The sequence below is a fragment of the Streptococcus taoyuanensis genome (assembly GCF_029589235.1).
In the GTDB taxonomy this organism is placed as follows: Bacteria; Bacillota; Bacilli; order Lactobacillales; family Streptococcaceae; genus Streptococcus; species Streptococcus taoyuanensis.
In genome coordinates this window covers 1-57671 of record NZ_JARQVW010000012.1, presented here as the reverse complement: position 1 = coordinate 57671, position 57671 = coordinate 1, and the positions used below count along the sequence as shown (strand labels likewise).

Annotated in this window: 55 protein-coding genes (1 of these 55 running past the window's edge); 48 read left to right on the top strand and 7 right to left on the bottom strand. The window is 44.5% G+C overall.

The window, feature by feature from the left end; genetic code table 11:
• From P5Y91_RS07965 to purH, 5 genes are all read left to right on the top strand, one after another.
• Positions 1-1508, top strand: the 3' portion of a protein-coding gene (locus tag P5Y91_RS07965; RefSeq protein WP_277839223.1) for a phosphoribosylformylglycinamidine synthase. Its footprint begins 2218 nt before the window's first position; 1508 of the gene's 3726 nt are visible here — the last part of the coding sequence; the start codon falls outside the window, past its left edge; its stop codon occupies positions 1506-1508.
• Positions 1509-1520: 12 nt separating this feature from the next.
• Positions 1521-2960, top strand: coding sequence for an amidophosphoribosyltransferase (gene purF / locus P5Y91_RS07960; protein WP_277839222.1), 1440 nt, complete (start codon positions 1521-1523; stop codon positions 2958-2960).
• Between the two features lie 209 nt (positions 2961-3169).
• Positions 3170-4192 (top strand): phosphoribosylformylglycinamidine cyclo-ligase, encoded by a 1023-nt coding sequence (gene purM, locus P5Y91_RS07955; protein ID WP_277839220.1) that lies wholly within the window; start codon positions 3170-3172, stop codon positions 4190-4192.
• A gap of 184 nt (positions 4193-4376) precedes the next feature.
• Positions 4377-4925: a phosphoribosylglycinamide formyltransferase gene (gene purN / locus P5Y91_RS07950; protein ID WP_003009293.1), complete on the top strand. Its 549-nt coding sequence runs from the start codon at positions 4377-4379 to the stop codon at positions 4923-4925.
• A 76-nt stretch (positions 4926-5001) separates the two neighbouring features.
• Positions 5002-6549 (top strand): bifunctional phosphoribosylaminoimidazolecarboxamide formyltransferase/IMP cyclohydrolase, encoded by a 1548-nt coding sequence (purH, locus tag P5Y91_RS07945; protein WP_118398204.1) that lies wholly within the window; start codon positions 5002-5004, stop codon positions 6547-6549.
• Positions 6550-6821: 272 nt separating this feature from the next.
• Here the strand turns inward: purH and P5Y91_RS07940 are convergent, their stop codons facing one another.
• Positions 6822-7841: a GBS Bsp-like repeat-containing protein gene (locus P5Y91_RS07940; protein ID WP_070666616.1), complete on the bottom strand. Its 1020-nt coding sequence runs from the start codon at positions 7839-7841 to the stop codon at positions 6822-6824.
• A gap of 182 nt (positions 7842-8023) precedes the next feature.
• Between P5Y91_RS07940 and purD the strand changes: the two genes are divergently transcribed.
• From purD to purB, 6 genes are all read left to right on the top strand, one after another.
• Positions 8024-9286 carry a phosphoribosylamine--glycine ligase gene (gene purD, locus P5Y91_RS07935; RefSeq protein ID WP_118398201.1) on the top strand — a complete coding sequence of 421 codons (1263 nt, stop codon included), beginning with the start codon at positions 8024-8026 and terminating at the stop codon, positions 9284-9286.
• A 291-nt stretch (positions 9287-9577) separates the two neighbouring features.
• Entirely contained in the window at positions 9578-10066 is a 489-nt protein-coding gene (gene purE / locus P5Y91_RS07930) for a 5-(carboxyamino)imidazole ribonucleotide mutase (RefSeq protein WP_003015335.1), read from the top strand.
• Positions 10053-11144, top strand: a complete 1092-nt coding sequence (gene purK, locus P5Y91_RS07925; protein WP_118398198.1) for a 5-(carboxyamino)imidazole ribonucleotide synthase — start codon at positions 10053-10055, stop codon at positions 11142-11144. The genes purE and purK overlap by 14 nt, the downstream gene beginning before the upstream one ends.
• Positions 11145-12095, top strand: a complete 951-nt coding sequence (locus P5Y91_RS07920; protein WP_118398196.1) for a ketopantoate reductase family protein — start codon at positions 11145-11147, stop codon at positions 12093-12095.
• Positions 12096-12103: 8 nt separating this feature from the next.
• On the top strand, positions 12104-12331 hold the full coding sequence (locus P5Y91_RS07915; RefSeq protein WP_045760093.1) for a hypothetical protein: 228 nt from the start codon (positions 12104-12106) through the stop codon (positions 12329-12331).
• 54 nt (positions 12332-12385) lie between these two features.
• The gene (gene purB, locus P5Y91_RS07910) at positions 12386-13684 is read left to right on the top strand and encodes an adenylosuccinate lyase (RefSeq protein ID WP_003002393.1); all 1299 of its coding nucleotides are present in this window, start codon (positions 12386-12388) and stop codon (positions 13682-13684) included.
• 338 nt (positions 13685-14022) lie between these two features.
• On the opposite strand, the gene P5Y91_RS07905 is transcribed toward purB, so the two are convergent.
• Positions 14023-14739, bottom strand: a complete 717-nt coding sequence (locus tag P5Y91_RS07905) for a GntR family transcriptional regulator (RefSeq protein WP_031572835.1) — start codon at positions 14737-14739, stop codon at positions 14023-14025.
• 132 nt (positions 14740-14871) lie between these two features.
• Between P5Y91_RS07905 and P5Y91_RS07900 the strand changes: the two genes are divergently transcribed.
• The 7 genes from P5Y91_RS07900 to P5Y91_RS07870 all read left to right on the top strand — a co-directional run bounded on the left by P5Y91_RS07900 (position 14872) and on the right by P5Y91_RS07870 (position 21669).
• A complete protein-coding gene (locus P5Y91_RS07900) occupies positions 14872-16659 on the top strand; it encodes a glycoside hydrolase family 35 protein (RefSeq protein ID WP_118398193.1) in 1788 nt (595 codons plus the stop codon).
• A complete protein-coding gene (locus P5Y91_RS07895; RefSeq protein WP_003009322.1) occupies positions 16656-17132 on the top strand; it encodes a PTS sugar transporter subunit IIB in 477 nt (158 codons plus the stop codon). The genes P5Y91_RS07900 and P5Y91_RS07895 overlap by 4 nt, the downstream gene beginning before the upstream one ends.
• A 26-nt stretch (positions 17133-17158) precedes the next feature.
• A complete protein-coding gene (locus P5Y91_RS07890) occupies positions 17159-18073 on the top strand; it encodes a PTS mannose/fructose/sorbose/N-acetylgalactosamine transporter subunit IIC (RefSeq protein WP_049483971.1) in 915 nt (304 codons plus the stop codon).
• Complete coding sequence (locus P5Y91_RS07885; RefSeq protein ID WP_023920055.1) at positions 18060-18878, top strand: PTS system mannose/fructose/sorbose family transporter subunit IID; 819 nt, start codon at positions 18060-18062, stop codon at positions 18876-18878. Before P5Y91_RS07890 ends, P5Y91_RS07885 begins: the two co-directional genes overlap by 14 nt.
• Positions 18879-18889: 11 nt before the next feature.
• Positions 18890-19294 carry a PTS sugar transporter subunit IIA gene (locus P5Y91_RS07880; protein ID WP_003009328.1) on the top strand — a complete coding sequence of 135 codons (405 nt, stop codon included), beginning with the start codon at positions 18890-18892 and terminating at the stop codon, positions 19292-19294.
• Positions 19295-19377: 83 nt separating this feature from the next.
• On the top strand, positions 19378-20547 hold the full coding sequence (locus P5Y91_RS07875; RefSeq protein ID WP_118398190.1) for an SIS domain-containing protein: 1170 nt from the start codon (positions 19378-19380) through the stop codon (positions 20545-20547).
• An 81-nt stretch (positions 20548-20628) separates the two neighbouring features.
• Positions 20629-21669: an aldose epimerase family protein gene (locus P5Y91_RS07870; protein WP_118398187.1), complete on the top strand. Its 1041-nt coding sequence runs from the start codon at positions 20629-20631 to the stop codon at positions 21667-21669.
• Between the two features lie 569 nt (positions 21670-22238).
• Here P5Y91_RS07870 and P5Y91_RS07865 read toward each other — a convergent pair.
• From P5Y91_RS07865 to P5Y91_RS07855, 3 genes are all read right to left on the bottom strand, one after another.
• The gene (locus tag P5Y91_RS07865) at positions 22239-23546 is read right to left on the bottom strand and encodes a hypothetical protein (RefSeq protein WP_118398184.1); all 1308 of its coding nucleotides are present in this window, start codon (positions 23544-23546) and stop codon (positions 22239-22241) included.
• A gap of 391 nt (positions 23547-23937) precedes the next feature.
• Positions 23938-24663: a hypothetical protein gene (locus P5Y91_RS07860; RefSeq protein ID WP_118398182.1), complete on the bottom strand. Its 726-nt coding sequence runs from the start codon at positions 24661-24663 to the stop codon at positions 23938-23940.
• Between the two features lie 15 nt (positions 24664-24678).
• Entirely contained in the window at positions 24679-25401 is a 723-nt protein-coding gene (locus P5Y91_RS07855) for a hypothetical protein (protein WP_259334907.1), read from the bottom strand.
• A 230-nt stretch (positions 25402-25631) separates the two neighbouring features.
• Between P5Y91_RS07855 and ruvB the strand changes: the two genes are divergently transcribed.
• The 19 genes from ruvB (at position 25632) to P5Y91_RS07760 (ending at position 43765) form a co-directional block, all read left to right on the top strand.
• The gene (ruvB, locus tag P5Y91_RS07850) at positions 25632-26630 is read left to right on the top strand and encodes a Holliday junction branch migration DNA helicase RuvB (protein ID WP_021154208.1); all 999 of its coding nucleotides are present in this window, start codon (positions 25632-25634) and stop codon (positions 26628-26630) included.
• Between the two features lie 6 nt (positions 26631-26636).
• Entirely contained in the window at positions 26637-27203 is a 567-nt protein-coding gene (locus tag P5Y91_RS07845) for a nucleotidyltransferase family protein (RefSeq protein ID WP_277839214.1), read from the top strand.
• 173 nt (positions 27204-27376) lie between these two features.
• A complete protein-coding gene (locus P5Y91_RS07840; protein WP_003009377.1) occupies positions 27377-27802 on the top strand; it encodes a low molecular weight protein-tyrosine-phosphatase in 426 nt (141 codons plus the stop codon).
• 28 nt (positions 27803-27830) lie between these two features.
• Positions 27831-28235, top strand: a complete 405-nt coding sequence (locus P5Y91_RS07835) for an MORN repeat-containing protein (RefSeq protein WP_003009379.1) — start codon at positions 27831-27833, stop codon at positions 28233-28235.
• The gene (locus P5Y91_RS07830; protein WP_155125381.1) at positions 28225-30027 is read left to right on the top strand and encodes an acyltransferase family protein; all 1803 of its coding nucleotides are present in this window, start codon (positions 28225-28227) and stop codon (positions 30025-30027) included. The genes P5Y91_RS07835 and P5Y91_RS07830 overlap by 11 nt, the downstream gene beginning before the upstream one ends.
• Positions 30028-30429: 402 nt before the next feature.
• A complete protein-coding gene (gene adhE / locus P5Y91_RS07825) occupies positions 30430-33081 on the top strand; it encodes a bifunctional acetaldehyde-CoA/alcohol dehydrogenase (RefSeq protein ID WP_070464599.1) in 2652 nt (883 codons plus the stop codon).
• A 252-nt stretch (positions 33082-33333) separates the two neighbouring features.
• Positions 33334-33891: a hypothetical protein gene (locus P5Y91_RS07820; RefSeq protein ID WP_155125382.1), complete on the top strand. Its 558-nt coding sequence runs from the start codon at positions 33334-33336 to the stop codon at positions 33889-33891.
• Between the two features lie 13 nt (positions 33892-33904).
• On the top strand, positions 33905-34210 hold the full coding sequence (locus P5Y91_RS07815; protein WP_155125383.1) for a hypothetical protein: 306 nt from the start codon (positions 33905-33907) through the stop codon (positions 34208-34210).
• Positions 34210-34533, top strand: coding sequence for a hypothetical protein (locus P5Y91_RS07810; RefSeq protein ID WP_003009394.1), 324 nt, complete (start codon positions 34210-34212; stop codon positions 34531-34533). The genes P5Y91_RS07815 and P5Y91_RS07810 overlap by 1 nt, the downstream gene beginning before the upstream one ends.
• Positions 34534-34694: 161 nt before the next feature.
• Positions 34695-35747 carry a zinc-dependent alcohol dehydrogenase family protein gene (locus tag P5Y91_RS07805; RefSeq protein WP_003015314.1) on the top strand — a complete coding sequence of 351 codons (1053 nt, stop codon included), beginning with the start codon at positions 34695-34697 and terminating at the stop codon, positions 35745-35747.
• A gap of 312 nt (positions 35748-36059) precedes the next feature.
• On the top strand, positions 36060-36446 hold the full coding sequence (locus tag P5Y91_RS07800) for an ABC transporter permease (protein WP_155125384.1): 387 nt from the start codon (positions 36060-36062) through the stop codon (positions 36444-36446).
• A 170-nt stretch (positions 36447-36616) separates the two neighbouring features.
• Positions 36617-37315, top strand: coding sequence for an N-acetylmannosamine-6-phosphate 2-epimerase (locus tag P5Y91_RS07795; RefSeq protein WP_003015341.1), 699 nt, complete (start codon positions 36617-36619; stop codon positions 37313-37315).
• A gap of 139 nt (positions 37316-37454) precedes the next feature.
• Positions 37455-38771 (top strand): extracellular solute-binding protein, encoded by a 1317-nt coding sequence (locus P5Y91_RS07790; protein ID WP_070675933.1) that lies wholly within the window; start codon positions 37455-37457, stop codon positions 38769-38771.
• A gap of 203 nt (positions 38772-38974) precedes the next feature.
• Entirely contained in the window at positions 38975-39862 is an 888-nt protein-coding gene (locus tag P5Y91_RS07785) for a carbohydrate ABC transporter permease (RefSeq protein ID WP_003009412.1), read from the top strand.
• Positions 39863-39877: 15 nt separating this feature from the next.
• Positions 39878-40717, top strand: coding sequence for a carbohydrate ABC transporter permease (locus P5Y91_RS07780; protein WP_003002334.1), 840 nt, complete (start codon positions 39878-39880; stop codon positions 40715-40717).
• Positions 40718-40791: 74 nt separating this feature from the next.
• Complete coding sequence (locus tag P5Y91_RS07775; RefSeq protein ID WP_155125385.1) at positions 40792-41244, top strand: NanQ anomerase/TabA/YiaL family protein; 453 nt, start codon at positions 40792-40794, stop codon at positions 41242-41244.
• Positions 41245-41265: 21 nt separating this feature from the next.
• Positions 41266-41913, top strand: coding sequence for a DUF624 domain-containing protein (locus P5Y91_RS07770; RefSeq protein WP_155125386.1), 648 nt, complete (start codon positions 41266-41268; stop codon positions 41911-41913).
• Positions 41914-41944: 31 nt separating this feature from the next.
• Positions 41945-42862, top strand: coding sequence for a dihydrodipicolinate synthase family protein (locus P5Y91_RS07765; RefSeq protein ID WP_155125387.1), 918 nt, complete (start codon positions 41945-41947; stop codon positions 42860-42862).
• A 15-nt stretch (positions 42863-42877) separates the two neighbouring features.
• On the top strand, positions 42878-43765 hold the full coding sequence (locus P5Y91_RS07760) for an ROK family protein (RefSeq protein ID WP_003009424.1): 888 nt from the start codon (positions 42878-42880) through the stop codon (positions 43763-43765).
• Positions 43766-43862: 97 nt separating this feature from the next.
• On the opposite strand, the gene P5Y91_RS07755 is transcribed toward P5Y91_RS07760, so the two are convergent.
• Complete coding sequence (locus P5Y91_RS07755) at positions 43863-44702, bottom strand: MurR/RpiR family transcriptional regulator (protein ID WP_070666687.1); 840 nt, start codon at positions 44700-44702, stop codon at positions 43863-43865.
• Between the two features lie 293 nt (positions 44703-44995).
• Between P5Y91_RS07755 and P5Y91_RS07750 the strand changes: the two genes are divergently transcribed.
• The 11 genes from P5Y91_RS07750 (at position 44996) to P5Y91_RS07700 (ending at position 56037) form a co-directional block, all read left to right on the top strand.
• Positions 44996-45319 (top strand): hypothetical protein, encoded by a 324-nt coding sequence (locus tag P5Y91_RS07750; protein ID WP_003009429.1) that lies wholly within the window; start codon positions 44996-44998, stop codon positions 45317-45319.
• Complete coding sequence (locus tag P5Y91_RS07745) at positions 45309-47270, top strand: V-type ATP synthase subunit I (protein WP_070666690.1); 1962 nt, start codon at positions 45309-45311, stop codon at positions 47268-47270. The genes P5Y91_RS07750 and P5Y91_RS07745 overlap by 11 nt, the downstream gene beginning before the upstream one ends.
• 30 nt (positions 47271-47300) lie before the next feature.
• On the top strand, positions 47301-47780 hold the full coding sequence (locus P5Y91_RS07740; protein ID WP_003009435.1) for a V-type ATP synthase subunit K: 480 nt from the start codon (positions 47301-47303) through the stop codon (positions 47778-47780).
• Between the two features lie 70 nt (positions 47781-47850).
• Positions 47851-48441 carry a hypothetical protein gene (locus P5Y91_RS07735; RefSeq protein ID WP_155125388.1) on the top strand — a complete coding sequence of 197 codons (591 nt, stop codon included), beginning with the start codon at positions 47851-47853 and terminating at the stop codon, positions 48439-48441.
• A 9-nt stretch (positions 48442-48450) separates the two neighbouring features.
• Positions 48451-49470, top strand: coding sequence for a V-type ATPase subunit (locus tag P5Y91_RS07730; RefSeq protein ID WP_155125389.1), 1020 nt, complete (start codon positions 48451-48453; stop codon positions 49468-49470).
• Positions 49451-49771 carry a V-type ATP synthase subunit F gene (locus tag P5Y91_RS07725; RefSeq protein ID WP_003009443.1) on the top strand — a complete coding sequence of 107 codons (321 nt, stop codon included), beginning with the start codon at positions 49451-49453 and terminating at the stop codon, positions 49769-49771. The genes P5Y91_RS07730 and P5Y91_RS07725 overlap by 20 nt, the downstream gene beginning before the upstream one ends.
• Positions 49768-50472, top strand: coding sequence for a GNAT family N-acetyltransferase (locus P5Y91_RS07720; RefSeq protein ID WP_070586613.1), 705 nt, complete (start codon positions 49768-49770; stop codon positions 50470-50472). The genes P5Y91_RS07725 and P5Y91_RS07720 overlap by 4 nt, the downstream gene beginning before the upstream one ends.
• A 33-nt stretch (positions 50473-50505) precedes the next feature.
• Positions 50506-52296, top strand: a complete 1791-nt coding sequence (locus P5Y91_RS07715; protein WP_277839213.1) for a V-type ATP synthase subunit A — start codon at positions 50506-50508, stop codon at positions 52294-52296.
• Positions 52283-53668: a V-type ATP synthase subunit B gene (locus tag P5Y91_RS07710; protein WP_049485579.1), complete on the top strand. Its 1386-nt coding sequence runs from the start codon at positions 52283-52285 to the stop codon at positions 53666-53668. Before P5Y91_RS07715 ends, P5Y91_RS07710 begins: the two co-directional genes overlap by 14 nt.
• Positions 53669-53671: 3 nt before the next feature.
• Positions 53672-54295, top strand: coding sequence for a V-type ATP synthase subunit D (locus P5Y91_RS07705; RefSeq protein WP_045760123.1), 624 nt, complete (start codon positions 53672-53674; stop codon positions 54293-54295).
• 620 nt (positions 54296-54915) lie between these two features.
• Positions 54916-56037 carry a VldE C-terminal domain-containing protein gene (locus P5Y91_RS07700; protein WP_277839212.1) on the top strand — a complete coding sequence of 374 codons (1122 nt, stop codon included), beginning with the start codon at positions 54916-54918 and terminating at the stop codon, positions 56035-56037.
• 86 nt (positions 56038-56123) lie between these two features.
• On the opposite strand, the gene P5Y91_RS07695 is transcribed toward P5Y91_RS07700, so the two are convergent.
• The gene (locus P5Y91_RS07695; RefSeq protein WP_195327308.1) at positions 56124-57293 is read right to left on the bottom strand and encodes a CynX/NimT family MFS transporter; all 1170 of its coding nucleotides are present in this window, start codon (positions 57291-57293) and stop codon (positions 56124-56126) included.
• Positions 57294-57671: the final 378 nt, after the last annotated feature.

The following is a 57671-nucleotide window of genomic DNA, read 5'->3' as shown; positions in this document are numbered from 1 at the left end:
TCTCTTATCAGGAATACTTCGAGCGTATGGATAAACGAGCAGAGCGTTTTGGTCAACCAGTCTCAGCTCTCCTTGGATCAATCGAAGCTCAGATTCAACTTGGTTTGCCATCTATCGGTGGAAAAGACTCTATGTCTGGTACCTTTGAAGAATTGACAGTACCACCAACCTTGGTTGCTTTTGGGGTAACAACTGCGGATAGCCGTAAGGTTCTTTCTCCAGAATTTAAAGCTGCTGGTGAAAATATATATTACATCCCAGGTCAAGCTTTGGCACAAGAAATTGACTTTGATCTCATCAAGTCTAACTTTGCTCAATTTGAAGCCATCCAAACTAACCACAAAGTGACAGCAGCATCAGCTGTTAAATATGGTGGTGTGGTTGAAGCTCTTGCCCTTGCAACATTTGGTAACCATATCGGAGCTAATGTTGAATTAGATAATCTTGACACTAGCTTGACAGCCCAATTGGGTGGATTCGTTTTCACTTCGCCTGAAGAAATTGCAGGTGTTGCTACGATCGGACAAACAGTAGCTGACTTTACACTTACTGTCAATGGTGTAACGCTTGATGGACACAAACTTGACAGTGCTTTCCAAGGTAAATTGGAAGAAGTTTACCCAACGGAATTTGCACAGGCAACTGAGTTGGAAGAAGTACCAGCTGTGGCATCAGATGCTGTGATCAAAGCTAAAGAAACAGTTGATACACCAGTGGTTTACATCCCAGTATTCCCAGGTACTAACTCAGAATATGACTCCGCTAAGGCCTTCGAAAAAGAAGGTGCCAAAGTTAACCTGGTACCATTTGTCACACTGAATGAAGAAGCGATTGTCAAGTCTGTTGACACCATGGTTGACAACATCGAAAAAGCTAATATTATCTTCTTTGCAGGTGGCTTCTCAGCAGCGGATGAACCAGATGGATCAGCTAAATTCATCGTAAACATCTTGCTCAATGAAAAAGTGCGTGCAGCTATCGATCACTTCATCGAACGTGGTGGTTTGATTATTGGTATCTGTAACGGATTCCAAGCCCTTGTTAAATCAGGTCTTCTTCCATACGGTAACTTTGAAGATGCAAGCAGCACGAGTCCAACCCTCTTCTACAATGATGCCAACCAACACGTGGCTAAGATGGTTGAAACACGTATTGCCAACACCAACTCACCATGGCTTGCCGGAGTAGAAGTTGGTGACATCCATGCCATCCCAGTATCACACGGTGAAGGTAAATTTGTCGTGACAGCTGAGGAATTTGCAGAGCTTCGTGACAATGGTCAAATCTTTACCCAATATGTTGACTTCGAAGGGAAACCAAGCATGGATTCAAAATACAATCCAAATGGTTCTGTCAATGCGATCGAAGGTATTACAAGTAAGAATGGTCAAATTATTGGTAAGATGGGTCACTCAGAACGATTCGAAGACGGTCTCTTCCAAAATATTCCAGGAAATAAAGATCAACATCTCTTTGCATCAGCGGTTAAATACTTTACTGGAAAATAAAAGGTATACAAAATGACATACGAAGTTAAATCTCTTAATGAAGAATGTGGTATTTTTGGGATCTGGGGACACCCAGATGCTGCAAAACTGACTTATTTTGGATTACACAGTCTTCAACACCGTGGTCAAGAAGGGGCGGGGATCCTTTCGAATGATGCGGGTCAACTAAAACGGTATCGTGATACGGGTCTTCTCTCAGAAGTATTTCGAAATCCTGCTAACTTGGATAAGTTAACAGGAACGGGAGCGATTGGCCATGTTCGCTATGCGACAGCTGGGGAAGCTTCGGTGGATAACATCCAGCCCTTCCTCTTTCGCTTTCATGATACCCAGTTTGGACTGGCCCACAACGGGAATTTGACCAATGCCCAATCGCTCAAATCGGAATTAGAAAAAAATGGAGCCATTTTTAGCTCAACTTCTGATTCAGAAATCTTGGCTCACTTGATTCGTCGGAGCCACAACCCTTCTTTCATGGGTAAGGTGAAAGAAGCCTTGAATACGGTGAAAGGTGGATTTGCTTACCTTCTCATGCTGGAAGATAAGCTGATTGCAGCCTTGGATCCAAATGGTTTCCGTCCTCTTTCGATTGGGAAAATGGCCAACGGAGCTATCGTGGTTTCATCTGAAACCTGTGCCTTTGAAGTGGTTGGAGCAGAGTGGATTCGGGATGTAAATCCGGGTGAAGTCGTGATCATCGATGATAACGGCATCACTTACGATAACTATACAACGGACACCCAATTGGCTGTTTGCTCAATGGAGTATATCTACTTTGCCCGCCCGGACTCCAATATTCAAGGGGTCAATGTCCATACAGCTCGTAAACGTATGGGGGCTCAATTGGCACGTGAATTCAAACATGAAGCAGATATTGTGGTCGGTGTACCGAACTCTTCACTTAGCGCAGCTATGGGATTTGCGGAAGAATCCGGCCTACCAAATGAAATGGGCTTGATTAAAAACCAATATACCCAACGGACCTTTATTCAACCAACACAAGAACTACGGGAGCAAGGGGTTCGGATGAAGCTCTCTGCCGTATCCGGTGTCGTGAAAGGCAAACGGGTTGTCATGATTGATGATTCTATCGTACGTGGGACAACATCACGTCGAATTGTGAAGTTATTGAAAGAAGCAGGAGCTACAGAGGTCCACGTAGCAATCGGTAGCCCAGCCCTTGCCTACCCATGTTTCTACGGGATCGATATTCAAACACGTAAGGAATTGATTGCTGCCAATCATACAGTAGAGGAAACACGCGATATCATTGGTGCAGATAGCTTGACGTATTTGTCAATCGATGGCTTGATTGATTCTATTGGAATCGATACAGATGCCCCAAATGGCGGTCTTTGTGTGGCTTACTTTGATGGAAAATATCCAACACCTTTGTATGACTACGAAGAACGCTATGTGGAAAGTTTGAAAGAACATACTTCTTTCTATTAAGATCAGTGCAGAAGAAAAAAGAGGAAAAAATTATGTCTAAAAATGCTTATGCTCCACGTCTCACTACTGACTAAAAGCTAAAGCATTTGTCAGTAGACGCTTTGCCCTATGGGACCAAAGCTAGAGACCTGACTAGTATTTTTAGATAAAAAAATTGTTTATCTAAAAATACGTCGCACTCTTTCTCAAAAAAAGAAAAGGATTAAAAAATGACAAATAAGAATGCATACGCTCAATCTGGCGTAGACGTTGAAGCGGGTTATGAAGTTGTTGAACGGATCAAAAAACATGTGGCTCGTACGGAACGTGCTGGTGTCATGGGAGCTCTTGGTGGTTTCGGTGGCATGTTTGATCTTTCAAAAGCAGGTGTCAAAGAGCCTGTTTTGATCTCAGGTACAGATGGTGTTGGTACTAAGCTGATGCTTGCCATCAAGTACGACAAACACGATACGATCGGTCAAGACTGTGTGGCCATGTGTGTTAACGATATCATCGCTGCAGGTGCGGAGCCCCTTTACTTCCTTGACTATATCGCAACTGGTAAAAATGAACCTGCTAAATTAGAGCAAGTCGTTGCTGGTGTTGCAGAAGGTTGTGTGCAGGCTGGTGCAGCCCTTATCGGTGGAGAAACGGCTGAAATGCCTGGTATGTATGGTGAAGATGACTATGATTTGGCTGGGTTTGCTGTCGGTGTTGCAGAAAAATCTCAAATCATTGACGGTTCAAAAGTAGCTGAAGGGGATGTGATTCTTGGACTTGCTTCAAGCGGTATCCACTCAAATGGTTACTCACTTGTTCGTCGTGTCTTTGCGGATTACACAGGTGAAGAAGTTCTCCCAGAATTGGAAGGGGAGAAACTTAAAGACGTTCTTTTGGAGCCAACTCGTATCTACGTCAAAGCAGCATTGCCACTCATCAAAGAAGAATTGGTCAACGGAATTGCCCACATCACAGGTGGTGGTTTCATCGAAAATGTACCACGGATGTTCTCAGATGACTTGGCTGCTGAAATTGACGAAAGCAAAGTGCCAGTTCTTCCAATTTTCAAAGCCCTTGAAAAATATGGCCAAATCAAACATGAAGAAATGTTTGAAATCTTCAACATGGGGATTGGTCTCATGCTTGCAGTGAAACCAGAAAATGTGGAACGTGTCAAAGAACTTCTTGACGAACCTGTTTATGAAATTGGTCGTATTGTGAAGAAAGATGGCGCAAGTGTGGTGATTAAATAATGGTGAGGTCACCATTTTGTGCGGAGAAATTGTAGAAAGGAGTGTTTAGTTAGCAAGCCTAACTGAACACGGGACTCATTTTCTAGGAAAAAAGAGAAATCATTTTGTGGGCAAGCACCCAGCAATGATTTCCTATTTTTCTACGAAACTGTTCGGCTAGCCGAAACGTCCCTTTGTATCGAATATGAAAATTGCTGTTTTTGCCTCTGGCAACGGGTCAAACTTTCAGGTGATTGCAGAACAATTTCCGGTAGAGTTTGTCTTTTCAGATCACCGGGATGCCTATGTCTTAGAACGTGCCAAGAACCTTGGTGTGGTGAGTCATGCCTTTGAACTCAAGGAATTTGATAATAAAGCAGCTTATGAAGAAGCTATCGTTAAACTCTTGAATGAACACCAGATTGACTTGGTTTGTTTGGCGGGTTATATGAAAATCGTTGGCCCAACCTTGCTAGCAGCTTATGAAGGCCGTATCATCAATATTCACCCGGCTTATCTCCCTGAATTCCCTGGTGCTCATGGTATTGAGGATGCTTGGAATGCAGGCGTTGCTGAGAGCGGTGTGACCATTCACTGGGTGGATTCTGGTGTGGACACTGGTAAGGTCATCAAACAAGTCCGTGTGCCACGTCTAGAAAGTGATACCCTTGATACTTTCGAAACTCGCATCCACGAAACAGAGTACAAGCTCTATCCAGAAGTCTTGGAACGTTTGGGAGTAGCACGAAAATAAGGAAGCCATTGATTGGAAAGAACATTTTCGACTGTAGCAGATAAAGAACTTTTTAAAAAAGGAAAAGAAAGAAAAAATGACTAAACGCGCACTAATTAGTGTTTCAGACAAAGCGGGTATTGTTGAATTTGCCCAAGAACTCAAAAAACTCGGTTGGGACATCATCTCAACAGGTGGGACTAAAGTTGCCCTTGACAATGCTGGGGTAGATACCATTGCCATCGACGATGTGACTGGTTTCCCAGAAATGATGGACGGTCGTGTGAAGACTCTTCATCCAAATATCCACGGTGGTCTGCTCGCTCGTCGTGACCTCGATAGTCACCTAGAGGCTGCTAAGGACAATAATATCGAGTTGATCGACCTTGTTGTGGTCAACCTTTACCCATTCAAGGAAACGATTCTCAAACCGGACGTGACTTACGCTGACGCGGTGGAGAACATCGATATTGGTGGACCATCTATGCTTCGTTCAGCAGCTAAAAACCACGCTAGCGTAACAGTTGTGGTAGATCCTGCTGACTATGCCGTGGTTTTGGACGAATTGGCAGCCAACGGCGAAACAAGTTACGAAACTCGCCAACGTTTGGCAGCGAAAGTCTTCCGCCACACAGCAGCCTATGATGCTTTGATCGCAGAATACTTCACTGCTCAAGTGGGTGAAGAAAAACCTGAAAAACTCACTCTGACTTATGATCTCAAGCAACCAATGCGTTATGGGGAAAACCCTCAACAAGACGCAGACTTCTATCAAAAAGCTTTGCCAACGGATTACTCTATTGCTTCCGCTAAACAGTTGAATGGGAAAGAATTGTCCTTCAACAATATCCGTGATGCGGATGCCGCTATCCGAATCATCCGTGATTTCAAAGACCGTCCAACCGTTGTGGCTCTTAAACACATGAACCCATGTGGGATTGGTCAAGCTGACGACATCGAAACTGCTTGGGACTACGCTTATGAGTCTGACCCAGTATCCATCTTCGGTGGTATCGTCGTTCTCAACCGCGAGGTAGATGCTGCGACAGCTAAGAAGATGCATGGTGTTTTCCTTGAAATCATCATTGCACCAAGCTACACAGACGAAGCGCTTGAAATCTTGACTACCAAGAAGAAAAACTTGCGGATTCTTGAGCTACCATTTGACGCTCAAGATGCTAGTGAAGTGGAAGCAGAATACACTGGTGTTGTTGGTGGTCTCCTCGTTCAAAACCAAGACGTGGTCAAAGAAAGTCCAGCTGACTGGCAAGTGGTTACCAAACGCCAACCAACTGAGACAGAAGCGACAGCTCTTGAGTTTGCTTGGAAAGCTATCAAGTATGTGAAATCAAATGGTATTATCGTGACCAACGACCACATGACACTTGGTGTTGGCCCAGGTCAAACCAACCGTGTGGCTTCAGTCCGCATCGCTATTGATCAAGCTAAAGACCGTCTTGACGGCGCTGTTCTTGCCTCCGATGCCTTTTTCCCATTTGCGGATAATGTGGAAGAAATCGCTAAAGCAGGGATTAAAGCGATCATCCAGCCAGGTGGATCAGTTCGTGACCAAGAGTCAATCGAAGCGGCTGATAAATACGGCTTGACCATGATCTTTACAGGAGTCAGACATTTTAGACATTAATCAAAAAGGCTGGGCAAAAAATGTCCAGCCTTTGATGTTTGATAGGAATAACTGCAAGACGCAGTGGTTGATTGGTATCTTTTTTCGCTTTTTAAGCTCCAAAGATAACCTAATGAAGGAAACAAAGTTTCCTTTATCCACAACCTTCAACAGTCTCCCAGACTGTTGAAGCTGTGCGGGGTGGGAAGATTGAAAAGGTTTGGGGAACCTTTTCAACCTTTTTTAAATAGTCTGAGTTCTTTCCCACTCCCTTTCTGCTGGTTATGAAGACCTTAATCTGGGTAGATGTAGGTGACGGTTCCCCAGATGGGGTTGGTTGGATCGAACCAACCACGGAAGTTGTCGATATAGCGATGGCCGTTGTAGTTAGCCTCTTGGATCTGAATTTTTTGGTCATGTTCGACGTCTGTAACCAAGGCAACATGGCCATATCCCCCATTGTCCCAACAGGCGATGGCACCGACCTCTGGAGTGTCTCCTGTCCGGAATCCCGCAGCGCGTGCGCTAGCTGCCCACATGCCGCCATTTCCCCACCAGTTGTGGGCCCAAGGGGCTAATTCTTTGGCTCCCCAGGTGCACTCACCAATGGGGTAGGTGTTTCCCGGATGTGTCGCGAGTGGAGTGAGCTTTGGCTTTGCCTTTTCTACTTGAAATGTAGTGGGGAATAGCCCTTTTAGTTGTCCCTGGCTTTTCTGATAGACATGTAGGTGAAATAGCCCGCTTCCCTTGTGTTTTTGAGCTTGAAAGCGCAGTTGGAAATGTCCAGGTGCGACCTTCTTTGCTGGATACCAGACCAGATCATCTTGCCCATTTTCTTCAGACCAGATGGGGAAGACAATCTCGTCAACGTCTTCGAACAACTTTAGGTCTACCTCAAATTCTTGTGAGGAGATGGGTGTGATCGTAATCTTGGGTTGGGAGGAAGCCAGGTCTTTTTGCTGGACGCTGGTCGTGAGAGGGTAAAGGCCGGTTAGCTGTTCATTTGCCTCCACCCCATAGACATGGACATGATAAAGTCCGGCTTGATCAGAATGATTGGTCAATGGCACTTGTAGGTCAAATCCCTTGTCACTGCGTTCTACAGGATACCAAATCAGGTCATCTTGGCCATTTTGGTCAGACCAGACGGGAACTTGGATCTTTTGATACTTATCCGGGACGTTTCCAAGATGAATCATCAGCTGCCCTTTTTCGGCATAGATAGCATTGGTCGCTTGATCTGCATGGGCAATAGAGGCTTGCATCCCCCATGTCGCACAAGTCAGCACGACAAATTTTTTGATTGTTTGCATAATACTCCTTTTCGTCAATTAGTAGGTCTCACCTATACTATTCGGAAAAAAATGAGAAATAGGAGAAAATAGCAAAAAATGTTTGGGTTCTACTGGAAATAGGAGACTTTTGCTGAAATCATTAGAATAAAACGAACGATTATGATATAATTTAATAAAATAATTCGCAAAAGAGGTTCGAGATGAAACTTTTGGTTGTTGGATCTGGCGGTCGTGAGCATGCGATTGCTAAGAAATTGTTGGAGTCTAAAGACGTTGAGCAGGTTTTTGTGGCTCCTGGTAATGACGGGATGCGATTAGATGGTCTGGATTTGATCAATATCGGAATTTCCGAACATTCTAAGCTGATTGACTTTGCAAAAGCGAATGATATTGCTTGGACCTTTATCGGTCCAGATGATGCCCTTGCGGCTGGTATCGTGGATGATTTCAATGCAGCGGGTCTCAAGGCTTTTGGTCCGACCAAGGCTGCGGCTGAGCTGGAGTGGTCTAAGGATTTTGCTAAGGAAATCATGGTCAAATACGACGTTCCGACAGCAGCCTATGGCACATATTCAGATTTCGAAGAAGCCAAGGCCTACATCGAAGAAAAAGGAGCTCCAATCGTCGTCAAGGCAGACGGCTTGGCCCTAGGGAAAGGTGTCGTCGTTGCGGAGACAGTTGAGCAGGCAGTTGAAGCCGCTCACGAGATGCTTTTAGACAATAAATTCGGTGATTCAGGTGCGCGTGTGGTCATCGAGGAATTCCTTGACGGGGAAGAGTTCTCTCTCTTTGCTTTTGTCAATGGGGATAAGTTCTACATTATGCCGACGGCTCAGGACCACAAACGTGCCTACGATGGCGACAAAGGTCCTAACACTGGTGGGATGGGTGCCTATGCACCAGTTCCTCACTTGCCACAGAGCGTGGTTGACACAGCGGTTGACATCATTGTCAAGCCAGTTCTTGAAAGCATGATCAAAGAAGGGCGTCCGTACCTAGGTGTCCTTTACGCGGGGCTAATCTTGACAGCTGATGGACCGAAAGTCATCGAGTTCAACTCTCGTTTTGGAGATCCTGAAACGCAAATTATCTTGCCTCGTTTGACATCTGACTTTGCGCAAAATATCACTGACATTTTGGATGGAAAAGAGCCAGCCATCACTTGGACGGACAAGGGTGTGACATTGGGCGTGGTTGTAGCTTCAAACGGCTACCCACTCGCTTATGAGAAAGGTGTCAAGCTTCCAGCCAAGGCAGAGGGCGACATCATCACTTACTATGCTGGTGCAAAATTTGCTGAAAATGGTCAAGACCTTCTCTCAAATGGCGGACGCGTCTACATGCTTGTCACAACAGCGGACACCGTCAAAGATGGTCAAAATATCATCTATAACCAACTCGACAAACAAAACACAGAAGGCCTCTTCTACCGAAACGATATTGGTAGTAAGGCTAACAAATAAAACTCTTTGAAAACCTTCGATTGCCTGTGTTAAAGCTCCTTGCTGAACGTTAGTTCTATCTTCGTCGCTTTGCCTTGTCACTCTGTGGTTTTCTTCGAGTTTTCAAATATCATTGCTATTTTAGGCGACGAAGTCGCCAAACCCGATAATGGTCGCCGTGGTGAAAAGACCAGAACAGTTTCTGTTCTGGTCGGGGGAAACATTGAGACCTTAGGCTCAATGTTTAGGAATGAAACCGAAGGTTTGCTTCCGTCCCCACCACCTAAGACCATTATCAAAAAAGGAGAAAAAATGAAACCAGTAATTTCCATTATCATGGGCTCAAAATCCGACTGGGCAACCATGCAAAAAGCAGCTGAAGTCCTCGACAACTTCGGTGTCGCTTATGAAAAGAAAGTTGTTTCCGCCCATCGGACGCCCGACCTCATGTTCAAACATGCCGAAGAAGCACGTAGCCGTGGCATCAAGGTCATCATCGCGGGTGCAGGTGGCGCAGCTCACTTGCCAGGGATGGTTGCTGCTAAAACAACCCTTCCAGTTATCGGCGTACCCGTCAAATCACGTGCTCTTAGCGGTGTAGATTCGCTCTATTCCATCGTTCAGATGCCAGGTGGGGTACCTGTTGCAACCATGGCAATCGGTGAAGCTGGTGCGACCAACGCGGCCCTCTTTGCCCTCCGTCTCCTTTCAGTAGAGGATCAGGCTATTGCGACAGCGTTAGCAGATTTCGCAGAAGAACAAGGAAAAATCGCAGAGGAGTCTACAAATGAGCTCAACTAAAACCATTGGCATCATCGGTGGTGGCCAGCTCGGTCAGATGATGGCAATCTCAGCTATCTACATGGGCCACAAGGTTATCGCCTTGGATCCAGCAGCGGATTGCCCAGCCTCTCGTGTGGCGGAAATCATCGTGGCCCCTTACGACGACGTAGACGCCCTTCGTCAGTTGGCTGATCGCTGTGATGTTCTCACTTATGAATTTGAAAATGTCGATGCTGACGGTTTGGACGCTGTTATCAAAGAAGGACAGCTCCCACAAGGAACTGACCTGCTTCGCATCTCCCAAAATCGCATTTTTGAGAAGGACTTTCTTTCCAACAAAGCACAAATCACTGTGGCCCCTTACAAGGTCGTAACTTCTAGCAAAGACTTGGCAGATATCGACCTCTCGAAAAATTATGTCCTTAAGACAGCGACCGGTGGTTACGATGGCCATGGTCAGAAGGTCATTCGCTCAGAAGCAGACTTGGAAGAAGCATACACTTTAGCGGACTCAGCAGACTGCGTTTTAGAAGAGTTCGTCAACTTTGACCTTGAAATTTCGGTCATCGTGTCTGGAAATGGCAAGGACGTGACGGTTTTCCCCGTTCAGGAAAATATCCACCGCAACAACATTCTTTCAAAAACCATTGTACCCGCTCGCATTTCAGAAAGTCTAGCTGAAAAAGCCAAGGCCATGGCAGTGCGAATCGCAGAACAACTGAACTTGTCTGGTACACTTTGTGTAGAAATGTTTGCGACAGCTGATGATATCATCGTCAACGAAATCGCGCCACGCCCACATAATTCAGGGCACTACTCAATCGAAGCTTGCGACTTTTCACAGTTTGATACCCATATTCTAGGAGTTCTCGGAGCACCACTTCCTGCTATTCACCTCCATGCGCCTGCTGTCATGCTCAATGTACTCGGCCAACACGTCGAAGCTGCTGAAACATATGTGACAGAAAATCCAAGCGCTCACCTCCACTTATATGGTAAACTAGAAGCAAAGCACAACCGCAAAATGGGACATGTGACCTTGTTTAGTAGTGAACCAGATAGTGTGGTTGAGTTCGGGAAAGGGATTGATTTTTAAGTGAAAATCGCGATTCTAGGACTTGGAGTCATCGGGACCACTTATGCCTACGCCTTTCAAAAAGCAGGCCATCAAGTGGAACACGTACTGAGAGATAGTAAGAAAAGTACAGCTCCGAAGGAGTTGTCGGTTGATCTACTAGATGGTCGCTATCATTCCAAAGGTGAGAACAAACACGACACCTATGAGGTTCATGTGGCGGAAGCTGATTCGGAATATGATTTTATTTTTCTGAGTGTGCGTCATGGTTTTGTCAAAGAAGCTGTGGAGACCTTGCGAAAAAATAATATCAAAGGCACCCTTGTTTTCTTCTGTAATTTCTGGGATACTCGAGAAGAGGTCCAAGAGTGGGCAGGGGATTACGACTATATTCTGGCCTTTCCGACAGCGGGTGGTCATATGCAAGAGGACCATTTGGATGGTGTCTTGTTTGACCATTTAATGCTCGAAGGTGAGCAAAAAGCACACATTTCTAACTATGCGGATCTGACGGATTTACTGACTTCTGCAGATTTGAAGTGGGAAGTTCCTCATGATATGGTTGAGTGGATTTGGATTCACATGGCGATTAATGCGGGTGTTACTTCGACAGCTGCTCGTTCAGGGAATCTGGAAAACCCAGAAGAATTGGCTTTGAACTTGATGAATAGTTCTTCGGAATTATCATTAGCCATCAAGGCCATTCGAGAAACTTTGAAAGTCGTAGAAGCGCGTGGGGTGAATTTGAAGCTTTATAAGGCAGAACTCTTACCCTACAAAATTCCCGCTTGGATAGCCGGCAAAGCCATGAAAGTCATGTTTGCGAAAAATGAGCTGACCCGAAAAATCATGACCTTACACAATGATAAACAGGACATCTTCTATTGTTGTCAAAGTGTTTATCAGACTGGTCAGGAGTTAGGTGTCAAGATGCCTATTCTGGAAGCAAATATGAAGGGCATTTCGATTTAGGAGGTTTTATGATTCAACTCATTGTCAACGCATTTGTCGAAAAAGAGAAGACAGGAGCGGTCGTCGAAGTCTTATATGCTAGTAGCGATCACGAAAAAGTAAAAGCTAAGTATGAAGAGCTGACTGCTCAATATCCTGAAAACTATTTAGCTATCTATGACGTCCCGCTGGATACGGATTTGAATACACTCGATCACTATCCATCTGTGTGGATCGGGAAAGAAGAATTTGAATAAAGTGATTGCCGCTTGCTAACTGATGTAAAACATCAAAAGAAAGGAAAATTAAACATGATTGATAGATATAGCCGCCCAGAGATGGCGAACATTTGGACTGAAGAAAATAAATACCGTGCTTGGCTTGAGGTGGAAATCTTGGCTGACGAGGCATGGGCTGAATTGGGAGAAATCCCTAAGGAAGATGTGGCTTTGATTCGTGAAAAAGCAGACTTTGACATCGACCGTATTCTTGAAATCGAGCAACAGACTCGTCACGATGTGGTTGCCTTCACACGTGCGGTTTCTGAAACGCTTGGTGAAGAACGTAAGTGGGTTCACTATGGGTTGACATCTACTGACGTGGTCGATACGGCCTATGGTTACCTCTACAAACAAGCCAACGACATCATCCGCAAGGATCTTGAAAACTTCCTCAACATCATCGCTGACAAAGCGAAAGAACACAAGTTCACTATCATGATGGGTCGTACCCACGGTGTGCACGCTGAGCCTACAACTTTTGGTCTGAAATTGGCGACTTGGTACAGCGAAATGAAGCGCAACATCGAGCGTTTCGAGCATGCGGCTGCTGGTGTGGAAGCTGGTAAGATTTCTGGTGCGGTTGGTAACTTTGCCAACATTCCACCATTCGTTGAAAAATACGTCTGCGACAAATTGGGTATCCGTGCTCAAGAAATCTCTACACAGGTGCTTCCTCGTGACCTTCACGCTGAGTACTTTGCAGTTCTTGCGAGCATCGCAACTTCTATCGAGCGGATGGCGACTGAAATCCGTGGTCTTCAAAAATCTGAACAACGTGAAGTGGAAGAGTTCTTTGCCAAAGGTCAAAAAGGATCTTCAGCAATGCCACACAAACGTAACCCAATCGGTTCTGAAAACATGACAGGTCTTGCGCGTGTGATCCGTGGTCATATGGTCACAGCTTATGAAAACGTAGCCCTTTGGCACGAACGTGATATCTCTCATTCATCAGCTGAGCGCATCATTGCACCAGATACAACCATCTTGATTGACTACATGCTCAACCGTTTCGGAAACATCGTTAAGAACTTGACAGTCTTCCCAGAAAACATGATCCGCAACATGAACTCTACATTTGGTTTGATCTTCAGCCAACGTGCCATGTTGACTTTGATTGAAAAAGGCATGACACGTGAGCAAGCTTACGACCTTGTTCAACCGAAGACTGCCCAATCATGGGATAACCAAGTCGACTTCAAACCACTTCTCGAAGCAGATCCAGAAGTGACTTCACGCCTCACTCAAGAAGAAATCGACGAAATCTTCAACCCAACCTACTACACTAAACGGGTGGATGAAATCTTCGAACGCATCGGTTTGGGTGACTAATCGCAACGAAAAAGGGAATTTGAAAAATAGACGAAAGAGGCTGGGACAAAAGTCCTAGCCTCTCAATTATTTTTGGATTGTCGAGCAAGACGCAGTGGTTGAGTGGTCTCTACTACGCTGATTTCATCAGCTTTTACAGCCCTACTCAACTGTGCGGAGGTGGGACGACGAAATCGAATTCTAACGAATTACCGATTTCTGTCCCACTCTCTTTTTAAACTTTTTATAGCTAAACTATCACTAATTATATATATTTTTAAAGAGGTCTTTAGAAATCGTTTTCAACATGCTATACTGGAGCTATAAAAAAGACCGAGATGTCTCAGTCTTTTTGGTTCTTAGTGATCGCGGTCACAGGAGATGAACTTGATCTTGTAGTAGTCACCGCGTTTATAGGTTTCCGTGTATTCAAGGATTTGGCCAGTAGCTTCTAACTTGGTCGTCTTCACTTGTTTGACCGTTGGGAAATTTTCGTCGATCTTCAATACTTTAGCAACCTTGCTTGGTGTAGGAAAGACGATTTCGTTGACTTCTTCGAAGTGCTCATCATTCATATGAATGTGATAGTCTTCTTTGAAGCGATCATAGATAGAGCTGTAGTATTCCAAATTTGGATAGTTTGGATTGATGTATTGTTCAGGAATATAGGTTTGGTGGAAGATATAGGTATCATCCCCTGTCTGGCGAGTCCGTTCGATCTTATAGTAGAACTGCGTTGGGTTGAGGCCTAGTTTGTCTAGGATGCTCAAGGTATTTCCACGTTTAATAGAGAGAACTTTGACTTTGGCCTTTTGGATTGGGAAGGTTTCAACATCTGAAAATTCTACCAGTTTGTGTTTTCGAGCACGAGAAACAAAGGTTCCCTTTCCTTGCTGACGGACAATGTAGCCATCGGCGGCGAGGTCGTTCAAAGCACGGACAACGGTGATAGAGCTGACATCATAAATTTTGATGAGTTCAGCTTCCGTATAAAATTTATCTCCATTTTCAAATTTTCCGGAGATAATTTGCTGCTTCAATTCATCTTTGATGTGTTGGTACTTTGGAATTGCCATAGTGCTACCTCTCTTTAGATTTCTCTTATTTAACCCTATTTTAACATATTTTTTATAAAAGTGTTGACATTTTTTAAATAATTTATTATATTAATAAATGAAAAGGGTTACATATAAGAAAGGGGGGCGTTTATGGGAGTTTTTGAGATTCGCGATGCTTTCTATTTAAAAGGTCAACCCTTCAAGATTTTGTCCGGAGCGATCCATTATTTCCGAATTGACCCAGCAGACTGGTATCATTCCTTGTATAATCTAAAGGCTTTGGGGTTTAACACGGTTGAGACCTATGTCCCTTGGAATGCGCATGAACCCCGCAAAGGGCAGTTTGACTTTAGTGGTCGATTGGATCTAGAGCGTTTCATTCAAACCGCCCAATCCCTTGGACTTTACATGATTGTAAGGCCGTCGCCCTTTATCTGTGCAGAGTGGGAATTTGGTGGATTACCAGCCTGGCTCTTAGAAGAAGACCTGCGAATCCGCTCATCAGACCCAGCCTTTATCGAAGCAGTGGATCGTTATTATGATCGCTTGCTTGGCTTGTTGACACCCTACCAAGTGGATCAGGGTGGTCCAATCCTCATGATGCAGGTGGAAAATGAGTACGGCTCTTATGGAGAGGATAAGGATTATCTTCGTGCCATTCGGGATTTGATGAAGGAAAAAGGCGTGACCTGTCCTCTCTTTACATCAGATGGACCATGGCGAGCAACGCTAAGAACAGGAACCTTGATCGAAGAAGACCTCTTTGTGACGGGAAACTTCGGTTCCAAAGCAGCCTATAACTTCGGTCAGATGAAAGAATTCTTTGACGAATACGGCAAGAAATGGCCCTTGATGTGTATGGAATTCTGGGATGGCTGGTTTACCCGCTGGAAGGAACCCGTGATTCAAAGGGACCCAGAGGAGTTGGCAGAAGCTGTCCATGAGGTCTTGGAGCTTGGTTCCATCAACCTCTATATGTTTCATGGCGGAACCAATTTCGGCTTCATGAATGGTTGCTCAGCTCGGGGAACGCTCGACTTGCCACAGGTGACGTCCTATGACTATGGGGCTTTGCTCAATGAGCAGGGAAATCCGACGGAGAAGTATTATGCTATTCAAAAAATGATGGCGACCTATTATCCGGAATACCCACAGCAGGAACCGCTCATCAAAGAGTGTTTGCCAGAACAAACCTTGCAACTGGCAGCCAAGACTAGTCTTTTTGGAAATCTGGACAATCTGGCTCAGGTTGAGACCAGCCTTTATCCTGAAAAGATGGAAGAGTTGGGGCAAACCACAGGTTATCTCCTATATGAGACAGACCTTGAGTTGGATGCGGAAGAAGAAAGACTGCGCATCATTGATGGTCGGGATCGGGTACAGATTTACCTGGATGATCAACATGTAGCAACGCAATACCAAACAGAGATCGGTGAAGATCTTTTTATCAAAGGAAAAAAGAAAGCGGTTACGAATTTAAAAATCTTGCTTGAGAATATGGGACGTGTCAACTACGGGCACAAGCTCTTAGCTGATAGCCAGCACAAGGGCATTCGCACAGGTGTCTGTGTAGATTTGCACTTCCATCTTCATTGGAAGCAGTACCCACTGGATTTACAAGATCTCAGTCAGCTCGATTTTTCAAAGGAATGGCAGGCAGGTGCTCCAGCATTTTACCGATATGATTTTCAGCTGGACCACACCCTTGATACTTATCTGGATATGACAGGATTTGGGAAAGGGGTCGTCTTTGTCAATGGCCATAACCTTGGCCGCTTCTGGGAGGTCGGACCGACCACTTCACTTTACGTGCCTCATGGTTTCCTCAAAGAAGGAGCCAATAGCCTGATCGTCTTTGAGACAGAAGGGCGTTACCAAGAGACACTTCAACTTGTTCAACAACCTACATTCAAAGAAGTAAAGGGGGAAAACTTATGACTATTGTAGGATGCCGTATCGATGGACGTTTGATCCACGGGCAGGTAGCCAATCTTTGGACTACCAAACTAAATGTTTCACGTATCATGGTGATCGATGATGAAGTCGCTCAAAATGATATTGAAAAAAGTGGCTTGAAACTAGCGACACCACCTGGTGTTAAGCTCAGTATCTTGCCAGTCGCAAAGGCTGCGGAAAATATCTTGGCTGGAAAATATGATAGCCAACGACTCTTTATCGTAGCTCGCAAACCTGATCGTTTCCTTCGTTTGATCGAAGCAGGCGTTCAGCTTGAAACGCTGAATGTCGGCAATATGTCTCAATCTGATGAGACACGTGCGATTACCCGCTCGATCAATGTGGTGGACGCGGACGTGGAAGACTTCAACAAGATCCACGAAAAAGGTGTAAAGATTACGTCTCAGATGGTGCCAAACGACACTGCAGAAGACTTTATGAAGTTATTAAAGTAAAAGAAAATTTTTAGGAGGAAATTGTCATGATACAATGGTGGCAAATTTTACTACTTACTTTGTACTCAGCTTATCAAATCTGTGATGAGTTGACGATTGTTTCATCAGCAGGATCACCAGTCTTTGCTGGTTTCATTACAGGACTTGTCATGGGGGATTTAAAGACAGGTCTATTTATCGGAGCTTCTCTTCAATTGACAGTGCTCGGTGTAGGTACTTTCGGTGGAGCTTCTCGTATTGACGCAACATCTGGTGCCGTTCTTGCGACTGCCTTCTCAGTAGCAAAAGGGATTGATCCAGAGATTGCTATTGCTACAATCGCTGTGCCGGTAGCAACTTTGTTGACCTACTTTGATATTCTTGGTCGTATGACTACAACTTACTTCGCTCACCGTGTAGATGCTGCGATCGAACGTTACGACTATAAAGGAATTGAACGCAACTACCTTCTTGGTGCTGTTCCTTGGGCTCTTTCTCGTGCCCTTCCAGTCTTCTTCGCGCTTGCCTTTGGTGGTTCTTTCGTAGAAACTGTTGTTACAGGTCTTGCTAATGTACAATGGTTGGCAAACGGTCTGAAACTTGCAGGTCAAATGCTTCCAGGTCTTGGATTTGCGATCTTGCTTCGTTACCTTCCTGTTCGTCGTAACCTTCACTACTTAGCACTTGGCTTTGGCTTAACAGCAATGTTGACAGTGCTTTATAGCAATGTTCAAAGCCTTGGTGCTGCAGTGTCTAGCATTGTTGGTTCTGATGTGTTCGCTAAACTTCCAAAAGAACAAGCTATTACTTTTGTTAACAACTTCAAGAGTGTATCTATGATTGGTATTGCCATTATCGGTATCTTCCTTGCAGTACAACACTTCAAAAACAGTCAACGTACAGTCGTAGCTGCTCCAGCAAGCAATGTAGAAAGCGGGGAAATTGAAGATGACGAATTCTAATTACAAACTAACAAAAGAAGATTTTAAACAAATCAACAAACGTAGCCTCTTCACCTTCCAATTGGGTTGGAACTACGAACGGATGCAGGCTTCTGGTTACCTTTATATGCTTTTACCTCAGTTGCGTAAAATGTATGGTGATGGCACTCCAGAATTGAAAGAAATGATGAAATTGCATACGCAATTCTTCAATACTTCACCATTCTTCCACACCATTATCACTGGTTTTGACCTTGCTCTGGAAGAAAAAGATGGTGTCAAATCAAAAGATGCGGTGAACGGGATCAAGACAGGTCTCATGGGACCATTCGCTCCTCTTGGGGACTCAATCTTTGGATCATTGGTACCAGCTATTATGGGTTCAATCGCAGCAACTTTGGCTATTGCAGGAAACCCAGCCGGTATCTTCTTGTGGATCGCTGTGGCAGTTGCTTATGACATTTTCCGTTGGAAACAGTTGGAATTTGCCTATAAAGAAGGGGTTAACCTCATCAACAATATGCAAAGTACCTTGACAGCTTTGATCGACGCAGCTGCCGTTCTGGGTATCTTCATGGTTGGTGCCTTGATTGCCAGCATGATTGGTGTTGAAGTTTCTTGGACTCCACACATTGGGGACAAAGCGATTGAAATTCAAGATATGCTCAACCTTATCTTCCCACGTTTGGTACCAGCTATCATCACAGGTGTAATCTACTGGTTGCTTGGACGTAAGGGTATGAACTCTACAAAAGCTATCTTGCTCATCATCCTTGCAGCAATCGCATTCTCAGCATTTGGCCACTTCTTCTTTGGAATGGCATAATGGAGTAAGGTATGGCAAAAGAGTTAGTATTGGTCAGCCATGGTCGCTTTTGTGAAGAGCTCAAAGCGAGCACAGAGATGATTATGGGACCACAAGAATCCATCCATACGGTTGCACTCTTACCAGAAGAAGGACCAGAAGACTTTACTGCTAAATTAGAAGCAACAGTCCAAGGTCTAGAAGACTATATTGTATTTGCCGATCTCTTGGGAGGAACTCCTTGCAACACCGTGAGCCGCTTGATCCTTGAAGGACGTGCGATTGACTTATACGCAGGGATGAATCTTCCGATGGTTATCGAATTCATCAATAGTAGCCTGACTGGTAATGAAGGGGACTACCCTGAACGTGCAAAAGAAAGTATTGTCAAGGTCAATGACCTCTTGTCAAACCTTGATGATGATGAAGATGAGTAGGTTGGTATGGGAGTCTGGGAGCATCATCTCAGGCTCCTTTCCCATTTATCAACGTTAGATTGTAGAAAGGAACAACAGTTTCTATGTTAGACTATACAAAAGAAGACTTGCAGGAGCTAGGAGCAGAGATCACAACACGTGAGATTTACCAACAACCAAGTGTTTGGAAAGAAACGGCTCGCTTGTACCAAGAAAGAAAAGCGGAAATCAAAGCTTTCTTAGAAAAGATTGGGCAAGAGCATGACTATATCAAGGTCATCTTGACAGGGGCAGGAACCTCAGCATATGTGGGGGATACCTTGGTTCCTTACTTGCAGGAAGTGCACGATGAACGCCACTGGAATTTTCAATCCATTGCGACGACGGATATCGTAGCTCATCCTCAAACCTATTTGAAAAAAGAGGTTCCAACGGTTTTAGTATCTTTTGCCCGGAGTGGCAATTCGCCAGAAAGTGTCGCAACCGTGCAGTTAGCTCAAGACTTGGTTGATGAGCTCTATCAGATCACCATTACCTGTGCCGAAGAAGGGAAACTGGCCCAGCAAGCCCACGGAGATGAGCGCAATCTCTTGCTTCTCCAACCAAAAGAAACCAACGATGCTGGCTTTGCGATGACCTCTAGCTTTACCTCCATGCTCTTGACAGCTCTCTTGGTCTTTGATCCAAGCGAGGAAGAGATCAAAGAAAAACGAGTAGAAGAACTGATTCATCTGTCTGAACAAATCTTGGAGCAGGACCGTGCGGTCAAGGAAGTGGTCGATCTAGACTTTGAGCGCGTGATCTATCTGGGAGCAGGACCTTTCTTTGGCCTAGCCCATGAAGCCCAGCTCAAGATTTTGGAATTAACAGCAGGAAAAATTGCAACCATGTATGAAAGTCCTGTCGGATTCCGTCACGGTCCGAAATCCCTCATCAATGACCAGACTCTGGTCCTGGTATTTGGCTCCATTGATTCTTATACCCGTCAGTATGATCTGGACTTGGTTCGCGAAGTTGCAGGAGATCAAATTGCCCGTCAGGTCGTTCTCTTGGCTGATCAAGCTGCAGGGATCGAGCATGTACGGGAAGTGTTGGTGGAAGCATCAGCAGACTCATTAGATATCTACCGTGCCTTCCCTTACATTATCTATGGTCAATTGATTTCTCTTTTGACTTCGCTCAAGGTGCAAAATCGCCCAGACACACCTTCACCGACTGGTACCGTCAATCGGGTTGTTCAAGGGGTGATCATTCATCCATTTCATAAAGAATAGCCACTAATTTTCTATAAAAAGTGGAGTGTTTCTTCTTGTGAAACTGATACAATGGAGAAAAACAGTGAGAGGAGAAGGTTAGTGAAACAGTATCAAGAAAGCGTGTTTGGGGAATGGCAAAATCAAGAGGTTCGGGCTTATCGCCTCGAAAATGACAAGGGCTACCAATTATCTGTCATGACCTATGGGGCGACGATCTTAGAATATGTGACACCGGATAAAGAAGACCAGTTTACGAATATTATTCTAGGCTTTGATCGCTTTGAGGACTATGTGGGCAATAGCCCTAAATATGGGGCTAGTATTGGACCGGTAGCAGGTCGGATTGCAGGAGCTAGCTTTGAACTCAATGGAGAGACCTATCACTTGGAGGCCAATAACGGTGCCAACTGCAACCACAGTGGACCGACGGGTTGGGACAGCGCTTTGTTTAGCGTGGAGTCGGTAACGGATCAGGAAATTACCCTATACACAGAACGTGCAGATGGAACCGGTGGTTTCCCTGGAAATCTCAAGATCTGGGTAACCTATGGTTTGACTGAAGATGGTGAACTCGAGATTGCTTATCGGGTAGAAACGGATCAAGATACCTTGGTCAACCCGACTAACCACAGCTATTTCAACCTATCTGGGAACTTCACCCAGCCGATCAATGACCATGTCTTTCAGATCAACCATCAAGGGCTTTACCCTATCCATCCAGACGGTGTTCCTCTTCAGACCGTGGATAGAGAAAGTCCGGTTGTCCAGCATCTCTACCAAGCTATGCTCTTGGAGGATCTTTTTAAGGACTCTGATCCGCAAATCCGTCTGGTAGAAGGATTAGACCATCCATTTGCTCTTCCAGAAGGGCATGAAAATGCCGGCTTTCTTTACCATCAGCCATCTGGACGTTTTTTGACCTTCAGGTCAGAAGCCCCAGCCTTGGTGGTATATTCAGCCAATTTCGTAGACGAAACTGTTCATCTGCAAGGCCAACCAATGGTTCAGCACAATGGCTTGGCTCTAGAATTCCAAACAGTGCCAGATGCCATTCACAGTGACCAGGCTGAAAAGGTCATCTTGAGAGCAGGTCAAGTCTTCACCAGCAAGACTAGCTACCATGCCATCGCTAAGAAATAAGGAGGAAAGGGGTGACCCAAACAAGGATGTGAAAATCTTGCTTGGGACATCCTCTTTTTCTAGAAAAAATTTTTTAGAAAAACTATAAGGAAATTTTAAGCTTCCTATCGTATACTAATAGCATCATCAAAGACCTCCTAACTTTGAATGATAAAACTCCTAAAACTTTTTCATAATAATCTCCCTATAAGAGCCACCAAAACCGGTGGCTTTTTTCTGGGAGTGAGACAGAACAATTTTTTAAAATTGTTCGTTGTCTCACCCCCGCACAGTTGATTAGGTAATCTTTGGAGCTATAAGAGCGAACAAAGATACCAATCAACCACTGCGTTATGTAATTATTACTAAACCTATTTCATCTAACCAAGCCTGATAGGGACGTAGACGAGCTTAGGTACATTGACGCAGTTCGAACGCAAGTGAGAACTACGATCTTTAAAAAATTAATGAGGTGAACTCAGAGAGTTCAACCGAACCAAAGGTACTGAAGTATTTTAACAGAGCGTAAGCTCTTTATTTTTTTGCACAAAAAAAGCCCCTTGAGAAATTCTCAAGGAGCAGTGGAATGACTACTTGCTCGTTGCATCAGACATTTTTTTGAATTTTGCTGAAATAATCGTATTTAGATTATTATGTCCATCGCGTTGTTCAATCGTCAACGTTAAAATATCTCCATCAATAGAGTATTTATACGTAGTTTCTTTAGCGACAGGTCCAATGGACATGGTTGCAAGTTGCACAATGTTGATAGCTTCTGGGAAGATAATCGTTTGGTTTGCTGTATCTAATTTACCGTTCTTCAAAACAGAATGAATTTTAGCATTACCTCTATCAAATTCATAAGTTGTATTGGGCAAGTCCTTAGCGCCATCCTGTAGATTGACTGATAATTTAATAAATTGATTTTTAATATATTCGTCTTTCGTTTGAGTCACTTTAGATGCATCTTTTTGTTTTAAGTAATCGTAGAACCTTCCAAAACCATCTGCTAGAGATACAGTATAGTCGAATTCAACAGATGTATCTGTAATGTTCAACGTTGGTTTTAAATCTTTCCATGCCTCAGGATAGATCAGCTTGATAGCCGAATCATCATTGTCAAAATCTTTAAAGGCTAAGCTACGTTCAAGAGCTGGTCGGAAGTCGATGGCTTGCCATTTTCCTTCAATTGGAACGGGGTCTTTTTGAGTAGTGCTTCCTTTACGTTTGAAGTGTAGTTCATAGTGAACTGGAAGATTATTTTTCTTCGCTTTTCCGTCAATCGTGACATAAAGCATGTCGTCTTTTAATTTGTAGTGATATGTGTTTGGCGAAACGCGATTTTCACCGAATGAGAAGAAGAATGAGTTTGCTACGGAAAGTCCTTCATCAAAGGTCATTGTTTTGGCACCTTGATCAATAGAACCCGTTGCTTCGTAGCTAAACACGCCAGTATCTTTATTCATGCTGACTTTGTATTTCTTAAAGTCGCCTGCAAATCCTTCATGAGAGTCATACATGATTTTTTTGAATTCTTCTTCAGTCTTGCCTCTAGCGTCTGTTGTGACAGTGTAGAAAGCTTTAATAAAGTTATCAATGTTATAGTCGTATTTAATCGTTGCCGTATTGTTTTCAATCTTCATGTCCATTTTGAAGTCTTTAACAGATTCAAGCAAGTGTGCAAAGTGGATTCCATGGAGGGTATAGGCTCCGATGGATTCCGTTAAAGCATCGAGAGTATCGACTAATTCCCATTCGCCATCAATCGTTTCGACTTTTGCTGTTTCTGTTTTAGCAGCATTTTTAGAGCCACTTTGTTTTTGAGAACAAGAAGCTAGTAGGAAGACTGAGAGCAGAGCAACGAATGCTAAAAATAATTTTTTATAACGTCTAATCATCGCTAGACCTCCTTAAAATAGATGATTGTATTACGCTTATATTATACGTGCAACATAATTGTTTTGCAAGGGCTTTCAAACGAATCACAATTTTGTTTTGTAACCTGACCGATTATTCAACATAAGAAACGGAAAAATTGTATGTAGTAGAGTACCCAACAGATGAAATTCTCAAGGTTTCCTAAATTATTTTTTTGCACAGAAAAGAGGCTGGGACAAAAGTCCTAGCCTCTCAATTATTTTTGGATTGTCGAGCAAGACGCAGTGGTTGAGTGGTCTCTACTACGCTGATTTCATCAGCTTTTACAGCCCTACTCAACTGTGCGGAGGTGGGACGACGAAATCGAATTCTAACGAATTACCGATTTCTGTCCCACTCTCAGTGAGCTATTTAATTAGTTTTAGGATCTGAAACTTTCTTGAATTTCATTGGATAAACGAGATGTGCTCCTGTTTCTTCGAATGTTTTTTCAGCGTAAATTGTAAGGATGTCACCATTCAATTCGTAGTGATAAGTAATTGGTACGTCTGTAGAATTTATATAAAGTGGTAGAACTCCAAAGATGTTTGGAACTTCAGGGAATACGATCGTTTTTGCATTCTCTTTTAAAACCCCATCATTTAACGTTGCAGTTAACACTTTTGTATCGTTATCAAACGTTCCAGTTTGATGTTTAAAACTTCCAAATTTCTTTTCTCTTACGCCTAGAAGGATGGCAGTTGCTTCTTCTTTTGTAGGATATTTATCTTTATTCTGTTCAGCATAAAAATCAATATACTTATTCATATCTGCACTATAAGAATAAGTTACATCTGTTCCTGTTATTTTTAGAGTCGGAACGATATCTTGGAAGGCTTCAGTAACCTTTAATCGACTATTAGCATCATCATAATAAATTAAGAAAGTACGTTCCACTGTATCTCTAAAATCTACAGCTTTCCAGTCTCCTTCAAGTGAGACTGGGGTAGGTGCTACTGTGGTAGTTTCTGCAACTGTTGTAGTCTCAGCGGTTGTTTGTTGTTTCTGTTGCTGTTGTTTCTGTTGCCCACATCCTGATACAAATAGAAGAGCAAGAAGGGAAAACATCCATAGGGAACTTTTTTTCATATTGTTCATGATTGATCACTCCTTCTAATGATTGTCTCCTACGTAATTGAAACGAAGACGTATTACTCTAAAATGACTTTGTTCATCCTTACCTTCAGCATAAAGTGTTAGTTGGTTACCTTCAACGGTGTAAGTATAAGTAATTGGTACAAGTGAATTATACGTGGTTCCCATAACAATTCTACTTAAAAATGTAGGTGTTTCAGGGAACGTAATAGTATGTTTCTGTGTATCGATTTCTCCAGTTAGAGAGTAATCATAGGCATAATTAGGTTCGTCAAGAGTAATCTTTGTATGTTTCAAATTTGGAATATAATTCTTAAATTCAGCAGTTTTATTTTTTAAATACGATTCATAATTCGCTTTGTTCTCTCCTGTTGCAAATGCTTGATCCTCATAGAGTTCTCTGTAATCAAAATGGTACTTCAATTCAACGGTTTTGTCTTTAATGGTCATCGTCATCTTAACCTTATCGAAGTCATCAAGCATTAGTACAGCGGCAAGTTTTTTGATATTAGAAGCTAGGAATACTTTCTGAATGGTCATTTGTTGGTCAGTCCATTTCCAAGTTCCTTGTTGATCCTTTGTAAGATCTTGTGGTGCTTTGATTGTTTGAGGAGATTTATTTACTTGAGAAGACTTATTTGTTTTAGAAGACTGCGATGGAGAAGACTGACATCCCGCAATAAGGAGCACTGCAAAGAATGCTAAGAAACCGAAAAGGATCTTCTTTGTTTTAGTAAACATAAATTTACCTCCTAAACGTTGTTGCTTTAATTTTATCATTAAAGGAAATAATTATAAAGTGAAATGGTGAGCGATAGATGAAGTAGAAGGGACCGTATAATAAAAAGAAAAGTTGGCGATGAGGGCAACCGTTCAACTTTTTCTAACGAACGCTAGTGAGAACCAGGATCTTTAAAAAACACATTCTATTTATAGTACCGAAGGTATCATTTTTTGCTATAATAGACTGTATGAGTAGAATTTTAGACAATGAAATCATGGGCGATGAAGAGGCCGTTGAACGGACGCTGCGCCCGCAATATTTACATGAATATATTGGTCAAGATAAGGTCAAGGACCAGCTGAAAATCTTTATTGAGGCGGCTAAGCTTCGGGATGAAGCGCTGGATCATGTCCTTCTTTTTGGCCCTCCGGGACTGGGGAAAACCACCATGGCCTTTGTCATTGCCAATGAACTGGGTGTCAATCTCAAGCAGACTTCTGGTCCTGTCATTGAAAAGGCTGGTGACTTGGTAGCCATCCTCAATGATCTAGAGCCGGGCGATGTCCTCTTTATCGATGAGATCCACCGTCTGCCTATGTCAGTCGAAGAAGTGCTTTACAGCGCTATGGAAGATTTTTACATCGACATCATGATTGGCGCTGGTGAGAGCAGCCGGAGTGTCCATCTGGACCTTCCTCCTTTCACTTTGATTGGGGCCACGACTCGAGCTGGTATGCTGTCCAATCCCTTGCGCGCTCGCTTTGGGATTACCGGACACATGGAATACTATGAGCAAGATGATTTGACAGAGATTGTCGAGCGGACCGCCGAAATCTTTGAGATGGAGATTACCCACGAAGCTGCCGAAGAGCTTTCTCTTCGTAGTCGGGGGACCCCTCGGATTGCCAACCGTTTGCTGAAGCGGGTGCGCGATTTTGCTCAGATTATGGGCGACGGCTTGATTGACGACACCATTACAGACAAGGCCCTCTCTATGCTGGATGTGGACCATGAAGGACTGGACTATGTCGATCAAAAGATCCTGCGCACCATGATTGAGATGTACGGCGGTGGCCCGGTCGGGCTTGGGACTCTATCGGTCAATATTGCCGAAGAGCGCGAGACCGTAGAAGATATGTATGAGCCTTACTTGATTCAAAAAGGCTTTATCATGCGGACCCGGACAGGGCGCGTGGCGACTCGCAAGGCTTATGAACACCTGGGTTATCCCTACAATGGAGACTAGAAGAAGATGCTGACGGAAGAAGCAATAGTAGAACAAATCCAAGCGGATCCGGAGATGATGACTGTTTTGGCTATCATTCGGGATCTCAACTTGGCAGATGCCTGGTTAGCGGCGGGCGCGGTGCGCAATTTCATCTGGAACCGGCTTTCTGGAAGATCAGGGTTTGACGCGGCGACAGATCTGGATCTGGTCTTTTATGAGCCTGCGATCAGCTATGAGGAGACGCAGCAGATTGAGCAGGAATTACAGAAGACCTATCCCCAGTACGCTTGGGAAGTGAAAAATCAAGTCTACATGCACCAGCATAGTCCGGGGACAGCTCCTTATCGCAGTGCTTGTGACGCGGTTTCCAAATACCCCGAGCAGTGTACGGCACTTGCGGTTCGCTTAAGGAAAGATGGTCAGCTAGAGCTCTTTCTTCCCTATGGGACAAGGGATATCGAAGACTTCATCGTTCAGCCGACTCCGCATTTTTTAGCCAGCCCCGAGCGTTTAGCGGTTTATACAGAGCGGATGAAAAAGAAAAATTGGCAGAGTAAATGGCCTCCATTAGAGGTTCGTTTTCCAAAATAGAGAAACAGATCAGATTTGAAAAAGGAATCTGATTTTTCTTTAAAATGATGGAGCCCCTTTGTCATCTTTCTGTCACATTTTTGTTATAATAGTAATAGTATGCTGGTTTTCCATAGTGGAAAGCGAAGAGCTCAGCTAGGTTGGGCAGTCCGAACAAGGAGTTAGGTGGAATCATGAAAAAAATCGTCTTTGTCTGCTTAGGAAATATTTGTCGGAGCCCCATGGCGGAGTTTGTCATGAAGGATTTGACGGATCAGTATGAGATTGAAAGTCGGGCCACCTCGAGCTGGGAACATGGCAATCCCATCCATAGGGGAACCCAGAAAATCTTTCGACAACACCAAGTCCCTTATGATCCAGCCAAGACGTCCTTACAGATCAAGGAAGAGGATTTTTACAACTTTGATTTGATCCTAGGGATGGACGAAAACAATGTAGCAGATCTGAAGCAAATGGCTCCTTCGGGGACAGAGCACAAGATTCATCTTTTTGCTGCTGAAAGTGTGCCAGATCCGTGGTATACCGGTGATTTTGAGGAGACCTATTCCAGAGTTCTGAGCGGCTGTAAGGCTTGGTTAGATCAGTTAGCAACTTCTTAAGAGTTTGATATGTGAGAGAATACAGAATATGAAAGAATTTTATGAGACCTATAAGGTCTATCTGACGCGAAAAAATTTAGAAATAGCAGCATTAGTCGTGATTATTCTATCTGCTTTGCTGGTTTTCCTTTCAGCCATTCCAGGTCGGGGTGTCTTGACCTTGGATAAGGGGGCGATCCGTTACGACGGAAGTTTGGTCCGTGGCAAGATGAATGGCAAGGGAACCGTCACCTTTAAAAATGGGGATACCTATACAGGTAACCTCGTCAACGGCTCTTTTAGCGGCTATGGTAAGTTTAAGTCCAAGGATGGTTGGACCTATGAAGGGCAGTTTGTTAACGGCCAGCCGGAGGGTAAAGGCACCTTAACCACAGAAGCCAACGTCGTATACAAAGGAACATTCAAGCAGGGGATTTATCAAAATGCGCATTAAATGGTTTTCACTAGTCCGTGTTACAGGACTCTTATTGGTATTGCTTTACCATTTCTTCCAAAAAGCCTTTCCTGGAGGCTTTATTGGGGTAGATATTTTCTTCACCTTCTCAGGATTTTTGATTACAGCGCTCTTGATCGATGAATTTGCGCGCAAGCAAGGAATCGACTACCTGGCATTCTTGAAACGGCGCTTTTACCGGATCGTACCACCCCTTGTCTTTATGGTCTTGGTCGTGATGCCCTTTACCTTTATGGTCCAACGGGACTACGTGGCTGGTATTGGGACTCAGATTGCGGCAGTCTTTGGTTTTGTAACCAATTTCTTTGAGATGGCAACGGGCGGTAGTTACGAAAGTAACTTCATTCCGCATCTCTTCCTTCATACCTGGAGTTTGGCTCTAGAAGTGCATTACTATGTGCTATGGGCACTTTTGGCATGGTTCTTGGCTAAGCGGGCTAAGACGGTTGGAAAGTACCGAGGCATGCTCTTCCTGGCATCCAGTGGGCTCTTTCTCTTCACCTTCTTGTCCATGTTCATCCGCGCCTTTCTGACAGCTAATTTCTCCACCATCTATTTTTCTAGCTTCACTCACATCTTCCCCTTCTTTGCGGGATCATGCCTAGCAACGGTGACAGGGATTGCCAATGTCAGCCCGAACTTTACAAAGCTGGTGCAGTCTTGGAGCATGAAAAAGACCTTATCGGTCTTTGGTGGAAGCTTTGCCTTCTTGTTTGTGCTCAGTCTTTTCTTGCCATTTGATAGCTTGTGGACCTATCTATTTGGTTTTTTAGCAGCGACAATCGCAGCTTGTGCCATGATTCTGTCGGCCCGCATTCTCCATGAAAAGACGCCAGATAAAAAAGAACCAGCCATCCTCAATTTCTTGGCAGATACTAGTTATGGTGTCTACCTTTTCCACTGGCCTTTCTTTATCATCTTCTCTCAACATTTGGGAAATATGATGGCAGCCCTTGTGACGACGATCGTTTCCTTGATTCTAACGGCTCTGTCCTTCTATATTTTGGAGCCAACCATTGCAGGCAAGGAGCCTCGGGTCTTTGGTATGAAGATGGATCTCAGTTTTTTGACCAAGCCGATCTTTTACCTCATGATTCCACTGGCTCTCTTGATGGTTGGAATCTCCGCCTTTGCACCAACCGTCGGAGCTTTTGATGAGAGTTTGGTAGTGAGTGGGCTCAATCAAGCAGATAGCAAAATGCAGGTCACACGGACGCAGGTGGACAATGCGACGGCAACAGACTATAACGTCTCAAATGGTGTGACCATGATCGGTGATTCGGTTAACTTGCGAGCGCAGGACTACCTGACTAAAGCCATCCCGGGTATCCAGATTGATGCGGTGGTGAGCCGTCAGTTGGAAAATGGAATGAAGGTCTTTGAGACCGATATCTCCAATAAAGTTCTCCTAAAAAATGTGGTCATTGCCCTAGGAACCAATACCGTCAGCAACTACAAAGAATTGCTGGATCAGTATGTTGAGAAACTTCCAAAAGGCCGTCGCTTGATCCTTGTGACACCATATGATGGTCGCTATGCCAACGATCAGTCCAGTGAATCGGTTCAAACGCGTCTTTATGAGTTGGAACTAGCCAAGAAATACGACTTTATCACCATTGCGGACTGGTACCAAGTAGCAATTGAAAATCCAAATATTTGGGTGGGAACAGACTCTGTTCACTTCAATATGGAAACCAATGGTGGGGAACTCTATGCTCAAACAGTCAAAGAAGCCCTTGATAAGGCCGAAAAAGGTCCGGTCAAGAAGTAACACTGCTTCTCTGAAACTGAAACAAAACAAATCCTAACAAAATAAAACAAAAAGCAACTTTATACTTGTGAAAAGTTGCTTTTTTTAGTAAGATTAAGAAAACGCTTACAAAAACCAATTGAAAATATCACTTTGTGAAGAAAAATTATTTTTGATATTTTTTTCACAAACCGGCAGCTAGATCCTACTGGCTAAGAGATTCTTGACAAAACATTCACAAACTTTTAAAAAATCTTTGTGAATGTTGCTTGAAAGTGTTTACAAAAAGCTCAAAATAGAGTACAATTATATTGTGAAAAAATTAACAAATCGAAATTTCTTACACTATTCTTGAAAGTTTCTGAAAACAGGAAAAAGTTCCGGAAAAGGATAAGGGTTTCAAACATTGGAGGAAAGCATCAAATGGCTGATAAAAAAACTCTCTCACCTGAAGAAAAGAAACTCGCTGCTGAAAAACACGTAGACGAGTTGGTGCAAAAAGCGCTGGTGGCGCTTGAAGAAATGCGCAAATTGAACCAGGAGCAAGTGGACTACATTGTAGCGAAAGCATCTGTAGCTGCTCTTGATGCACACGGTGAGCTCGCTCTTCATGCCTATGAAGAAACTGGTCGTGGGGTCTTTGAAGACAAAGCAACCAAGAACTTGTTCGCTTGTGAACACGTTGTGAACAACATGCGTCACACCAAGACAGTTGGTGTCATTTCAGAAGATGACGTCACTGGTTTAACGCTGATTGCAGAGCCAGTCGGAGTTGTCTGCGGGATCACTCCTACAACCAACCCTACTTCAACAGCAATCTTTAAAGCGTTGATTTCCTTGAAGACACGGAACCCTATCGTCTTTGCCTTCCACCCATCTGCTCAAGAATCATCTGCTCATGCGGCACGAATCGTACGCGATGCAGCAATTGCAGCTGGAGCACCTGAGAACTGTGTGCAATGGATTACCCAACCTTCTATGGAAGCAACTAGTGCCCTGATGAACCATGAAGGGGTTGCGACCATCCTTGCGACCGGTGGTAACGCCATGGTAAAAGCTGCTTATTCTTGTGGAAAACCAGCTCTTGGGGTAGGTGCCGGAAACGTTCCTGCTTACGTTGAAAAATCAGCCAATATCCGCCAAGCAGCACACGATATCGTCATGTCTAAATCATTTGACAACGGTATGGTCTGTGCGTCTGAACAAGCGGTCATCATCGATAAAGAAATCTACGATGAGTTTGTTGAAGAATTCAAATCTTACCACACTTACTTTGTCAACAAAAAAGAAAAAGCCCTTCTTGAAGAGTTCTGCTTCGGCGTAAAAGCCAACAGCAAGAACTGTGCAGGTGCGAAATTGAATGCGGACATCGTTGGGAAACCAGCAGCATGGATCGCTGAACAAGCTGGCTTCACTGTACCAGAAGGAACCAATATCCTTGCGGCAGAATGTAAAGAAGTTGGTGAAAAAGAACCGTTGACTCGTGAAAAATTGTCACCAGTCATCGCTGTTTTGAAATCTGAAAGCCGTGAAGACGGAATTAACAAAGCTCGCCAAATGGTTGAATTCAACGGTCTTGGTCACTCAGCAGCCATCCATACTGCTGATGAAGAATTGACCAAAGAATTTGGTAAAGCAGTTAAAGCTATTCGTGTGATCTGCAACTCTCCTTCGACTTTCGGTGGTATCGGGGATGTTTACAATGCCTTCTTGCCATCATTAACACTTGGATGTGGTTCTTACGGACGCAACTCTGTTGGGGACAACGTTAGTGCCATCAACCTCTTGAATATCAAAAAAGTCGGACGCCGGAGAAATAACATGCAATGGATGAAACTTCCTTCAAAAACATACTTTGAACGTGATTCAATTGAATACCTACAAAAATGTCGTGACGTTGAACGTGTCATGATCGTTACAGACCACGCTATGGTAGAGCTTGGTTTCCTTGATCGTATCATCGAACAGCTTGACCTTCGTCGCAACAAGGTGGTTTACCAAATCTTTGCAGACGTAGAACCAGATCCAGATATCACAACTGTTGAACGTGGTACAGAGATCATGCGTGCCTTCAAACCAGATACGATCATTGCTCTCGGTGGTGGATCACCAATGGATGCGGCCAAAGTTATGTGGCTCTTCTACGAACAACCAGAAGTGGACTTCCGTGACTTGGTACAAAAATTCATGGATATCCGTAAACGTGCCTTCAAGTTCCCATTGCTTGGTAAGAAGACTAAATTTATTGCGATCCCAACAACATCTGGTACAGGATCTGAAGTAACTCCATTTGCCGTTATCTCTGATAAAGCAAACAACCGTAAATACCCAATCGCAGACTACTCATTGACTCCAACAGTTGCCATCGTAGACCCTGCCTTGGTATTGACAGTTCCAGGATCTGTTGCAGCAGACACTGGTATGGACGTCTTGACGCACGCGACAGAAGCTTACGTATCACAAATGGCTAGCGACTTCACAGATGGTCTTGCTCTTCAAGCTATTAAACTTGTCTTTGAAAACTTGGAAAGCTCAGTCAAGAATGCGGACTTCCATTCACGCGAAAAGATGCACAATGCGTCAACCATCGCAGGTATGGCCTTCGCCAATGCCTTCCTCGGTATTTCTCACTCAATGGCCCACAAGATCGGTGCGCAATTCCACACCATCCACGGACGGACCAATGCCATCTTGCTTCCATACGTTATCCGCTACAACGGTACACGCCCAGCTAAGACAGCTACATGGCCTAAGTACAACTACTACCGTGCAGATGAAAAATACCAAGATATCGCTCGTATGCTAGGACTTCCATGCTCTACTCCAGAAGAAGCCGTTGAAGCTTACGCAAAAGCTGTATACGAACTCGGTGAACGCTGTGGTATCGAAATGAACTTCAAAGCACAAGGCATCGATGAAAAAGAATGGAAGAAACATTCTCGTGAATTGGCCTTCCTTGCTTACGAAGATCAATGTTCACCAGCCAACCCACGTCTTCCAATGGTAGACCATATGCAAGAAATCATCGAAGATGCTTACTATGGTTACAAGGAACGTCCAGGACGTCGTAAATAAGACGCCAAGGAACAACTGATGTTTATCAGCTATCCCTCACTCGTAAGAGTGGGGGATTTTTGCTATTTGGGTCTAAAACTCGTTTTTTCATAAAAAATTAGACTTTTTTTCAGAAATTGTGTTATTTTTATAGCATTCCGAGCTATTTTATGTTACCCTATAGTGTGTGAATCTGCCTGTAGCTGAAGGGTTATGATCCCTTTTCAGTTATAGGAAACGAAAAAACAAATCCAGGAAAGGAGGCCATCTCAAATGGAGTTAGAAGGTGACGTGCAAGGAAGACAAGATCAGGCACAGAAAATTATTGAAATGCCCCAACGAGATCGGGAAACTTTCACTTCAGAAAATCAGCCATCATCTGCTTCGGTGGTCTCCATGTATGGGCAGGAAAAGCCAAGCATTTCTAGCCTCCATCAGCAACTAGCGAGCGCGTCTGGGACCCAGACCATTCAATTGCGGGAGGAATTGGTGTTGGCAGTAGCGCAGAATGCTTCAGCGCAAGCAACTGCCTTTGAGGCAGAAGTCAAGGATAAGCTGGAAGAGGCCAAGGAGACGGTTTCTCATAAGGTCGCTGAGGTGTCACAAATGGCCCACAGCATGGCCCAATTTTTAACAGACGCAGAAGTGGAGCAACTATTAGGAGAGTTCTCCATGGATGCTTGTTGGGACCAAGCGGTAGAGGCGGAGAACCTCGCCCAAGCAAAGGCCTATTCCACTCGCTTGTCAGATTTGGCAGGTCAGCTGGAGGCTGCATCAGCTCAATTGGTGGACTTGGACAAGGGACAAGCGACGGCCTTTGATTTTTCATAAGTAGGAGAAAAAGATGTTAGAGATCCTGGGAGAGGACAGAGAACGAATTGAGGAGCTCCATCGAGAGATTAAAAAGGAGCAAGAGCGGATTGCGATCAGAAGTTTGATTGCAACGCAGAAAGCCTTGATGATGTTGGAAGGGATGAGTTTGCAGGTAACCTTGGGCGGTCAATCCGAAAAGATGCGCTCTTTTGCTACAACGATCCTCGTTAGTGATTTGAAAGATGGATTTACAGGAGGAGCAGCGGACGCGGTAGAAACAGCACTGAAAGCAGTGAAGAAGCCGATTTTATTGAGTCCGATTAAAGGAGGTATGTGATGTACCATTCAGGAAATAGTGAATTAGAACAACTAGAAGATCGACATTACCGCTTCAATCAAAAGCTCAGTGAGTTGGAGTGGGATTATGCGGATATGCGTATGGATGTCCGCCAACATACAGAAAATTTAGTGGACTGGCTAAGTGCCCTGCATTTTCAAGCCCCAAGTGCGGAGGCTCAAAGTGGCTTAGAGCGTTTATTTGCCTTGCAAGAAGAGTTTGAGGCAGAGCTCAAGCGCTATGAAGAGCGTTTAGAAGAAGAGCGTGAGCGCGAGCAGCAAGAGTACTACAAGCAGCGTCAACAATTAGAACAAGGTGATTGAAACATTCCTCTGGTAGAGATAAGAGGAATGTTTTTGTTTGCCCAAAAAACTTTTAAAAATGTGCTCATAAATTCTTGCAAGCGCTTACTTAGCATGTTATAATATTCACAAAGAAACGAAAATAAAATGGTTTTATCAAACCAACAAAAAAGGAGTCGCTTATGAAAGCTGCAACTTATGTATCTGCAGGCAATCTGCAACTGCTGGATCAACCAAAACCAGTGATCAAAAATCCAACGGATGCCATTGTGCGTGTCTTGAAGACAACCATCTGTGGGACAGACCTTCACATCCTAGGAGGAGATGTGCCAGCTTGTAAAGAAGGCACGATTTTAGGCCACGAAGGAATCGGGATCGTCGAAGAAGTCGGCGATGCAGTGAATAACTTCAAGGTAGGCGACAAGGTCATCATCTCTTGTGTCACAGCTTGTAATACCTGCTACTACTGTAAACGTAGTTTGCCTTCTCACTGTGAAGATGGTGGTTGGATTTTGGGTCACTTGATCAACGGAACCCAAGCAGAGTATGTCCACATTCCACATGCGGATGGTAGTCTTTATCATGCGCCTGAAACTGTGGATGACGAAGCCTTGGTCATGCTCTCAGATATTCTCCCAACCTCTTATGAAATCGGGGTCCTCCCATCTCATGTAAAACCTGGGGACAATGTCTGTATCGTTGGAGCTGGTCCGATCGGTCTTGCAGCTCTCTTGACTGTGCAGTTCTTCTCACCAGCTACGATTATCATGGTGGACTTGTCTGAATCTCGTCTTGAAGCGGCTAAGAAATTTGGAGCAACTCACACCATCTGCTCCAGCGATATCGCTGAAATCAAGGCCTTTATCAATGAAGTGACCGAAGGTCGTGGTGTCGATATCTCCATGGAATGTGTGGGCTATCCTGCTACCTTTGATGTCTGCCAAAACGTCATCTCTGTCGGTGGACACATCGCTAATGTCGGTGTCCACGGAAAACCGGTTAGCTTCAATTTGGATGATTTGTGGATCAAGAACATTACCCTCAACACCGGTCTTGTCAATGCCAATACTACTGAAATGTTACTCAATGTCTTGAAATCAGGCAAGATCGATGCGACTAAGCTCATCACCCACCACTTCAAACTCTCAGAAGTTGAAAAAGCCTATGATGTCTTTAAACATGCGGGTGAAAACCATGCTCTCAAGGTGATTATCGAAAATGATATCAGTGAATGAAGTGGCAACTAATATTTGTTCATAGTTTTTTTAGACGAGGCTGGGACAAAAGTCCTAGCCTCTCAATTATTTTTGGATTGTCGAGCAAGACGCAGTGGTTGAGTGGGCTCTACTACGCTGATTTCATCAGTTTTTACAGCCCTACTCAACTGTGCGGAGGTGGGACGACGAAATCGAATTCTAACGAATTACCGATTTCTGTCCCACTCTCTATTTTCAACCCCAAATAGCCCATGATTCCTTGCAAAATAAATTTGTTGTCTTATAATAGAAGTACAGAAAACGATTACATAAAGAGAAAGGTGTGATCTTATGAAACGGTTTTGTTATCATCGTGAATTCTGGATGGACTTCCATTTCTGGATCTTGGTCTTGCTTTTAGTGGCTGTAGCTTTGACGATGCGGGCTCCGCTTTCGGTAGTTAGCCTGGCTTATCTTGCTTTTGTTGGGATTTTGATCCTTCTTCAGGTCTTTCAACCGTCTGTATCGACACGGCAGTATCCAGAAGGTAGCTACCATTTCAATTGGACCTTTTATCGCGATACCCGACTGTATATCAATCTCTTTTTACTAGCAGGTCTCTTGGCAGGCCCAATGGCTTCATCGGATATGGTCTATTGGATCTTGCTTGGAGCCGTCGTTGGCTCTATTGGCTTTGTATTTGTCGTAAAGGAAAAAGCGACCCAAAAGATGGCCTAAGGAATCACCATGTCCTAGATCTCTGAAACTAGTTTCAGAGATCTTTTTATTTTGCCCTAAAATGTGAAACTATAATCCAATTGCACGATTAATATTGTAAGCGCTTTAAAAATAGATTATAATCAATTTACAAGTACTCGAGTTGCCTTATTATCAAAGGAGTAGGAGTTATGTCAAAGATTACAAAAGATGAACTGATTGAACAAATCAAAGACGGCATCATTGTTTCTTGTCAAGCTCTCCCTCATGAACCGCTCTATACAGAAGCAGGAGGAGTCATTCCTCTCTTAGTAAAAGCGGCTGAGCAGGGTGGAGCTGTCGGAATCCGAGCCAATAGTGTCCGGGATATCAAGGAAATCAAGGAAGTGACCAAGTTACCGATCATTGGGATTATCAAACGTGATTACCCACCTGAAGAACCCTTTATCACGGCGACTATGAAAGAAGTCGATGAGCTGGCAGCTTTGGATATCGCAGTCATTGCGCTTGATTGTACCAAACGGCCGCGTCATGATGGCCTTTCGATTAGTGACTTTATCCATCAAGTCAAAGAGAAATATCCTGACCAACTCTTGATGGCTGATATCTCTACTCTGGAAGAAGGATTGACAGCTGTCGAAGCGGGAGTGGACTTTGTCGGAACGACCCTTTCGGGCTATACGGACTACAGTCCAAAGGTTGATGGTCCAGATTTTGAACTGATTCATCGTCTCTGCCAAGCAGGAGTAGATGTCATCGCAGAAGGCAAGATCCACTATCCGGATCAAGCCAAGAAAATCCATGATCTCGGGGTTCGCGGCATCGTTGTAGGTGGTGCCATTACTCGACCAAAAGAGATTACAGAGCGCTTCGTCGCAGCCTTAAAATGAGTAAACAAAACAGTAGATTGAAGGAGGAGGAGACCGAATAGAGAGTAGTCGAATCTGAAACATGAACAAGAATAGGCGTCCTCATTGAGGATAACCCCCTGTAAGAGTAATCTTACCGTAAATTGTGAGGAGAAATCACATGAAAATGAAAAAAGTATTGTGCTCGTTGGTAGCTGGTGCAGCTCTTCTAGCACTCGCAGCTTGTGGCTCTAGCGGAGGATCAAAATCAGAATCTTCTGGTGGAAATTCTGGTAAAACAGAAATCACTTGGTGGGCCTTCCCAGTCTTTACTCAAGAAAAAGCAGAAGATGGTGTTGGAACCTACGAAAAATCAATTATTGCAGCTTTTGAAAAAGCAAATCCAGATATCCACGTGAATTTGGAAACGATTGACTTCAAGTCAGGTCCTGAAAAGATCACAACGGCTATTGAAGCAGGAACTGCTCCAGATGTGCTCTTTGATGCACCTGGACGGATCATTCAGTATGGTAAAAATGGAAAATTGGCTGATTTGAACGATCTCTTTACCGAAGATTTTGTCAAAGATGTCAATAATGAAAATATCATTCAAGCCAGCAAGGCAGGCGACACAGCTTACATGTATCCAATTAGTTCAGCACCATTCTACATGGCGATGAATAAGAAGATGCTCAAAGATGCAGGCGTGTTGGATCTTGTCAAAGAAGGCTGGACAACAGACGACTTTGAAAAAGTATTGAAAGCTTTGAAAGACAAAGGTTATACACCAGGATCACTCTTCAGTAATGGTCAAGGTGGAGACCAAGGAACTCGTGCCTTCATTGCTAACCTTTATGGCGGTTCTGTTACTGATGAAAAAGTAACCAAGTATACAACAGATGATCCAAAATTTGTCAAAGGTTTGGAAAAAGCTTCTAAATGGATCGATGACGGCTTGATGATGAATGGTTCTCAATTCGATGGTGGAGCAGACATCCAAAACTTTGCGAATGGTCAAACTTCTTACACTATCTTGTGGGCGCCTTCACAAAACGGTATCCAAGCTAAATTGTTGGATGCAAGTAAGGTCGAAGTAGTAGAAGTGCCATTCCCATCTGACTCAGGCAAGCCAAAATTGGAATACCTTGTCAATGGATTTGCAGTCTTCAATAATAAAGATGAAAAGAAAATTGCTGCTGCTAAGAAATTTGTACAGTTCATCGCAGACGACAAAGAATGGGGTCCAAAAGATGTTGTGCGTACAGGAGCTTTCCCAGTTCGTAGTTCATTTGGTAAGTTGTACGATGACAAACGGATGGAAACCATCAGCACTTGGACAAAATACTACTCACCATACTACAACACAATCGACGGTTTTGCAGAAATGCGTACACTTTGGTTCCCAATGTTGCAATCTGTTTCAAACGGGGATGAAAAAGCAGAACCAGCTTTGAAGACATTTACTGAAAAAGCAAACGAAACGATCAAGAAAAAATAGATCATCTATGAAACTCAAATGATCCTTTCATAGAAATAAGAAAGCATAGGCCCCCTCGATTTCTTATCTCCATACGTAGATTGAAAGAGGGGGCCTTCATATTTTCACTCTCCTAATTATCATATGTAGAAAGGCGCAGTGCCATCCATTCCACATAGGAATCAAGGAAAAAATAGAAAAAGAACACTAGGAGGTGCCTTACTGTGAAGGTAAACAAAATCCGAATGAGGGAGACGCTCGTTTCCTACGCATTCCTAGCACCCATTTTAATCTTCTTTACGGTCTTTGTCCTAGCCCCCATGATCATGGGATTTGTGACAAGTTTCTTCAACTATTCTATGACATCCTTTAAGTTTGTCGGTTTAGAAAATTATTCCCGCATGTTTGCGGATAAGGTCTTTGTGAAGTCCTTGATCAATACCGTCATCATCGTTATCGGATCCGTTCCGATCGTCGTATTGTTCTCCTTGTTTGTGGCTTCTCAGACCTACCATCAAAATGCGATTGCGCGTTCCTTCTATCGTTTCGTCTTCTTCCTTCCAGTTGTTACAGGGAGTGTAGCGGTAACGGTTGTATGGAAATGGATCTATGATCCACTATCAGGGATTTTGAACTTTGTATTGAAATCTGGACATGTCATCAACCAAAACATTTCTTGGTTGGGGGACAAGCACTGGGCTTTGATGGCCATCATTATCATCTTGTTGACCACCTCTGTTGGTCAACCGATCATCCTCTACATCGCAGCTATGGGAAATATTGATAATTCTCTCGTAGAAGCAGCGCGTGTTGACGGTGCGACAGAATTTCAAGTTTTCTGGAAGATCAAATGGCCAAGCTTGTTGCCAACAACTCTTTATATTGCCATCATTACGACCATTAACTCTTTCCAATGTTTCGCCTTGATCCAATTGTTGACATCCGGTGGTCCTAACTACTCAACGAGTACCCTTATGTACTACCTCTATGAAAAAGCCTTTAAACTCTCTGAATACGGTTATGCCAACACCATGGGTGTCTTCCTTGCGGTGATGATTGCCATTATCAGTTTTGCGCAATTCAAGATCCTCGGAAACGACGTAGAATACTAAAGAAAGGAGCCTCAGATGAAACCAACACAAAAGAAACCCATCACTGCCTTTACAGTGATTTCAACGATCATTTTGCTCCTTTTGACAGTCTTGTTTATTTTCCCATTTTATTGGATTTTGACAGGGGCCTTTAAGTCTCAGCCAGATACCATTATGATCCCACCTCAGTGGTGGCCAAAGACACCAACCATGGAAAACTTCCAACAGTTGATGGTACAAAACCCAGCCCTACAATGGTTGTGGAATAGTGTCTTCATCTCCCTTGCAACCATGCTTTTGGTGTGTATGACCTCTTCCTTGGCAGGATATGTCTTGGCTAAGAAACGCTTCTATGGGCAACGAATTCTCTTTGCTATCTTTATCGCGGCCATGGCTCTTCCGAAACAAGTTGTCTTAGTTCCATTGGTACGGATTATTAACTTTATGGGGATCCATGATACCCTTGCAGCGGTTATTCTACCATTGGTTGGATGGCCATTCGGGGTCTTCTTGATGAAGCAATTTAGTGAAAACATCCCAACAGAACTCTTAGAATCTGCTAAGATCGATGGTTGTGGAGAGTTGCGGACTTTCTGGAGCGTTGCCTTCCCAATTGTCAAGCCGGGATTTGCAGCCCTTGCCATCTTTACCTTTATCAACACCTGGAACGACTACTTTATGCAATTGGTAATGCTGACCTCTCGGCAAAACTTGACCATTTCCTTAGGGGTAGCAACCATGCAGGCTGAAATGGCCACCAACTATGGCTTGATCATGGCTGGGGCAGCCCTAGCTGCAGTGCCAATCGTTACGGTCTTCCTCGTGTTCCAAAAATCCTTTACACAAGGGATTACCATGGGAGCGGTCAAAGGATAAGTCGTCTGCTTGGACAAACGATAGTTGTGTGCAGATCCGTTTTCTAGGCTGAAAAGTATCGAAAGGATGAGAATATGATATTTGATGATTTAAAAAACATCACCTTTTACAAAGGAATCCACCCCAATCTGGATCAGACCATTGATTTTCTCTATGAGCATCGGAAGGATTCTTTTGAATTGGGGAAATATGATATTGATGGGGATAAGGTCTTTCTCGTCGTTCAAGAAAATACCCTCAATAAAGAAGAAAATGATCGCTTTGAACACCACAAAAAATATGCCGATTTGCATTTATTAGTAGAAGGGCATGAGTTTTCGAGTTATGGATCTCGTGTGACAGGTGAGGCGCTCGCATTTGACGAAGCATCGGACATCGGTTTTGTCCATTGCCAGGAGTCTTATCCGCTTCATCTAGGCTATCATAATTTTGCGATTTTCTTTCCAGGGGAGCCTCACCAGCCCAATGGCTATGCAGGGCAAGAAGATATCGTGAAAAAATATCTATTTAAAATTGCGATCGATTGATCACGTTAGAAAGGAGTGCCTATGTCATCTAAGGGGGCAGGATTGATCAAAACCGTTTTTAACACGGACAATGTAGTGATGCGTATCAGTGAGAAGATCCTCGACTTGGTAACTGTTAATCTTTTATTTGTGCTAAGTTGTTTACCAGTTCTCACGATTGGAATTGCGAAAATTAGTTTGTATCAGACCTTATTTGCCATTAAGCACCAGCGTCGTGTTCCGGTGATTCGTAGTTATGCGAAGGCTTTTCGGGACAATTGGAAAATAGGCTTGCAACTAGGAAGTTTAGAACTGATTGTTGCAGGTATTTGTCTCTTTGATTTATTCTTATTTTGGGGGCAAACTTCCCTAGCTTTCCAAGCTTTGAAAACCATTTGTTTAGGCCTCTTTCTCTTTCTTGTGTTGATCTTATTGGCTGCTTATCCTATTGCGGCCCGCTACCAATTGGATTGGAAAGAGTGTTTGCAAAAAGCCATGATTGTGACAGGCTTACATTTTCCTTGGTTCTTCGTCATGGGAAGTGCTCTCTTACTTCTATGTATGGCTCTTGCAAGCTCGGTTTTAGCTTTCCTATTGGGACTCATGATCTTTTTCTTGTTCGGCTTTTCAAGCTTGGTTTTTGCACAAGTTGGATTAATGGAAAAGATTTTTGCCCAGTACCAAGAATAAAATGAATTTATTAGTGACAAAAGGAGAAAAAATGTCAGATTTAAAAAAATATGAAGGAGTCATCCCCGCTTTTTACGCCTGCTATGATGACCAAGGAGAAATTAGCCCGGAGCGGGTACGTGCGCTGGTAGAATATTTTATCGCGAAAGGTGTGCAGGGCTTGTATGTCAACGGATCCTCTGGCGAATGTATCTACCAGAGCGTGGCCGACCGCAAGCTGATTCTAGAAGAAGTGATGGCAGTAGCTAAAGGGAAATTGACCATCATTGCTCACGTAGCCTGCAACAACACCAAGGATAGCGTGGAATTGGCACGACATGCGGAAGAATTAGGAGTGGATGCCATTGCGGCCATTCCACCGATCTATTTCCGCTTGCCAGAATACAGTGTGGCCCACTACTGGAATGAAATCAGTGCAGCCGCACCCAATACAGACTTTGTCATCTACAATATCCCGCAATTGGCAGGGGTCGCTTTGACACCGAGCCTTTACAAGGAAATGTTGAAAAACCCACGGGTGATTGGGGTGAAAAATTCTTCGATGCCTGTTCAGGACATTCAAACCTTTGCTTCTTTAGGAGGCGACGACCACATTGTCTTTAACGGCCCAGATGAACAATTCTTAGGTGGCCGTCTCATGGGAGCACATGCTGGGATCGGTGGTACCTATGGTGCGATGCCAGAACTCTTCTTGAAGCTCAATCAGCTGATTGTTGAGAAAGACTTAGAGACTGCGCGTGCCTTGCAGTTTGCCATCAATGACATTATTGGAGTCTTGACATCTGCTCATGGCAATATGTATGCGGTCATCAAAGCGGTTTTGCGCATTAATGAAGGTTTGGACTTGGGATCTGTTCGCTCCCCTTTGACGCCAGTAGTAAAAGCGGATCAAGAAGTGATTCAACGTGCTGCTCAACTCATTCAGGACACAAAAGCCAGATTCCTTTAATCAAAGGAGGTCTAGATGAATCCATATGTTGTAATTGATATCGGAGGGACCAGTATCAAGTATGGTCTAGCCGATGCAAAAGGGCAACTCCTAGAGACCCATGAAATGCCAACGGAGGCTCAAAAAGGAGGACCTCACATTCTTAACACAACAAAGGAAATCGTAGCCCGTTATTTGAAGAAGCATCCCTTGGCAGGGGTGGCGATTTCTTCGGCCGGAATGGTAGATCCTGATAAGGGAGAAATCTTTTATGCCGGCCCACAAATTCCCAACTATGCAGGCACCCAATTCAAAAAGGAAATCGAAGAGACCTTTCAGATCCCTTGCGAGATTGAAAATGATGTCAACTGTGCCGGTCTCGCAGAGGTCACCACAGGCCATGCAAAAGGATCGAACAATGCTGTTTGTCTGACGATTGGGACAGGGATCGGCGGTTGCCTCTTGCTCGATGGTCAGGTCTTTCATGGCTTTAGCAATTCAGCCTGTGAGGTTGGCTATCTTCATTTGCCAGATGGTGCCTTTCAGGATCTAGCTTCAACGACGGCTTTGGTCGAGTATGTGGCAGAACATCACGGTGATCCTGTGGAACAGTGGAATGGCCGCCGGATCTTTAAGCAGGCAACAGAAGGAGATAAGATCTGTATGGCTGGAATTGATCGAATGGTGACCTACCTTGGCAAAGGACTGGCCAATATCGTTTATGTGGTCAATCCAGAGGTCATCGTTCTTGGAGGGGGGATTATGGCCCAGGAAGCCATCCTCAAGCCAAAAATCTATCAAGCCCTGTGTGCCGAACTGGTTCCTAGCCTAGCAGATAAGATCCGTTTGGAATTTGCCCACCATCAAAACGCTGCGGGTATGTTGGGGGCCTACTACCACTTTAGACAAAAACATGAAACATAAAACAAGTCGCGCTGGCGACTTGTTTTTGATTCATCAAAAAAAGCATGAAAGATGAAGAAAACCAGATCTTTCATGCTTTTTAAATAGGGAGACCATATTAAGATTTTCGAGAACGTTGACTAGAAAGTTTTTTGTTTTCCCAGTAGCTATTAAAGACAATTTCCTTTTGTTCTCGGCTTTTATTAAGGAAATGAGCATAGATCAAATCGACCACAATGAGGAGTGGTAAAATAGCAGAAATTCGATCGATATAGGTACTACTAGGAAGAGGTGCGGCCGGTAACACTTCTGTGAATCCTTGGTGGATGGCAGCCGGGTTAGCCGTCACAAGAACCGTTTTAGCCCCTTTTTCTTTGGCGTCCAGGAGACTGTCTGTAATGGAGTTGGTGCCTCCTGACAATGAGAAACCGATGACTAAACAAGAGGAATCGAGAATGCTGGTCGTCCAAGCAAAGCCATCTTGATCAGTCAGGGCTTCACAAACGACGCCCAGTCGCATAAAGCGCAATTTCATTTCTCGAGCGACTAAACCGGAACTACCGATCCCGAAGAAATAGACTCGGTCTACTTGACCGATTAGTTCAGCTACCCGATCTAATTGGGAATCTTTTACCAGACTTTCAGTGACGTTACTGATATGGTGGTAGCGTTGCAAGACGCTGAGAGTGAGTTCGTCATGCACTTGCACCTGTTTTTGATTTTTGGTTTCTTCGTTAAAATGATAGACAAACTCCCGATAGCCGGAAAAACCACATTTTTGAGAGAAACGCGTTAAAGCTGCCTTTGAAACATGGAGTAACTCCGTTACACGAGAAGAGGACAGGGAGTGCTGTCGTGCTTCGGATGATAAAAAATATTGGGCAATGTCGCGTTCCATATCTGTTAACTCAGCTTCATGGCTGGCGATAATGGCGCGTAAATCTTGGTCTTGTTTCACAGCAATCCTCCTTTCTCACGAGATGAAATAACAGGATACTCCTATAATATATTACACATTATAACATGGGTAACCGCTTTATTCAAGTAAAAGAAATCAAGAAATACTGAAACTAGGAACAGGATAGGAGAAAAGAAGAGAACGCTTCCAATCCTGGCAGTAGTGGCTTGTTGGTTATCCACAATTTTCTGAAAATTTCCGGTTGGGCCTGAACAAACGATATGAATTGTGGTATAATTTAAGATAATTGTACTGTTGTTGGAAGAACAATGGTTGAATAAGGAGGTGTGACGATGTCGAATGCAACACTCGAGATGATGCAAGAGATCGAGCAAGCTGCTCAGGGCGTGATCGTAGGCTATGAAGCTCAAGTTGAACAAATCCGAACGGATTCGCGCGATCGCCTTGCAACAGTGGCACAGCATTACGATGAGGAAACCAAGCAATTGGTCACAGAGGCAGAAAAAAACGCCCAGGAAAGACTCGTCCGTTTAACGAAAGATCTGGAAGAAACGGTTGCGCGCAATGATGCCAAGGTACAACAGGCGATGACCGATAAGCGAGCTGGGTTAGTTGAAGCCATTGTAGAAAAGGTGGTAGCAAGCTATGGCCGTTAGTCAGATGCAAAAACTGTCCCTCATCTTACCCAAAGATGACTTGGACAGTCTCCTACTAGCGCTACAGTCTGAGGCAAAAATCCAGATTTATGACCTCAGTGAGCATGAAGAATGGCAGGCTGCCTTTGAGGCAAATACCTTGTCTCAACCCTTGACAGAGGACAATCGTCAAGCTTTGGTAGAGCTGCAAAAACGTCAAGAACAAGTTGAAAAAATGATTCAGACTCTGGAGCCTTATATGCCTGAGAAAAAGGCCCTGCAAGCTCTGAAGGAAGAACCCTTAAGCTTGTCTTTTGATGACTTGCAGGCCCACGGGATGATTCGAGATGAGGATCTTCTATTGACCAAGTTGAAACGCCAATTGCGCGTGTTAGACAAGGCTCGTCAGAAGATTGCGGATGCAAAGGGAGAGATAGAGCGCTTAGAAAAATGGCGACCGTTAGAAGTGACGCCAGCTGCTCTCGCTACTTTTCACTATGTGCATGGCTTGATCGGGACGATCCCAAATAGCGATACAGACGCTGTTCGCTCTTCCTTAAAAGCTCATCCTGAGCTGGAGTTAGAAGAAGTCTTTACGTCTGAAACCGAACACGGCTATGTCATCTTGTATCGTTCGGGAGATCGTGTAGCTGTTCAGGAGCTTTTAGAAGACCATGGGTTCAAAGAATTGGACTATGAAGAAGAGCAGGTCCCGGCCGCCTACTTGGATCGCCTAGAAGGGGAAATCAAAGAGCAAGAAGCTGTCGTTGCAGCAACCCTAGCCGAGTTACAAAACTCCCAGAAGGAACTGGACCAGCTCAAGTACCAGATGGATTACTTGCTGAGTTTGGGAGCTCGTGAGGAAGCTAAGTCGCTTCTTGCTAGTACGCAAAGCTTGGTAGCCCTAGAGGGTTGGATTGAAACCTCCCAAGTGGCCTCATTGCGAGACTTCTTGCAAGAAGGTTTTGGTTCTCGAGTCTTACTAGAGACACGCGATGTGACGGAAAAAGATTGGGATGACGTTCCGATCCAGTTGCGAAATAATGCCTTGGTAGAACCTTTTGAATTAGTCACAGAGATGTACGCCCTGCCTAAGTATTACGAGAAAGATCCGACACCGATCGTTTCTCTCTTCTACTTTGTTTTCTTTGGCATGATGGTCGCAGATATCGGTTATGGACTGTTGCTAACGGTAGCGACAGGCTTTGCCCTTAAAGCCTTTAAGCTCAAGCCTAGTACAGCCAAGAACCTTCGTTTCTTCAGCCTCCTTGGAATTTCAGTTGCCCTTTGGGGTGTGGTCTATGGCTCTTTCTTTGGATTTGAGATGCCTTTTGCCCTGATCAGTACGACCAGCAACGCCATGACCATCCTGATCCTCTCAGTGGTCTTTGGTTTTATCACCGTCTTAGTGGGCCTCTTCCTAGGAGGAATGAAAAATGTTCGCCTCAAAGACTACACCGAAGCCTATAATGCTGGCTTTGCTTGGGTCTTGATCCTACTTGGTTTAATGCTTCTAGCAGTAGGCAATATCTTGCCAGGGATGAGCCTGCTAGTTCCGATCGGCAAGTGGCTGGCTATTTTGAATGCCATTGGGATCTTGATTGTTTCCATTGTCAGTGCCAAGAAGCTATCCGGTTTAGCGTCTGGTCTCTTTAACCTCTACAATGTTAGTGGCTATGTCGGAGACTTGGTCAGCTTCACCCGTTTGATGGCCTTGGGCTTGTCTGGAGCTAGTATCGGTTCGGCCTTCAACCTCATTGTCAATCTCTTCCCACCGCTTGGACGGTTTACGGTAGGGCTTGTGCTCTTTATCGTCCTACATGCCATTAATATGTTCCTGTCCTTCTTGTCAGGATATGTGCATGGAGCCCGTTTGATCTTTGTGGAGTTCTTCGGTAAGTTCTACGAAGGAGGAGGCAAGCCATTTCGTCCTCTCAAACCTTCTGAACGCTATATTAAAACAAAAAAATAAGTATTATCTTTAATAAATAGGAGTATATTCATGGAATCTTTAGCATCATATTTTTCAGCCCATGGGGGCGCCTTCTTTGCAGCATTTGGTGTGGCGATCGCCGTTGCACTTAGTGGAATGGGATCTGCCCTTGGGGTTGGTAAAACGGGTCAAGCAGCAGCAGCGCTCTTGAAAGAACAACCTGAAAAATTTGCCCAAGCCTTGATTTTGCAATTGTTGCCAGGTACACAAGGTTTGTACGGTTTCGTTATCGGGATCTTGATCTGGTTGCAAATTAAGCCAGATATGCCACTTGAAACAGGGGTTGCATACTTCTTTACAGCTCTTCCAGTTGCGATCGTTGGTTATTTCTCAGCCAAACACCAAGGAAATGTTGCGACAGCAGGGATGCAAATCTTGGCCAAACGCCCTGAAGACATGATGAAAGGGGTTATCCTTGCGGCCATGGTTGAAACTTACGCCATCTTGGCCTTTGTTGTGTCCTTCCTATTGACCCTACGCGTCGGCTAAGAGCTAGCTTTGATGGATTCGCCTTACGAGGCGAAAAACACAAGACGCATGCAATAGGAGAAAAAACGATATGGATGAACAAACCCAATTAAAGGATTCGATCTTGGCCCAAGCCCACGAAAAAGGGCGTAAACTCTTAGAAGAGGCCAAGGAAACCATCCTAAAAGAAGAGACCGCACAAGAAGAGCGTTTGATTCAGGATAAACTCAATCAACGCTCTGAGCAGCTCAAGCGGATTCAACGTCAATTGCAACGTGAAACCCAACAAATCGAAAATAAAAAACGCCAATCAACCCTTGTCACCAATCAACGAGTCTTAAAGGATCTCTTTGCAGATGCTTATGAAGCGATGGTGGCTTGGCCCCTTGAAAAGGAAATGCAGTTTGTAGATGCGGTCTTAGATCGCTATCAAGGACAAGTTGTGACCCTGACCTTTGGGGCGGTGAGCGCTGCTAAATTTGATTCAGCAGCTCTCGAGAGATTGAAGCAGACGCATCAGAATGTGACAGTTGCAGATGCAACAATCCCAGCTCAAGCAGGCTTTGTCTTGTCGGTTGGGAAGATTGATGACAACTATCTCTACCGTGATTTGGTGGATTCCATTTGGGAGCAAGAAAGCTACCAGATGGCGGCCAGCATTTTCACAGATGAAGAGAACTAGGAGGTTGCAATGAGCGAACGGACCTATTCTCAAGTCAATACAGGAATCAGCGTACGTGAGGCTAGTTTTGTCAGTCCCAGTCAGTTCGAGCAGTTGCTTGCAAGTCCCTCAAGCGAGAGTCGAGAAATTTTGCTACAAGGAACACCTTATGCTCTGGATAGCAAGGAGATCAAGGATTTAGCAGCCCTTGAAGCCCGCCTGATGGCAGCCTTGTTGGCAGAATACCAATGGGCTTTCGAAGTAGCCCCTCAGTCAGACCTGGTTAGCCTGTTTACCTTGAAATACACCTATCACAATCTCAAGGTTTATCTAAAACACAAGGCGACAGAGCGCAAGTTGGGGCACTTATTGATCCCTATCGGTCCTTATTCTCTCGATGTGCTCGAGCATTTGGTGGCGACCTTTTCTGCGGAGCATTGTCCGGCCTTTATGGCGGAAGAAGTGGCTGCAACCTGGCAAGAATTCCAAGACTATCAGGACTTGCGGGTTCTCGAAATCGGGATGGACTTAGCTTATTTTAAACACCTGAGATACTTAGGGGACAGCCTAGATCATCCGATTCTGAAGCAGTTGGTGGACGTGACCATTGACTTTTACAATGCGATTACGGTCAAGCGGGCCTTGGATCAGCAAAAACCGCATAGTTTTATGCACCAATTGCTCTCAGATGAAGGAAGCCTCAGTGCCCATCAGGTGATCGACCTGTTAGAATCCGGTCAGTGGTTGACCTGGTTTTATCAAGTCAATCCGCTGGAGTACGATCTCGCCTTAGAGACTTATGAAGAAAAGATGCGCACCGGTCAACTAAAGACCGTAGAGTTGGAGTATTTAGAGAGTTTGGTGAAATTCAGTCTTCTAGACGCTGGCCGTTTTGAAGTCGATGGACCACTCCCTCTTGTTCGTTATCTTTACGGAAAAGAGTTAGAGGTGACCAACCTTCGTTTGGTCCTCTCTGGTTTGGACAATGGTTTTCCGCTAGCAGACATCAAAGAAAGGATGAGACCGATTTATGGACAAACAGACCTATAAGATCGCCGTTGTGGGCAATCGGGACGCCATCCTTCCTTTTCGCCTGATTGGCTTTCAAACCTATCCGGTCACAGAGCCGCAAGAAGCGATCAATACCTTGCGAAAACTCAGTCGGGAAAACTTCGGGATTATCTACTTGACAGAGGATATTGCTCAGGCCATTCCAGATACAGTGGCGTTTTACGACCAGCAGCTGACACCGGCTCTGATCCTTATCCCGACCCATAGAGGGACTACAGGACTGGGCCAACAGCGGATTCGTGATAATGTCGAAAAAGCAGTAGGACAAGATATTTTATGAGAACAAATGAATTTGGCCAAACGATTGGCGATGCACTGCCGGATTTTACTCCGGGGCGTCTGCCAGCTATTGAGCGGATCGAAGGTCGCTATACCGTGATCGAGCGCCTCTCAAAAGAAAAACATGGAGCAGATCTTTATCAGGTCTACGGGCCGGACTCTCCAGCAGCGATGTGGACCTTTCTGTTCAAAGGCCCTGCCCGCAATGAAGAGGAGTGGGACCACTTATTAGATGATCTCATGACAGCCCAAGGTCGCTTTTACTATGCGATTGTAGACAAAGATTCAGGCAAGGCTTTGGGAACTTTCTCTCTCATGCGGATCGATCAAGCCAACCGGGTGATCGAAGTCGGAGCAGTGACCTACTCACCAGCGCTCCAAAAAACACGCATGGCTACGGAAGCCCAGTATCTGTTAGCGCGCTACGTGTTTGAAGATTTAGGCTACCGCCGCTATGAGTGGAAATGCGATGCCTTAAACCAAGCATCTCGCAAAGCAGCTGAGCGCTTAGGGTTTACCTATGAAGGCTGTTTCCGTCAGGCTGTTGTTTATAAAGGTCGGACCCGTGATACAGACTGGTTGTCCATCATTGACCAAGAATGGCCAGCTATCAAACAGCGGCTAGAAGCTTGGTTGGATCCAAGCAATTTCGATGCCAATGGCCAACAAAAGCAATCTCTAAGAGAGATGGCACAAAAGTAAAACAAAGAAACAAAGGATTCCCAGGAGGAATACATGACTCAAGGAAAAATTATCAAAGTTTCCGGTCCCTTGGTGGTTGCATCAGGGATGCAGGAGGCCAATATCCAAGACATTTGCCGGGTCGGCGATCTTGGTTTGATTGGCGAAATTATTGAGATGCGGCGTGACGAAGCCTCTATCCAAGTATACGAAGAAACGTCTGGAGTTGGTCCAGGAGAACCAGTGGTAACAACCGGAGCCCCCCTTTCTGTTGAATTGGGACCAGGCTTGATCTCTCAGATGTTTGACGGGATCCAACGCCCCTTGGAACGTTTCCAAGAAGTCACCGCCAGCGATTTTTTGGTTCGTGGGGTGCAAGTTCCAAATCTAGATCGGGACACCAAATGGGCCTTCGAACCAAGTGTGACTGAAGGGACAGAAGTGGTCGCTGGAGACATCGTCGGTACCGTTCAAGAGACCAATATGGTGGAACACCGCATCATGGTACCCTTTGGTGTCAGTGGACGTGTGACCAAGATCGCAGCAGGTTCTTACACAGTAGAAGAGCCGGTTTATGAGATCGAACAGACTGATGGCAGCCTCTTTACTGGTACTTTGATGCAAAAATGGCCGGTTCGTCGAGGCCGTCCCTTTGCACAAAAACTCATTCCAGTAGAGCCTTTGGTCACCGGTCAACGGGTCATCGATACCTTCTTCCCTGTGACTAAAGGTGGAGCTGCAGCAGTTCCTGGTCCTTTCGGAGCTGGGAAAACAGTTGTGCAACACCAGGTGGCTAAGTTTGCCAATGTAGACATCGTAATTTACGTGGGTTGTGGGGAACGTGGAAATGAAATGACGGACGTTCTGAATGAATTTCCAGAATTGATCGATCCAACGACTGGTCAATCCATCATGCAACGGACTGTTCTGATCGCCAACACTTCGAACATGCCAGTAGCGGCGCGGGAAGCTTCCATCTACACAGGGATTACCATTGCCGAATACTTCCGCGATATGGGCTACTCCGTTGCCATCATGGCGGACTCTACTTCTCGTTGGGCAGAAGCTCTCCGTGAAATGTCTGGTCGTCTAGAAGAAATGCCAGGGGATGAAGGATACCCAGCCTATCTTGGTAGCCGGATTGCTGAATATTACGAGCGTGCAGGTCGGGTTAAGACACTTGGAACCGCTGCGCGTGAAGGTTCGATTACCGCCATCGGTGCCGTTTCCCCTCCAGGTGGAGACATTTCAGAGCCGGTGACCCAAAATACCCTGCGGATCGTCAAGGTCTTCTGGGGACTAGATGCTCAGTTGGCGCAACGCCGCCACTTCCCAGCCATCAACTGGTTGAGTTCTTATTCACTTTACCAAGATGAAGTCGGTCGCTATATCGATCTACATGAACAAATCAGCTGGTCTGAAAAAGTGACCCGCGCTATGAATTTGCTTCAAAAGGAAAGTGAATTGCAAGAAATCGTCCGCTTGGTTGGTCTAGATTCCTTGTCTGAAAAAGACCGCTTGACCATGAATGCGGCTAAGATGATCCGTGAAGACTACCTGCAACAAAATGCCTTTGATGAGGTCGATACCTATACCTCTTTCAGCAAGCAGGTGGCCTTGTTGACCAACATTTTGACCTTTGATCAAGAAAGTCAAAAAGCACTAGAATTGGGAGCTTACTTCACAGAAATCATGGAAGGAACCGTAGCTCTTCGAGACCGTATTGCCCGGAGCAAGTTCATCCATGAGGATCAGTTGGCAACCATTCAAGCCCTGAAAGAAGAAATCGTAGAAACCCTACACCAAATCGTCGCAAAAGGAGGAGTAGACAATGATCGTGATTAAAGAATACCGTACTGTCAGCGAAGTTGTTGGCCCCTTGATGATTGTCGATCAGGTCGAAGGGGTTCACTACAATGAACTAGTAGAAATCAAGCTTCATGATGGAACGACCCGTCAGGGACAAGTTCTCGAAGTCCAAGAAGATAAAGCCATGGTCCAGCTCTTTGAAGGATCTAGCGGGATCAATTTGGAAAAAGCCAAAGTCCGCTTTACCGGACGTCCCCTAGAACTTCCTGTGTCTGAAGACATGGTCGGACGCATCTTTAACGGGATGGGCAAACCCATCGATGGCGGTCCAGAGATTATCCCAGAGAAATACTTGGACATTGATGGACAAGCCATCAACCCTGTTTCACGGGACTATCCAGATGAATTTATCCAGACAGGGATCTCAGCCATTGACCATTTGAATACCTTGGTTCGGGGCCAAAAGCTCCCAGTATTCTCAGGTTCTGGTCTTCCTCACAAGGAGTTGGCGGCTCAAATCGCCCGTCAAGCAACGGTTCTTAATTCTGAAGAAAACTTCGCCGTGGTCTTTGCGGCTATGGGAATCACCTTTGAAGAAGCCGAGTTCTTTATGAACGACCTTCGGGAGACAGGTGCGATTGACCGCTCGGTCCTCTTTATCAACTTAGCTAATGACCCCGCTATCGAGCGGATTGCCACTCCTCGGATCGCCTTGACAGCTGCCGAATATTTGGCCTATGAAAAAGACATGCACGTCTTGGTTATTATGACCGATATGACCAACTACTGTGAAGCCCTTCGGGAAGTATCCGCTGCCCGCCGGGAAGTTCCAGGTCGTCGGGGTTATCCAGGTTATCTCTATACCAACCTCTCAACCCTCTACGAACGTGCAGGACGCTTGGTTGGAAAGAAAGGATCTGTGACCCAAATTCCGATCCTCTCTATGCCAGAAGATGACATCACCCACCCCATCCCTGACTTGACAGGCTACATCACCGAAGGTCAGATTATTCTGTCCCGCGATCTCTACAATAGTGGTTACCGCCCACCGATCAATGTTCTTCCATCCCTTTCTCGTTTGAAGGACAAGGGTTCTGGTGAAGGCAAGACTCGGGAAGACCATGCGGCGACCATGAACCAGCTCTTTGCGGCCTACGCCCAAGGAAAACAAGCCAAAGAACTGGCTGTAGTGCTTGGGGAATCTGCCTTGTCAGATACCGACAAGCTCTATGTTAAATTTACAGACCGCTTTGAGCAAGAATACATCAACCAAGGTTTCACTACCAATCGGACGATTGAGGAAAGTTTGGATCTCGGTTGGGAACTCTTATCCATCCTTCCACGAACAGAGCTTAAACGGATCAAGGATGAGATGATTGACAAGTATCTGCCAAACAAAGAGGATTAGTCTATGGCACGATTAAATGTAAAACCAACTCGGATGGAGCTCAATATTCTCAAAGAGCGCCTCAAGACAGCAACCCGGGGGCACAAGTTGCTCAAGGATAAGCGGGATGAACTCATGCGCCGTTTTATTGAAGCTGTGCGTGAGAATAATCGTCTGCGCCAAAAGGTGGAGGCAGCGCTGGTGGGCAATATGCAAGATTTCGTGATGGCCAAGTCCTTAGAGAGCGACCTCATGGTAGAAGAAATCTTCGCCGTTCCCACTCGAGAAGTGATGCTCCATATCGAGGAAGAAAATGTCATGAGTGTGCGCGTGCCCAAGCTTCATGCCCGAATCGAAAATCCATACGGAGATGATGAAGGAGACGTAGTTTATAGCTACCTCGCCTCCAACAGTCAAATGGATAGCACCATCCAAGAAATGGGGGATCTACTCCCAGATTTGCTCAAGTTAGCGGAAATCGAAAAAAGCTGCCAACTCATGGCAGATGAAATCGAGAAAACCCGCCGTCGAGTGAACGGACTGGAGTATGCGACTATCCCAGACCTCAAAGAGACCATCTACTATATCGAAATGAAACTCGAAGAAGCCGAACGCGCCAACCTCGTCAGAATCATGAAGGTAAAATAAGATACAAAGCCGTTAAGCAACTCAAAGGAAAATAGGAAATCCAACGACGAAGCGTCCGCTTCTAGTTGGATTTATCTTTTTCCAAAGAGTTGTAGGCGTGTTCAGTTATAAGATACAAAGCCCGTAAAATGCAAAGTGAAAATAGGGAGCAGGACAGAAGCACTGTTGTATAGAATGCTTCGTTGTCCTGCCCCCACAAGGCTGATTAGGATTTTTCCGAGCTCTTAAAGCGAGAGAAAAATCCAATCAGCTACTGTGTCTTTGAAGTTAGTACTATTACAGTTTGCGTTTATCACACAGCATTTAGGGCGTGTTCAGTTATAAGATACAAAGCCGTAAAAAGCTATGTTCAATTACTTAAAAAAAACAAGAACCTCATCGAGGAACCGCTCCTTGATGAGGCTTTTTTTGCGCCCTCGAACTCTTCTTCCAGGACCCTAATTTTATGTTACTAGTTTGTAACAATGTGACAAGAAAGACGAAATGTTACAAGAAAAATACAGTTTTGTTAAATAGCCAAAAAGGCCTTTTATTATTTTTAAATTGTGATAAGATAGTATGGTAGTTAATTTGTCCAAGAAAATCTTGAGCAAAAAAACAAAGAAAAAAGAGGATAAAAGATGAAATTAAAAGTTAATACGAAAGCCTTGATCGCTTCAACAGTAGCTCTTGCAGTGATTCCATTTACAAAAGCCACTGCAGAAACACTTGAAGATTGGGTAGCTCGCTCAGTAGATGAAATCAAACATGATATCCAACAAAGCGGTGAAAACCAACAAACTTATACCATCAAATATGGTGATACATTGAGTTCGATCGCAGAAGCGCTTGGAATCGATGTTCATGTGTTGGCAAACTTAAACAACATCAGCAACATGGATTTGATCTACCCAGGTACTGTATTGAAAACAACAGTAAATGATCAAAAAGAAGTAACTTCAGTTGAAATCCAAACTCCTCAAGCAGGTGCGACAGATGCAACCGTTGCAAGTGCTGATTTGACAACAAACCAAGTAACAGTTGATGACCAAACAGTCGCTGTCAACGATTTGTCAAAACCAGTTAACGAAGATAACAAAGCTGTACCAGTTGCTCCAGCAGCAGAAACTCAAGAAGCCCCAGCGGAAGCTCCAGTAGTTGAAGTACCAACAGCAGAAACACCAGCACAACCAGCTGTTCCAGAAACACCAAACTACGGTGCTCCAGCTGTCAATGTTGAAGTACAAAATCAAGAAGTAGCGCCAGCTGCTCCTCAATCTGCTCCAGCGGAAGCTCCTGCTGAAACACCAGCTTCTGCTCCTGAAGCTCCAGCAGCACAACCAGCAGTAGAAACTGCTGCAGCACTTGAAGTGCAACCAGTAGCATCAACTCCAACAAGCGGAAATACTATTCCAACTGATCCAAATCTTCAACCTCAAGCGGAAGCTTTCCGTCAAGAAATTGCAGCGAAATTCGGTATCACAAACATCGGTGGTTACCGTGAAGGGGATCCAGAAGACCATGGTAAAGGGCTTGCAGTAGACGTGATGGTTCCAACAAATTCAGAGCTTGGAGATCAAGTTGCACAGTATGCAATTGATAACATGGACCGTGCAGGTATCTCATATATTATTTGGAAACAACAATTCTACATGCCAGTAAATAACATTTACGGACCAGCTAATACATGGAACCAAATGCCAGACCGTGGTGGAGATACAGCAAACCACAACGACCACGTACATATCTCATTTAACGGATAATAAAACATTGAACTAGGCCTAGAGCCTAGTTCTTTTTTTGTGCACACAAAAAAAGCCGGAAGACGAATCTTCCAGCCGGTCAATGGTTAAAAAATATGATCGACTTTTTCCACCTGATAAAGGGCAATCGCCATGATAATGGTTAAGACCAGTAGCATGAGGATAGCTGGTGTCCAAGAGTGGAAGAGAGATTTGCTGTAGCCGAAGAGGATGGGACCAAAAGCAGCAAAGACGTAGCCTCCTGTTTGGGCAAGACCAGAAAGTTGAGCTGTCTTTTCAGGTGTACTGGATTTCATGGAGAAAGCGACCATGAGGTAAGGAAAGAGCGAACTAACGGAACTTCCTATCAGGGCATTGATGACGAGCCAGTAGAAGAAGTTGCTGGTTGGGATTAAGAGCATGGCTACCCCTAAAATTCCTGCTCCGACAACAATGGTAAGCATCAAGCGTCGATTGCGATCGGATAATCGTGTCGTTAAACTTGGGATCGTCAAGGAGAATGGGAGACTGATCAAGGTGAACACGGAGGCAAGTAGTCCAGATTCAACCTTTGAAAGGCCAGCTTGAACAGCCATGGTCGGAAGCCAAGTCATACTTGTATAGAAAAGTAGTGACTGCAAGCCTCCAAAAATCATGATAGCCCAGACATATTTATTGGTATACCATTTGTTACTAGCTTCAGTAGTAGCAGCCTTTTTGAGCCGGTGGTTGTAGCGAAGGTTAGGAATCCAGATGACCAAAGCAAGAGCGCACAAGGCAGTCAAAAGAGTCACTAGACCTTGCCAAGAAGTGGCTTTGGTAATAGGAACCGCTACAGAAGAGGCGATCGCTGTGGACATCCCCATAGAAGTGATATACAAGGTGGTCAGAATGCCTAGTTGGCGGGGTCTGTTCGCCTGAATCAGGCTTGGAAGCAGCACATTGAGGAAGGCGATGCCAGCTCCAATCAAGATGGTTCCCAGATAGAGGAAGGGGAGGTTGATAATCCGAATGGCAGATCCGATCGTAATCGCGATCAAAACTAGGAAAAAGAGGCGCTCAATCCCCAACTTTTTAGCAAATTGAATCGCAAAAGGTGAGAAAATGGCAAACGTGAGAAGTGGTAAGCTAGTCAATAGTCCCAGAGAGCTCACATCTACCCCCAAACCAGCAGCGATGTCAGACAAGACTGTCGGAAGCGTAGTAAATGGTGTTCGTAAAACAATCCCAAGCATAATGATGCCTGGGACGAATAGCATAGAATGTGTTTTTTTCATAAATCCTCCTCAGACAAAAATTCTCTTCATTATAACATAGATCGAGCATAAATTGGAGTATTTGTACAAATGAAGGAGAAGGACCGTAGTTTTCACTGCCGTTCGAACTTCGTCAACGTACCTAAGCTCACTAACGTTCGCTAAAGGAATAAGGAACGTAGTTCTCACTACCGTTCGAACTGCATCAATATCTCTAAATTCGGTTGAACTTTCTGAGTTCACCTCGCTCAGTTTTATAAGGACCGTAGTTCTCACTAGCGTTCGAACTGCATCAACGTAGCTAAGTTCACTAACGTTCACTAAGGTACGTAGAAAAAGCCACCGGTTTTGGTGGCTCTTATAGGGAGATTATTATGAAAAAGTTTAGGATTTTCTATC

What these genes read in the sequence shown, in the direction of transcription:
- purF (WP_277839222.1), top strand. Translation starts at nt 1,521, where the DNA reads ATGACATACGAAGTTAAATCTCTTAATGAAGAATGTGGTATTTTTGGG.
- purM (WP_277839220.1), top strand. Translation starts at nt 3,170, where the DNA reads ATGACAAATAAGAATGCATACGCTCAATCTGGCGTAGACGTTGAAGCG.
- purN (WP_003009293.1), top strand. Translation starts at nt 4,377, where the DNA reads ATGAAAATTGCTGTTTTTGCCTCTGGCAACGGGTCAAACTTTCAGGTG.
- purH (WP_118398204.1), top strand. Translation starts at nt 5,002, where the DNA reads ATGACTAAACGCGCACTAATTAGTGTTTCAGACAAAGCGGGTATTGTT.
- P5Y91_RS07940 (WP_070666616.1), bottom strand. Translation starts at nt 7,841, where the DNA reads ATGCAAACAATCAAAAAATTTGTCGTGCTGACTTGTGCGACATGGGGG.
- purD (WP_118398201.1), top strand. Translation starts at nt 8,024, where the DNA reads ATGAAACTTTTGGTTGTTGGATCTGGCGGTCGTGAGCATGCGATTGCT.
- purE (WP_003015335.1), top strand. Translation starts at nt 9,578, where the DNA reads ATGAAACCAGTAATTTCCATTATCATGGGCTCAAAATCCGACTGGGCA.
- purK (WP_118398198.1), top strand. Translation starts at nt 10,053, where the DNA reads ATGAGCTCAACTAAAACCATTGGCATCATCGGTGGTGGCCAGCTCGGT.
- P5Y91_RS07915 (WP_045760093.1), top strand. Translation starts at nt 12,104, where the DNA reads ATGATTCAACTCATTGTCAACGCATTTGTCGAAAAAGAGAAGACAGGA.
- purB (WP_003002393.1), top strand. Translation starts at nt 12,386, where the DNA reads ATGATTGATAGATATAGCCGCCCAGAGATGGCGAACATTTGGACTGAA.
- P5Y91_RS07905 (WP_031572835.1), bottom strand. Translation starts at nt 14,739, where the DNA reads ATGGCAATTCCAAAGTACCAACACATCAAAGATGAATTGAAGCAGCAA.
- P5Y91_RS07900 (WP_118398193.1), top strand. Translation starts at nt 14,872, where the DNA reads ATGGGAGTTTTTGAGATTCGCGATGCTTTCTATTTAAAAGGTCAACCC.
- P5Y91_RS07895 (WP_003009322.1), top strand. Translation starts at nt 16,656, where the DNA reads ATGACTATTGTAGGATGCCGTATCGATGGACGTTTGATCCACGGGCAG.
- P5Y91_RS07890 (WP_049483971.1), top strand. Translation starts at nt 17,159, where the DNA reads ATGATACAATGGTGGCAAATTTTACTACTTACTTTGTACTCAGCTTAT.
- P5Y91_RS07885 (WP_023920055.1), top strand. Translation starts at nt 18,060, where the DNA reads ATGACGAATTCTAATTACAAACTAACAAAAGAAGATTTTAAACAAATC.
- P5Y91_RS07880 (WP_003009328.1), top strand. Translation starts at nt 18,890, where the DNA reads ATGGCAAAAGAGTTAGTATTGGTCAGCCATGGTCGCTTTTGTGAAGAG.
- P5Y91_RS07875 (WP_118398190.1), top strand. Translation starts at nt 19,378, where the DNA reads ATGTTAGACTATACAAAAGAAGACTTGCAGGAGCTAGGAGCAGAGATC.
- P5Y91_RS07865 (WP_118398184.1), bottom strand. Translation starts at nt 23,546, where the DNA reads ATGATTAGACGTTATAAAAAATTATTTTTAGCATTCGTTGCTCTGCTC.
- P5Y91_RS07860 (WP_118398182.1), bottom strand. Translation starts at nt 24,663, where the DNA reads ATGAACAATATGAAAAAAAGTTCCCTATGGATGTTTTCCCTTCTTGCT.
- P5Y91_RS07855 (WP_259334907.1), bottom strand. Translation starts at nt 25,401, where the DNA reads ATGTTTACTAAAACAAAGAAGATCCTTTTCGGTTTCTTAGCATTCTTT.
- ruvB (WP_021154208.1), top strand. Translation starts at nt 25,632, where the DNA reads ATGAGTAGAATTTTAGACAATGAAATCATGGGCGATGAAGAGGCCGTT.
- P5Y91_RS07845 (WP_277839214.1), top strand. Translation starts at nt 26,637, where the DNA reads ATGCTGACGGAAGAAGCAATAGTAGAACAAATCCAAGCGGATCCGGAG.
- P5Y91_RS07840 (WP_003009377.1), top strand. Translation starts at nt 27,377, where the DNA reads ATGAAAAAAATCGTCTTTGTCTGCTTAGGAAATATTTGTCGGAGCCCC.
- P5Y91_RS07835 (WP_003009379.1), top strand. Translation starts at nt 27,831, where the DNA reads ATGAAAGAATTTTATGAGACCTATAAGGTCTATCTGACGCGAAAAAAT.
- P5Y91_RS07830 (WP_155125381.1), top strand. Translation starts at nt 28,225, where the DNA reads ATGCGCATTAAATGGTTTTCACTAGTCCGTGTTACAGGACTCTTATTG.
- adhE (WP_070464599.1), top strand. Translation starts at nt 30,430, where the DNA reads ATGGCTGATAAAAAAACTCTCTCACCTGAAGAAAAGAAACTCGCTGCT.
- P5Y91_RS07820 (WP_155125382.1), top strand. Translation starts at nt 33,334, where the DNA reads ATGGAGTTAGAAGGTGACGTGCAAGGAAGACAAGATCAGGCACAGAAA.
- P5Y91_RS07815 (WP_155125383.1), top strand. Translation starts at nt 33,905, where the DNA reads ATGTTAGAGATCCTGGGAGAGGACAGAGAACGAATTGAGGAGCTCCAT.
- P5Y91_RS07810 (WP_003009394.1), top strand. Translation starts at nt 34,210, where the DNA reads ATGTACCATTCAGGAAATAGTGAATTAGAACAACTAGAAGATCGACAT.
- P5Y91_RS07805 (WP_003015314.1), top strand. Translation starts at nt 34,695, where the DNA reads ATGAAAGCTGCAACTTATGTATCTGCAGGCAATCTGCAACTGCTGGAT.
- P5Y91_RS07800 (WP_155125384.1), top strand. Translation starts at nt 36,060, where the DNA reads ATGAAACGGTTTTGTTATCATCGTGAATTCTGGATGGACTTCCATTTC.
- P5Y91_RS07795 (WP_003015341.1), top strand. Translation starts at nt 36,617, where the DNA reads ATGTCAAAGATTACAAAAGATGAACTGATTGAACAAATCAAAGACGGC.
- P5Y91_RS07790 (WP_070675933.1), top strand. Translation starts at nt 37,455, where the DNA reads ATGAAAATGAAAAAAGTATTGTGCTCGTTGGTAGCTGGTGCAGCTCTT.
- P5Y91_RS07780 (WP_003002334.1), top strand. Translation starts at nt 39,878, where the DNA reads ATGAAACCAACACAAAAGAAACCCATCACTGCCTTTACAGTGATTTCA.
- P5Y91_RS07775 (WP_155125385.1), top strand. Translation starts at nt 40,792, where the DNA reads ATGATATTTGATGATTTAAAAAACATCACCTTTTACAAAGGAATCCAC.
- P5Y91_RS07770 (WP_155125386.1), top strand. Translation starts at nt 41,266, where the DNA reads ATGTCATCTAAGGGGGCAGGATTGATCAAAACCGTTTTTAACACGGAC.
- P5Y91_RS07765 (WP_155125387.1), top strand. Translation starts at nt 41,945, where the DNA reads ATGTCAGATTTAAAAAAATATGAAGGAGTCATCCCCGCTTTTTACGCC.
- P5Y91_RS07760 (WP_003009424.1), top strand. Translation starts at nt 42,878, where the DNA reads ATGAATCCATATGTTGTAATTGATATCGGAGGGACCAGTATCAAGTAT.
- P5Y91_RS07750 (WP_003009429.1), top strand. Translation starts at nt 44,996, where the DNA reads ATGTCGAATGCAACACTCGAGATGATGCAAGAGATCGAGCAAGCTGCT.
- P5Y91_RS07745 (WP_070666690.1), top strand. Translation starts at nt 45,309, where the DNA reads ATGGCCGTTAGTCAGATGCAAAAACTGTCCCTCATCTTACCCAAAGAT.
- P5Y91_RS07740 (WP_003009435.1), top strand. Translation starts at nt 47,301, where the DNA reads ATGGAATCTTTAGCATCATATTTTTCAGCCCATGGGGGCGCCTTCTTT.
- P5Y91_RS07735 (WP_155125388.1), top strand. Translation starts at nt 47,851, where the DNA reads ATGGATGAACAAACCCAATTAAAGGATTCGATCTTGGCCCAAGCCCAC.
- P5Y91_RS07730 (WP_155125389.1), top strand. Translation starts at nt 48,451, where the DNA reads ATGAGCGAACGGACCTATTCTCAAGTCAATACAGGAATCAGCGTACGT.
- P5Y91_RS07725 (WP_003009443.1), top strand. Translation starts at nt 49,451, where the DNA reads ATGGACAAACAGACCTATAAGATCGCCGTTGTGGGCAATCGGGACGCC.
- P5Y91_RS07720 (WP_070586613.1), top strand. Translation starts at nt 49,768, where the DNA reads ATGAGAACAAATGAATTTGGCCAAACGATTGGCGATGCACTGCCGGAT.
- P5Y91_RS07715 (WP_277839213.1), top strand. Translation starts at nt 50,506, where the DNA reads ATGACTCAAGGAAAAATTATCAAAGTTTCCGGTCCCTTGGTGGTTGCA.
- P5Y91_RS07710 (WP_049485579.1), top strand. Translation starts at nt 52,283, where the DNA reads ATGATCGTGATTAAAGAATACCGTACTGTCAGCGAAGTTGTTGGCCCC.
- P5Y91_RS07705 (WP_045760123.1), top strand. Translation starts at nt 53,672, where the DNA reads ATGGCACGATTAAATGTAAAACCAACTCGGATGGAGCTCAATATTCTC.
- P5Y91_RS07700 (WP_277839212.1), top strand. Translation starts at nt 54,916, where the DNA reads ATGAAATTAAAAGTTAATACGAAAGCCTTGATCGCTTCAACAGTAGCT.
- P5Y91_RS07695 (WP_195327308.1), bottom strand. Translation starts at nt 57,293, where the DNA reads ATGAAAAAAACACATTCTATGCTATTCGTCCCAGGCATCATTATGCTT.